Source organism: Mycobacterium colombiense, from assembly GCF_003284935.1.
Taxonomy (GTDB): domain Bacteria; phylum Actinomycetota; class Actinomycetes; order Mycobacteriales; family Mycobacteriaceae; genus Mycobacterium; species Mycobacterium arosiense_A.
Genome location: NZ_QMEV01000015.1, coordinates 1 through 56,156, shown reverse-complemented (window position 1 = coordinate 56,156; position 56,156 = coordinate 1). Strand labels below are relative to the sequence as shown.

The following is a 56,156-nucleotide window of genomic DNA, read 5'->3' as shown; positions in this document are numbered from 1 at the left end:
GCAGCGGTGAATGGACGGGAGCCACCGGCAAACGGATCAGCACGGTCGTCAACATCGGCATCGGCGGATCGGACCTCGGCCCGGTGATGGTCTACCAGGCGCTGCGCCACTATGCGGACGCGGGGATCTCGGCGCGCTTCGTCTCCAATGTCGACCCGGCTGACCTGATCGCCACCCTGGCCGATTTGGACCCCGCCACAACGCTTTTCATCGTAGCGTCGAAAACGTTCTCGACGCTGGAAACCCTGACGAACGCCACGGCCGCCCGCCGCTGGATCACCGACGCCCTCGGCGACGCCGCGGTGTCGCAGCACTTCGTCGCCGTCTCCACCAACAAGCGCCTCGTCGACGACTTCGGCATCAACACCGACAACATGTTCGGGTTCTGGGATTGGGTTGGCGGCCGCTACTCGGTGGACTCGGCGATCGGCCTGTCGGTGATGGCCGTCATCGGCCGAGAAGCCTTTGCGGACTTCCTATCCGGGTTCCACATCGTGGACCGGCATTTCAAGACCGCACCGCTGGAATCCAATGCGCCTGCGCTGCTTGGGCTTATCGGCCTGTGGTACTCCAGCTTCATGGGCGCGCAATCGCGCGCCGTGCTGCCGTATTCCAATGACCTGGCGCGCTTTGCGGCCTATCTGCAACAGCTGACCATGGAATCCAACGGCAAGTCGACCCGCGCGGACGGCAGCCCGGTCACCACGGACACCGGTGAAATCTTCTGGGGCGAACCGGGAACCAACGGGCAGCACGCGTTCTACCAATTGCTGCATCAGGGCACCCGGCTGGTGCCCGCCGACTTCATCGGGTTCAGCCAACCCCTCGACGACCTGCCCACCGCCGAAGGCGACGGCAGCATGCACGACCTGTTGATGAGCAACTTCTTCGCCCAGACCCAGGTGTTGGCGTTCGGCAAGACCGCCGAGGAGATCGCCGCCGAGGGCACGCCCGCCGAGATCGTGCCGCACAAGGTGATGCCCGGCAATCGGCCGTCGACCTCGATTCTGGCCGACCGGCTCACCCCGTCGGTCATGGGCCAGCTGATCGCGCTGTATGAGCACCAGGTCTTCACCGAGGGCGTGATCTGGGGAATCGACTCGTTCGACCAGTGGGGCGTGGAACTGGGTAAAACCCAGGCCAAGGCCCTGCTTCCGGTGATCACCGCGGACGGCTCGCCGGCCCCGCAGTCGGACAGCTCCACCGACGCCCTGGTGCGTCGCTACCGCAGCGAACGCGGGCGAACCAGCTGAATCTCAGGCGAACATCTTGGTCAGCCCAGGCGGCAGCACCCGCATCAACTGCACCAGCGGCGCCCACGGCCACCGCGGCACCACGGCCCGGCCGGGTTCGCGCTCGATGGCACCGACCAGCGCCCTGACGCCAGTCTCGTTGTCCACCATGAGCATTGTGCTCCCCGACTTGGCGGTCATCTCCGACTCGATGTAACCGGGCTCGATCACGGTGACGCTGATTGGACCCTTGGGGTACTCGGCGCGCAGCGACTCACCCAGAGACGTCAGCCCCGCCTTGCTCGCGCAGTACGCGGCCTTGACACCGGGGACGCCGGTGTTGCCGAGCACCGACGAAATGAGCACCAGGTGCCCCGATCCGTTCTTGTTGAACATCTCCAGCGCGGCCTCGATCTGCACCAGCGCCGAGACCAGATTGGTCTCGATGGTGGCCTTGTTGGCCCACAGCTTGCCGGACCCCAGCTTTGCGCCCTTGCCGATGCCGGCGTTGACGACGATGCGGTCGATGCCCCCGAGTTCGTCGCTGAGTTCGGCGAACACCTTGGGGACGGCCTCGTGGTCGTTGACGTCGAGCGCGGCGACGGCGATGTTGATGCCCGGATACTGCTGCGACAGCTCGGCTTTCAGCTCATCGAGCCGGTCGGTGCGCCGCGCGCACAGGGCGAGGTCGCGGCCCTTGGCGGCGAACGCGCGCGCCATGCCGGCGCCCAGGCCGGAGCTGGCGCCGGTGATGAGGATCTTCTGGCGAGTCATCGGGGCAGCATATCGACAGGTGTCAAGTCCGGGCTCGGCGACTACTTCAGCAAACGCGACATCCGCCGGTCGGCCAGCACCTTCCCGCCGGTCTGACACGTCGGGCAGTACTGAAAGGACTTGTCCGCGAACGAGACTTCACGCACGGTGTCCCCGCATACCGGGCAGGGTAGACCGGTCCGCGCATGCACCCGCAGCCCGGAACGCTTCTCGCCCTTCAGGGTGGCCGCGCCCTGGCCGACGGATCGGCCGGCCGCGTCGGTGAGCACCGAGACCATCGCGTCGTGCAGGGCGGCGAGCTGCTGATCGGACAGCTTGCCGGCCGTGGCGAACGGCGAGATCCGCGCGACGTGCAGGATCTCGTCGCTGTAGGCATTGCCGATGCCGGCGATCACCTTCTGGTCGGTGATGACGGTCTTGATCCGGCCGGTGTTTCCGGACAACAGGTTGGCCAGCGCGTCGGAGTCCAGATCCAGCGCGTCCGGGCCGAGCGAGGCGATTCCGGGGACCTGAGCCGGGTCGTCGACCAGCCACACCGCCAGCCGCTTCTGGGTGCCGGCCTCGGTGAGGTCGAAACCGGGCGCCTCACCGGGCGTGCCCAGGTGCACCCGCAGCGCGATCGGGCCCTTGCCGGGCCGCAGCGGCGCCGCGCCCAGCTTGTCCGACCAGCGCAACCATCCCGCACGCGACAGATGCGCGATCAACAAGAGGTTGTCGGTGCGCAGCCCGAGGTACTTGCCCCACCGCTCGGCCCCGGTCACGGACTGGCCGTGCAGCGCGCTGATCGGCGGGTCGAAGGTCTTGAGCACGGACAGGGCGGCGATGTCGACCCGGCCGATCGGCAGGCCGACGGCGTGGCGCCGCAGATGGTCGACCAGCGCTTCGATCTCGGGTAGTTCGGGCACGGTTTCAGTGTGCCGGTCGCAGCAAATAGGTGTCCATGATCCAGCCGTGCCGGGCGCGGGCGTCGGCTCGCAGCGAAACGATGCGGGGCCCCACCTCGCCAACGGTGCCGGCGATGAGCAGTTCGTCGTCGGTACCGAGGTAGGCGCCCCACCAGATCTGCGTGTCGGGCGGGCAGAGCCGAAACGAGCAGTCGGCGTCGAGCATCACGACGGCCGATGTCCCGGCCGGCCCGTGGGTGCGCAATTGCCTGCCCGTGGTGATCAGCACGGGTTCGCCGACCTCGTTGAGCGGGATGCGGTGCCGGGCGGTCAGTGCCTGCACCGCGGTGATCCCGGGGATGACGTCGAAGGTGAAGTCGACACGCGCGGCGACCGCGTCGAGGATGCGCAAGGTGCTGTCGTAGAGCGACGGATCGCCCCAGGCCAAGAACGCGCCGACGCCGTGCGGACCCAGCTCGACGGCGATGGCGTCGGCCCAGATCTGCGCGCGGGCGGCGTGCCAATCCGCGACCGCACCCCGGTAGTCGGGATCGTCGGCGCGCGTGGGGTCGGTCAGCTCGACGAAGCGGTAACCCGGCTCCCGGATGAAGCGTTCGCAGACCTCGCGTCGCAGCGCCACCAGATCGCTCTTCTGCTCGCCCTTGTCCATCGCGAAGAACACCTGCGTGTCGTTGAGCGCCTCGATCGCCTGCACGGTCACGTAGCCGGGGTCGCCGGCCCCGATGCCGATGACATGGATGTGCCGGCCCACCGCGTCGCCTCCTGATGCTCGTTGCCAGTCAGATTGCCGAATCGCGACCTTCGGCATCTAGCCGGGACCCCAAGTACCCAGTACCATGGGTACCGTCTGAAGCACCCAACGGAGGGAGCGGGGCATGACGTCAGCGGTGCGGCCGGCAGGGCCGAGTCGTGAAGACTTCGCGGACCGGTTGCTGAAAGGCTCGGTGAAGAAGTCCTACGAACCCGTCGTCGACATCGATTGGGACGCCCCGCTGGATCCGGACAAGTTCTATCTGCCGCCCCGGCTGGTGTCGCTCTATGGAACGCCCCTGTGGGACGAGATGACCCGCGAACAACAAATCGAGCTGTCTCGCCAGGAATTGGTCAACACGCTGTCGGCCGGGATCTGGTTCGAGAACATGCTCAACCAGGCGCTGCTGCGCACGATCCTGCACGAGGACCCGACCAGCAGGTCGACGCACTACAAGCTGACCGAGCTTGGCGACGAGACCCGACACATGGTGATGTTCGGCAAGGCCATTGAACGCATCGGGGCAAAGCCGGTGCGTCCCAGACTGTTTCACAGGATGATCATCAATGCGCTGCCACTGGCGTTTCAGCGCGGCTCGATGCTCTGGGTGGCCGCCCTGATCGGTGAGGAGATCTTCGACTCGCTGCAGCGGCAGATGATGGACGACGCGGAACTGCAACCAATCATCCAGCGCCTCATGCGGATTCATGTCACCGAAGAGGCGCGCCACATCCAGTTCGCGCGCGACGGCGCCCGCAAGCGCGTCGTCGAGATGCCCCGGTTCAACCGTTGGTTCATGGCCAACATCAACGGGTTGGGCGGCTATTTCTTCGCCTACCTGTTCAGCAACCCGGTCCCCTACGCGCGGGCGGGTCTGGATCCCAAGCGGGCCCGAAAGATGGCCCGCACCAGCCCGCATCGCCACGACATGCAGGTTGCCGGCTTCGCGCCACTGGCGGCGTTTTTGACCGAGGTCGGCCTGATGGGCCCGATCGCGCGCCGCGGCTGGAAGCGCAGCAGGTTTCTGTGACGGCTGATCACGCGCTGGTGGTCCTCGGCGCGGACGCCGGCGCCCGCGCCGTGCGATCCGTTTTGCAGGCGGCCGGCGTCGGCGATGTCACGCTGCCCGACGTCTCGGTCCTGCGTGCCGTGTTCGACGACGCCACCAACAGCTGGACGCTGCACACCGCCGGCGGCGACGTGATCCGGACGCACGTCGTCGTCGACGCACGCCGCCGGCCCGGATCCCCCTGGATACCGAAGCTGCCCGGTGACAACGACTTTCGGGGTGCGTCGTTTCATGCCGCGGCGTGGGATAGCGAATTCGATCCGTCCGGCAAGCGCATCGCGGTGATCGGCGCCGACGCCGCCGCGGCCCATCACCTCGAGCGACTGGCCCGCACGGCGACCTCGGTCACCGTGTTCGCCCATGCGCCGCGTCGGGTGGTGGCCGACATCCCGGTCTGGTCCACCCGCGTCAAGCGCTGGCTGCGCCGCCGCACCCGGGCCGGCGCCCCACGGCCCCGGATCATGGTCGCACCGTCGGCGATCGAGGCGGTCACCGCAGCGGGCGTGCGCACCGTCGACGGCGTGGAGCACCGCGTCGACGCCATCGTGTACGGCACCGGCTTCTACATCCCCGAGGACGCCACCGACGACGGCTTGATCGGCGCGGCAGGCCGCAGCCTCCGGCCGGCCTGGCACGACGGGATGGAGCCGTTCTGCGGGGTGGCCATCCGCGGATTCCCGAACTACTTCGTCATCACCGGACCCGATCGGGACGCCCAGGCGCGCTACGTCGCCGAGTGCCTGAACGTCATGGCGCGCACCGCCAGCGCCCGCATCGAGGTCCGCGCCAGCAGCCAGCAGGTGTTCAACGAGCGGGCCCAGTTGCGACCGGCCGAGCCGCCCCCGGTGGCATCCGCCTTCGACCTTTCGGCCAGCGCGCCCGCCGGCGACGACACGTACAGCGGTGCCGCCACGCTGGATATCGGCGGCGCCCGCCATGCGGTACGGGTCAGGCTGACCGGCCATCTGGACCCGCTCGACGGCCGCTATCACTGGCAGGGAACGGTATTCGGTTCGGCGTCCGGACCTTTGCCGGACGACCTTTTCAAGCAATCGCGGACCGGCACTCTGACCATCGGTCAGCGCAGCGCGCCGGCACGCATCGTCGAACAGACCCCGTGGGGATCGCACTCGGTCGCCGGGGTGGGCGCTCCGCCGTACGCACTGAGCAACCACTGAGCCCCATCCGGGCATCGCCGGGCGGGGCCGAAAACCGCTGCCTTTGCGCTGGTTAATGCACGTTTGTCGAACATACCGAAAAGTTTGGCTGCACTCGTGGCGTGGTAACCCCGTGGGAAGCGCGTGCTGGGCGATGGACTCCACAGCGCGCCGCGGCGGTAGAGGTGGACGCCACGGCGGGCGGGGAGGAGAGCACATGATGCCTTCACTGCGGGCTTGCGGCAAAGATTCAGGGGGATCCCGATGGCGGCCTGCGGATTCCTCCTGCGTTGAGGCCGACGATTTGCGAAGTAGACTTTTGCCCCTGAGAGCGGATACTCAAGCAATCGGCCCGGCAGAATGCGAGGAGCGGTACATGGAACCGGACGCCAGGACCGAGCTGGGATGAGCCCGGTGGCCGTTGCGATGCGGACGGATGACGCCGTAGCCGTTCTGACCGTCGACGGTGAGCTTGATGCCGCCAACTCCACCACCGTTCGCGAGCGAATTCTCAAGGCCACCTTGGACGACGCCGCCGCCGTGATCGTCAACGTCTCCGGCCTCAAGGTGCACACGGAATCCGCATGGTCGAGCTTCATGGGCGCGTACTGGCAGGTCGGCAGCGCGCCCCACATACCGATCGTGTTGGTCTGCACCAACCGGGCGGCCCGCGAGGCGATCGGCAATAGCGGTGTCACCCACTTCATGCCGGTCTACCCGACCGAAAAAGTGGCGATGAAGGCGCTCGGCCAAAACAGCCGCCGCCCGGTGCGCCGGGCCGATGTCCAGCTGCCCGCCGACCTGACCAGCCTGCGCGAGTCGCGGCGCATGGTCCGCGAATGGCTCACCACTTGGTCGCAGTCCAAACTCATTCCGGTGGCCCTGGTCGTGGTCAACGTTTTCGTGGAGAACGTGCTGGAGCACACCGCGAGCGTTCCGGTGGTGCGCATCGAAGCGCAAGGCACCACCGCGACCATCGCGGTATCCGACGCCAGCGAGGCGCCCGCGGTGCGGCTGCCGTCGCCATCGCAGGGCATCGACGTGTCCGGGCTGGCGATCGTCGAGGCGTTGTCGCGCGCGTGGGGCAGCACGCCCACCGCGTCCGGCAAGACGGTGTGGGCCGTCATCGGCCCCGAGAACCAGCTTTAATCCGAAACCGGCACGGGATGGCGACCCGGGCGCCGTCGCGCCCATCTGCCGGTTGTGCTGAAACTAGAACACGTTCTAATGTCGAGGGACGACCCCTCCAGGAAGGCAGATGACGTGCGGTTTACCTACGCAGAGGCGATGACTGACTTTAGGTACTACATCCCGCTGGCCAAGGCAGCCGAGGCGGCCGGCTACGACGCCATGACGATCGCCGACAGCATCGCCTATCCCTTCGAGTCCGACTCGAAGTACCCCTACACGCCGGACGGCAACCGCGAGTTCCTCGATGGCAAGGAGTTCATCGAAACCTTCGTGCTGACATCGGCTTTGGGCGCGGTGACCACGAAGCTGCGGTTCAACTTCTTCGTTCTCAAGCTGCCCATCCGGCCACCGGCGTTGGTGGCCAAGCAGATCGGGTCGCTGGCCGCGATGACCGACAACCGAGTGGGTTTCGGCGTCGGCACCAGCCCGTGGCCCGAGGACTACGAGCTGCTGGGTGTCCCGTTCGCCCGGCGCGGCAAGCGGATGGACGAATGCATCGAGATCATCCAGGGCCTCACCACCGGTGAATACTTCGAATTCCACGGCGAGTTCTACGACATTCCCAAGACCAAGATGACGCCCGCTCCCACCAAGCCCGTCCCGATTCTCATCGGCGGGCATGCCGACGCGGCCCTGCGGCGCGCGGCGCGCCTGGACGGCTGGATGCACGGCGGCGGTGACCCCGAGGAGCTCGACCACCTGCTGGCGAAGCTCAAGAAATTCCGCGAAGAGGCCGGCAAGACGGGGCCGTTCGAGATCCACGTCATCTCGGCCGACGCCTACACCGCCGACGGCATCAAACGGCTCGAGGACAAGGGCGTCACCGACGTCATCGTCGGCTTCCGCATCCCCTACATCAAGGGCAAGGACACCGAGCCGCTGGACAGCAAGATCCGCAACCTGGAGATGTTCGCCGAGAACGTGATCGCGAAACTTTAGCGGCGGTCAAAAGCGCGGGGCAGCCGGGCGCAGTGGGCCGCCGCCATCGGGTTTAGCGGCGGTCAAAAGCGCGGGGCAGCCGGGCGCAGTGGGCCGCCGCCATCGGGTTTAGCGGCGGTCACAAGCGCGGGGCAGGACCTAAGCCTCACAACGCATCCCACTTCGGCGGGCGCTTCTCTCGGTGCGCCAGGGCGGCCTCGACCGGGTTGTTGGTGAAGCCGCTGAGGATCTGGGTGCGGTTCTCGATCTCGATGGCATGGCGCAAACTGGGCGCGTCGAGCGCGGCGTTGAGCCCAATCTTGGTCTGCCACACGCCATAAGCGTTGTTCTCGGCGATCGAGCGGGCCAGCTTGAGCGCGGCGGGCATCAGCTCGTCGGGCGCGACGACCTCGTGCACCAGCTTGATGCGGTAGGCCTCGGCCGCGTCGATGATGCGGCCGGTGAGCATGAGTTCGCGGGCCACGCCGGCGCCGACGATCTTCGGCAACAGGTAGCTGGTGCCCATGTCCATCGACGAGAAGCCCGCCTTGATGAACACCGAACCGAACCGGGCCTGCTCGGAGGCGACCCGGACGTCGCAGACCAACGAGAACGCCAGGCCGCCACCGACGGCGACACCGTTCACCGCACCGATCACCGGAATGTCCATCTCGTAGATCCGGGTGTACAGACCGGCCAACCGAACCTGCGCGTCGTAGTTGACCTTGAACGCCGGGGTGGTCGGCTTGTTCTGCGTCCACGGCTGGCCGGTGCCGCTCAAATCGGCGCCGGCGCAAAACCCGCGCCCGGCACCGGTCAGAATCGCCACCCGGAACTCGCCCGTGTCCAGGGCGTCGAGCGCCTCGTCGACGCCGTCGATCAACGACCCATCGATGGCGTTGAGGCGCTCGGGCCGGTTCAGGGTGATGCAGGCGATGTTGTCTTCGAGGGCTTCCAGTGTCACTGCGGGCATAGGGGAACCGTAGGCGACGTGACGTGCCTGTTCACCGGCGAGGCATACCGTGGTTCTGCCGTCACACCGAAGGAGAAGCAATGGCACGAACCGAAGGCGACAGCTGGGACCTGGCCAGCAGCGTGGGCGCCACCGCCACCATGGTGGCCGCGGCCCGCGCGGCCGCCACCAAACGTCCGCAACCGGTCATCACCGATGAGTTCGCCGAGCCGCTGGTGCGTGCCGTCGGGCTGGACGTGTTCACCAAGCTGGCGAGCGGCGAACTCGATTCGGCCGACATCGAGGAGGGCGTCGCTTTCTCGCGCATGGTGGACACCTTCGCGGCTCGGGGCCGGTTTTACGATGACTACTTCGCCGCGGCCGGCCAGGCCGGGCTGCGCCAGGTGGTGATCGTGGCATCGGGGTTGGATTCGCGCGCCTACCGGCTGCGGTGGCCGGTCGGGACGACGGTGTACGAGATCGATCAGCCGGAGGTGATCGCGTTCAAGACGGCGACGCTCGCCGGGATCGGCGCGGCCCCCACCGCCGAACTCCGCACCGTGGGCATCGATCTGCGTGAGGACTGGCCGGCGGCCTTGCAGGACAACGGCTTTGACCCGGCCCAGCCGACGGCGTGGCTGGCCGAGGGAGTGCTGATCGGATTCCTTCCGCCCGAAGCAGAGCTGCGGTTGCTGGACGCCATCATTCCGTTGTCCAGCGAGGGCAGCCGGTTCGCCGCCGATTTCGGGACCGTCGCGCCGCCGACGCCGGAGGGGCAGGAGCAGGCCCGGCGCATGACCGAGGGGTGGCGACGGCACGGGCTCGAGATGGACGTCGCCGCCTTGGCCTACCCCGGAGAGCACACCGACGTCGCCGCCCACCTCGCCGCAAACGGGTGGGATACCACCACGTTTCGGCTCGCCGACCTGTTCTCCGCCGCGGGCCTGCCGGAACTGGGGCCCGCCGGACAGCAGGTCCCCGCCACCACGATCAGCTTCGTCAGGGCCGTGCGCCTCTAGCCGGTGCGGTGACTCACGCGGACCGTTTGGCCAGCCATTCGGCCTGCATCACCAGCAAGCCCATGACCTCCAATTGCGGTGTCTGCGGGTCGAGTTCGCGGTACCGCTGATAGACGTTGACGACGACGCGCTCGGCGTCCAGCCAGGTCGCGTACTCGCCGAGGTCGATGGTGTCGGCGGCCTCGGCCCACGACAAGCCGCGGCGGTAGGCGGCCTCGGCCTGTTCGGCGACGTGCACGAGATAGCCACGCACCGCACGGATTCCATCCGGATCGGTGACGGGGCCGTGGCCGGGAACCACCGTCGGCGCGTCCAGCGCGATCATCGCGTCACACGCCGCGACCCAGTTGGCGATCGGGCCCGCCCACACGATGGGCGTGCAGCCGATGAACAACAGGTCGCCGCCGAACAGCACCCCCGCGTCGGGCACGTGCACCACCGAGTCGGCGGCGGTGTGGGCGGGACCCAGATTCAGCACGTCGATTCGCCGCCCACCCACCTCGACGCACAGGTCGCGTTCGAAGGTCTGGTCGGCATTGCGCAGCGTGATGTTGCTGAAATCGAAGTGCCCGAAGCGTTCCCGCGTGTACCGCGTCGCCACCGGCCCCAGGTTCGCGGTCTGCGCCATGGCCAGCATCTCGGGGGCCATGCCGTGCTCGATCTCCTCGGCGGTGCCGCGCGCGGCGATGATGCGCACCGACGCGTCGAGCAGTTGATTGCCGTGGGTGTGGTCGCCGTTGGAGTGGGTGATCACCGCGTCGGTGATCGGCGCCGAACCGGTGATGGGCCGCATCGCGGCGAGCATCTCGCGGGTCAGCGCGAGGTCGAACAGGGTGTCCACCAACAGGGACGCATCGTCGCCGGCGATCAGTCCGGCGTTGCTCCACCCGTAGCCGCCGTCGGGCAGCGTCCACGCCCACACCCGGTCGCCGACCTGATGCAGCCCGCGGGTGTAGGGCACCCGGGCCGGCGCGCGGTTGACCCGCTGCGCGGCGGGGGCGGCGTCCGGATTGGGCCGGGCCGCCAACGCGTGGGGCGGGTTGCTCGCGCGCACGGTCTGCCGGGTCTCCCCCAGGCCCTGGACCTGAAGCGTGACGACGTCGCCGTCGTGCAGCCAACCCGGAAACCGTTCCAGCGCCGCGGGATTGAGGTGCTCGACCAGCGTGCAGGTGGGCACCGTCCCGGAGCCGATGACGTCACCGGGGTTGAGCGTGACGCCCCGCGAGGCGTAGGAGATGACCTCCCCAAAGGTCCAGTCCATCTGGGCCGTCGACCCGGTCCCGATGACAACGTCGTTGACCAGGGCGGTGACGCGCAGGTCCAGCTTGCCGGGCTGGGAGGGGTCGCGGTACGGCTCGAGTTCGTCGGGGGTCACCAGGTACGGGCCCAGCGTGACCCCGCTGTCCTTGCCCTTGCCCTGCCCGATTCCCAGCTGGCCTTCCATCTGCTGCAGGTCGCGCGCGGACCAGTCGTTGAAGATCGTGTAACCGATGATCGCCCGTTCGGCTTGCTCGACGGTGAGATCCTTTCCGCCGGCCCCGATCACCGCGGCGATCTCCAATTCGAAGTCCTGCCAAGCGCTTCCGGGTGCCGTCGGGGCGTCATCGTAGGGGCCCAAAACGGTTGTCGGGCAAGCGAAGTAGAACGCGGGAATGCGATACCACGTGTCGGCGAGCACCTTCCCGCCACCCAGTGCGGCCTGGCAGTTGCGCATGTGGTCCAGGAAGCACAGCGAATCCCGGATCGACGGCGGACGGGGAATCGGTGCCAGCAAGCGCACGTCCGCGAGCGGGACCGTCGCCGCCGGGGCGCGCTGCGCCTCCTCCCCCGCTTGCCGCAGTCCGTCATGGCCTCGCGCGATCAGGTCGAGCAGCGTCACCCCCGGCGGCATCGCGTGGATGGTGTCACCGGAGACGACGCCGATCCGCTCGCCGCCATCACCTTGGTAGGTAACCCATTTCACTCGCGTACCACCTCACTTGCCTCCTTGTCCGGGCGCAGTCCCCGCCAACTCGATTGGCGCAACCGGTTATCCGGGGTCCACTCGCTGTAGCGCACCTCACCCACCAGGACCGGCTCCACGTACGTCACGCCGCGCGCTTCGCTGCGGGGTAGCGGGGGGTGGAACGGGGATTCATCGGTGTGCAGCGGCGCCAGCGTCTTCTTCAGGTTGGCCAGGTCGCGTTCGGTGAACCCGGTGCCGACGCGCCCCGCGAAGCGCAGGCCGTCGCCGGTGGGGATGCCCATCAGCAGCGAGCCGATGCCGCTGCTGCGTCCGCCTTCCCCGGCCTTCCAGCCGCCGATCACGACTTCCTGGGTGTTCCAGTGCTTGTCCTTGATCCACGACGACGAACGGCGGCCGGGCTGATAGGTGGAGTCGCGACGCTTGGCGATCACCCCCTCCCAGCCGCGCTTGCCGGAGTGCTCCAGCGCCTGCGCACCGTCTCCGGGCAGCAGTTCGGGCACGATGAGATCGCTGCCGGCGGAGAGCATTTCCAGCACCTTTCGCCGGTCCGAGTAGCGGGCCCGCAGCAGCGAGCGGCCGTCGAGGTAGAGCACGTCGAACGCCCAGAACTCGACGCGCGAGCCCCGGCCGCGGTTTTGCATCTCGTGAAAGTTCGGCACGCCCGAACCGTCCAAGACCACGGCCTCGCCATCGAGGACCACGTGGTGCTCGGCGAGATCGGTTGCCAGCGACTCCAATTCGGGGTATTCCCGGGTGACCTCTCGGCCGCGGCGCGAGCGCACCCGCAAAGCGCCGTGGTCGGCCTCGACCAACAGCCGGTAGCCGTCCCATTTGCCTTCGAACGCCCACTGGCTCGCCTTGAGCGCCGTCACCGAGCCATGCGTGGCCAGCATGGGGACGATCGTGTCGAACTCGAAAACCTTCTGGTCCTTCATCCGGTGCGCCAGCCACTGGTTACCGCTGGTTTGGATCAGGGCATAGCGACCGGAAATCTTGCTGCCGTACAGATTGACGATCACCTCGCCCTTTTCGGCGGTGTCATCGAACTTTTCGGCCTCGTAGGTTCCCGAGTCCCAGATGACCACCTTCCCCGCGCCGTACTCCCCCTTGGGGATGATGCCTTCGAACCCGCCGTATTCCAACGGATGATCCTCGGTGTGGACGGCCAGGTGATTCACCGCGGTGGTGTCGGGCAGGTTCTTCGGGACGGCCCAGGACACCAGGACGCCGTCTCGTTCCAACCGGAAGTCGTAGTGCAGCCGCCGGGCGTGATGTTCTTGAATGACGAAGCTATTGCCTTGTCCGACAGCGGGTTTCGATACGGGAACCGGCTCGGGGGTTTTCGACGAGTCGCGCATGCTGCGGTATTCCGTCAACCGATCCGGGATGGGCGCATCCTCGTCCAGCGGCGCCAGCAGGTCGCCGTCGCGGGCCACCCGCTCCAGCACCTCGTCATAGCGCAGCTGGCGCAGCGAGGGGTCGTCGAGTTCCGCCCAGGTGCGCGGCGCCGCGACGGTGGGGTGTTCGCGTCCGCGCAGCGAGTAGGGCGCGATGGTCGTCTTGGAGCCGTTGTTCTGACTCCAGTCCAGAAAGATCTTTCCGGCCCGCAGGCTCTTGGTCATGGTCGACGTCACCAGGTTCGGCATCGTCTTTTCCAGTTGTTGCGCAACGCGTTTGGCCAATACCGTGGCGCCCTTGCTGCTCACCGGCTCGGCAAGCGGGGTGTACAGATGCAGGCCCTTGCTGCCGCTGGTGAGCGGGTAGGTGGTCAGTCCGATCGCGGTGATCAGTTCGCGGACGGCGTGCGCCACCTCGGCCAGCTGGGCCATCGTGACGCCTTCACCGGGATCGAGGTCGAACACCAGGCGGGTCGCCGGTCCGGGCTTCAATTCCTCGGCCCGGCTGCGGGTCCACTCGGCGACGAAGCGCCACTGCGGAACGTGGACCTCCAGCGCGGCCTGTTGGGCGATCCAGGCCAGACCGGTGGGGCTGTCGATGATCGGATACGTCGTCGTTCCGGATCGATGGGTCACGCTGGCCCGCGGCAGCCAGTCGGGTGCCGATGCGGCCAATTGCTTTTCGAAGAAGGACTCTTCGTCGACCCCGTTGGGCCAGCGTTTGCGCGTGGCCGGACGGCCGGCGATATGCGGGATCATCACCTCGGCGATGCGCGTGTAGTAGTCGAAGATTTCGCCCTTGGTGGTGCCGGTGACCGGATAGAGCACCTTCTCGGCGTTGGTCAGTTTCAGCCGCGGTGCCATGTTGTCAACCTACGCGTTTCGCGCGTGTTAACCGTTTTGACCACGACTAATCGTGTCACAGCCGATTTTTTTTGTGACATGACTAACGAACGGGTTAGATCGTCGAGCCCGCGGGGGCACAGACACACAATGTTTGACGTAATCCCCTCCCCCTGGCGTCGAAACAGCGGCGTCCCCCTCAGCGATGCGACACTTCAACTGCATTCACAACGTGTCGACATCCCCACCTACGACCGGTCGGCCCTCGGACGAGGGGTCGTCCACATCGGCGCGGGCAATTTTCACCGCGCACACCAGGCCGTCTACTTCGACGACCTTGCCCGCTCGGGCATTTCGGGACGCTGGGGCGTGACCAGCGTCAGCCTGCACTCCCCCGACGTCAAGCACCTGCTGTCGGCCCAGGACGGGCTGTACACGGTGGTGCAGCGCGGCCACGACCGCCAGACCGCCCGCGTCGTCGGCTCGATCGGCTCCGTGCATTACGCACCGAATGACGGGGCGGCCGTCCGCGCCGCGCTGGCAGACCCCCAAACCCGCATCGTCAGCCTGACCATCACCGACAACGGCTACTTCCTCAATCCGGTCACCGACGAGTTCGACGCCGACCACCCCGACGTGCGCGCCGACCTCGTCTCGCCCGACAGTTTCGCGACCGCGTGGGGATATCTGGCCGAAGCCCTCGACCGGCGCCGCCGCGCCGGCGTCGCCCCGTTCACCGTGCTGTGCTGCGACAACGTTCCCGGTGATACCCAGCCGGCCAGGACCGCGCTGGTGTCGTTCGCCGCGTTGAAGGACCCCGGGCTCGCCCGCTGGATCGACACGCACGTCGCGTTCCCGTCGACCATGGTCGATCGCATCACCCCGCAGACCACCAAGTCGGAGCGCACATTCGTCGAGCAGACGTTCGGCGTGGCCGACAAATGGCCGGTGGTGACCGAGCCGCATCGCCAGTGGGTGATCGAGGATTCCTTCAGCAATGGGCGGCCGCCGCTCGACGAGGTCGGCGCCGAATTCGTCACCGACGTCCGCGACCACAAGCTGATCAAGACCCGTCTTCTCAACGGAACCCATATCGCGCTCGCATGCCTGGCCATCCTGGCCGGCTATCAGCGCACCGACGAGGCGATGCGCGACCGCATCATCTTCGACTACGTCGAGAAGCTCCTGCGCGACGAGATTCAGCCGCTGCTGCCCGCAGTGCCCGGCATGAACACCCCCGAGTACCGGGGCACCTTGTTGACTCGGCTCAGCAACCCCCGCATGAGTGACCAACTCGCGCGCCTGGCCCGGCGGGGAACCAGCAAGATCGCGACGTTCGTGCTGCCCTCGCTGCAGGAGGCCATCGCGCAGGGCAGGCCGCACACGCTGCTGACGTTGGCGGTCGCCGGATGGGCCCGGTACATGCGCGGCCACGACCTCAACGGGCGCAAGCTGCGCCTGGAAGACTCGCAGGCCATTCCGGTCGCTAGGTTGGCCAACATGGCACGCAGCAACCCGGATCCGCTCCTGGGGCACGAGATGTTCGCCGAGGTGCGCGCGGTTCCCGGGTTTTCCCAGCGCCTGGGCGCGATGATCGCCGATATCGACGTGCGCGGCGTGGTGCCCACGCTGCGCGACGCGATGCGCAATGACGAGCGGGAGTTGGTGTCGCGATGAACGGCGGGTTGACCTTTGTGCGCGCCTTCGACCCGGCGCCCATCACCACGTTGCTGTGCGACGCCGACGACAACCTGTTCGGGTCGGAGAGGCCGGCGTTCGACGCCTCTACTGAGGTGACCAACCGCTTCCTGGCCAGGTTCGGCGTGACCGCGCCGCTCAGCTCCGAGGAGCTGCGCAAGCGAGCCGTCGGGAAAAACTTCCGCACCACGGCGCTGGACCTGGCGGTGCAGTGCGAAGTGCCGCTCGAGCAGACGCTGGCCCAGGGCCGTCCCGCGGCGGTGATCGCCACGGCCGGCGACCTCGCGGGCGGCCACGCGTTGTCCGCCGCCGAACTCGAACAGTGGGTGGGCGAGGAACGCGAACGGGTCACCGCGCATCTGGCCGTCACGCTGACTCCCGATCCGCAGGTGCTGGAGCCGTTGCGAGAACTCGCAACGCGCTACGCGCTGGCGGCCGTGAGCTCCAGCGCCACCAAGCGGCTGCGTGCCTGCTTCACCGCCACCGGTCTCGACGCGCTCCTCCCGGAAGCGGTGACGTTCAGCGCGGAGGACTCCCTTCCGGTGCCGACGAGCAAGCCCGATCCGGCGGTCTACCTGCATTGCGGCCAGGTACTGGGCGTCGCGCCCGAGCAAGGGCTGGCCATCGAGGACTCCGTGGCCGGCGTGACGTCGGCGGTCGCGGCCGGCTACGCCACCATCGGCAACCTGATGTTCGTGCCACCCGACGAACGGGATTGCCGCCGTGAGGAATTGACCGAGGCCGGTGCGGTCGCGATAACCGATTCGTGGCGCGCTGTCGCCGATGCCCTGCTGTTATCGGCCTCGCCGAGTGGAGGTTCGGTAGCCCGGTGACGATCCGGGCGCCGACCCGGGGAGGAGTTGGCCAATGGAGGCTGGCGGAATCGATCTGAACAATGCGACGCTCCCGACGCTGCCGGTCGAGGCGCCGACCTATGACCGCCGCGCCGTGACGGTCGGCATCGCGCATATCGGCGCCGGCCATTTTCACCGCGCGCATCAGGCCGCGTACCTCAACCTGCTGTTGCAGCAGGGCCTGGCGCGCGAGTGGGGCATCTGCGGGGTCGGGGTGATGCCGGCCGATTGGACGATGCGGGATGTGCTCACCGATCAGGACGGGCTCTACACGCTGATCCTGGAAAAGCCCGACGGCAGCCGGGACGCCCACGTGATCGGCTCGATCATCGACTACCACTACGCCCCCGACGATCCGGAGCCGGCGGCCGAAGTGCTTGCGGCACCGGCCACCCGGATCATTTCGCTGACCATCACCGAGGGCGGCTATCGCGACCCGGACGGGCCCGCCTTCGCGTTGATCGTGGAGGCGCTGGACCGGCGGCGGCGGCGCGGGCTGGCCGCGCCGACGATCGTGTCGTGCGACAACATCGAGAACAACGGTGAGATCGCGCGGCGGGCCGTCCTGGCGAACGCCGAAAGCCGGGACCCCACGCTGGCACAGTGGATCGACGAGCGGGCCCGGTTCCCGAGTTCGATGGTCGACCGGATCACCCCGGCCACGACCCTGCAGATGGCGGCGGAGGTACGCCGCGACTTCGGCATCAACGACCGGTGGCCGGTGGTGGCCGAGCCGTTCACCGCCTGGGTGCTCGAGGATGATTTCGCCGACGGCAGGCCACCGCTGGAAAAGGCGGGCGTGCTGCTGGTCGACGATGTCGCCCCGTACGAGCTGATGAAGCTGCGACTGCTCAACGCCGGGCATCAGTGCCTGGCCTACTTCGCTCATCTGTGCGGCTTCACGTTCGTTCACGAGGCCGCGAGCGATCCGTTGTTCGCCGAATTCCTGCTCGCCTATTTCGAATCCGAGGCCATCCCGACGCTGCCCCCGGTGCCCGGAATCGACCTGCACGACTACACCCGCACGCTGGTCGAGCGGTTCTCCAACCCGGGCGTGCGCGACACCGTGGCGCGGCTGTGCGCCTACTCGTCGGATCGCATTCCGAAATGGCTGATCCCGGTGATCTGCGACAACCTGGCCAGCGACGGCCCGGTCCGGGTGGCGGCCGCGGTGGTGGCGAGCTGGGCTCGTTACGCCGAGGGCACCGACGAATGGGGCAAACCCTACGAGGTGGTGGATCAGCTGGCGGATTCGTTGATCCCGATCGCGCGCTCGCAGTACGAGAACCCCACGGCGTTCATCGAAATCGCCGCCGTGTTCGGCGATTTGGCGCACCAGCCGCGCTTCGTCCAGGCGTATAACTGGGCGCTGGACTCGCTGCACCACAAGGGCGCCCGCGCGACGCTGGAGGCCTTGGTGCGATGACCCGCGCGCTGGTCATCGGCGAGTCGCTGATCGACATCGTTGACAGCGCCGAGCACGTCGGCGGCAGCCCGCTCAACGTCGCCGTGGGGCTCGCCCGGCTGGGCCGCGAGGTCGACTTCCTGACCTCCATCGCCGACGACGCATACGGCCGACGCATCGCCGACTACGTGGAATCGTCTGGCGTGCAACTGCTTTCGGATAGCGCGGCGGCGCAGCGCACGGCGACCGCGCGGTCGACGATCGCCGAAGACGGCTCGGCCGACTACGTGTTCGATCTGGACTGGCGGCTCTCCGGAACGCCGCCCGTCACGCCGCCGCTGTTCGTCCATACCGGATCGATTGCCGCCGTGCAGGATCCGGGCTGCCTGGCGGTGGCGGCGCTGATCGATGCCTACCGCGTCTCGGCCACGGTCACGTTCGATCCCAACGTGCGGCCGTCGCTGATCGCCGAGCGGGAGCAGGCCGTCGCGCGCATCGAGCACCTCATCGAACGCAGCGACATCGTCAAGGTCAGCGAGGAGGACCTGCGCTGGATCGATCCCGCGCACCCGCCCGAGCAGATCGCCCAGACCTGGCTGCGGTTGGGTCCCGCCGTCGTGGCGGTGACGATGGCCGACCGCGGCGCGGTGGCCTTCTGCGCGGCAGGGGTCGCCCGGGTGCCGACGCGCGCGGCGCGCGTGGTCGACACGGTCGGCGCCGGCGACTCCTTCATGGCCGGCCTGCTCGACGCGCTGTGGGAATCGGGATCGTTGGGCGGCGACCGGCGCACCGCGCTGCAGGGGATCGACGTGGGCACGCTGACGGCGGCACTCGAGGTGGCGAGCACGTGCGCGGCGCTCACCGTCGGCCGCGCGGGAGCCGACCTGCCGGATCGGGCTGCGCTGGACGCCGCTTCGCGCCGCTAGGGCGCAACCCGGGGCCGCGCAAACCCGTCGAACCGCCCAAGGTCGTAGCCCCGTCGTGCTGTTTTGCCCTGGGCCCTCCGGGCATACTGATTTGCATGCGCTCCATCTGGAAGGGTTCCATCGCGTTCGGGCTGGTGAACGTCCCGGTCAAGGTGTACAGCGCCACCCAGGACCACGACATCAAATTCCATCAGGTGCACGCCAAGGACAACGGCCGTATCCGATACCAGCGCGTGTGCGAGGTGGACGGCGAAGTCGTCGAATTCCGTGACATCGCCCGCGCCTACGAATCCGACGACGGCCAGATGGTCATCATCACCGACGACGACATCGCCACCCTGCCCGAGGAACGCAGCCGCGAGATCGAGGTGCTGGAGTTCGTGCCGGCCAGCGACGTGGACCCGATGTTGTTCGACCGCAGCTATTTCCTGGAGCCCGACTCCAAGTCGTCGAAATCCTATGTGCTGCTGGCCAAGACGCTGGCGGAGACCGAGCGGATGGCGATCGTGCATTTCACGCTGCGCAACAAGACCCGGCTGGCGGCCTTGCGGGTCAAGGACTTCGGCAAGCGCGACGTGATGGTGATCCACACGCTGTTGTGGCCCGACGAGATTCGTGACCCGGACTTTCCGATCCTGGACAAGAAGGTCGAGGTCAAGCCCGCCGAGCTCAAGATGGCCGGGCAGGTGGTGGAGTCGATGGCCGAAGAGTTCAATCCCGACCGCTACCACGACGACTACCAGGAGCAGCTGCACGAGCTTGTCCAAGCCAAACTCGAAGGCGGAGAGGCGTTTACCACCGAGGAGAAGCCGAAGGAGCTGGACGAGACCGAGGACGTCTCCGACCTGCTGGCCAAGCTGGAGGCCAGCGTCAAGGCGCGCTCGGGCAACGGCAAGGCACCCGCGAAAAAGGCGCCCGCCAAGAAGACCGCGGCGAAGAAGGCCCCGGCGAAGAAGACGGCCGCCAAGAAGGCTCCAGCCAAGAAGGCGGCCTCGAAAGCGTCGTCGAAGTAAGCCCGGTCAGCGCCTGCGCGTGGCCAGGAAGCGGGTCAGCGCGGCGACGATGTTGATCACGGCGACCATGATGATCAGCGTCAGCGCCGCACCCCAGATCCGCAGGAAGCCCGCGTGCTCGGGGTTGGTGAGTTCGGTGTAGATCAGCAACGGCAGCGAAGCCATGTTGCCGTGGAAGATGTCGACGTTGATCGACCTGCTGTAGCCGACCAGCACCAGCACCGGCGCCGTTTCGCCGATCACCCGCGCGATGGACAGCAGGATCCCGGACACGATGCCCGGCATAGCGATCGGGAAGACGATCCGCACGATCGTCTTCCATTTGGACACACCGAGCGCGTAGCTGGCCTCACGCAGGTCGTCGGGCACCAGCCGCAGCATCTCCTCGGCGGAGCGCACCACCACCGGCAGCATCAGCAAGACCAGCGCCAGCGACACCGCGAACGAACTCTGCTGGAAACCCAGGGTGGCGATCCAGAGGCTGAAGATGAACAGCGCCGCCACGATCGAGGGCACCCCGGCGAGCACGTCGACCATGAACGTCGTCAGCCGCACCAGGCGCCCGGATCCGTATTCGACCAAAAACACCGCGGTCATCAGGCCCAGCGGCACGGCCAGCACGGCGGCCACCCCGGCCTGCACCAGCGTGCCGTACAGCGCGTGATAGACGCCGCCGGCGAACTGTTCCGGCAGCACGCCGCGCAGCGAGTGGGTCCACCACCCGGACCGCGTCACGGCGTACCAGCCGCGCTCGATGACGATCCACAACACCCAGATCAGCGGCACGAGCGCGACGCCGAACGAGCCGAGGAAGAAGAGGGTCGCGGCGTTGTTGGTGATCCGGCGCCGAAAGCTCAGCGGCCTGAACACCTCGACCTTGACCGGGCGGTCGAGCGCTTCAACGCTCATGCGCGCCGCTCCTTCTCATCGCTTCGCTCTGCATCGTCACCGGCGCGGCTCATGCGCGCCGCTCTCCCGCGCGCGTCATCCGTTGACCTTGCCGCCGGCGATCGCCCGTGCGAGCGCGTTGACGACGAACGTCAAGACGAACAGCGCGAAACCCGCCGAGATATACGCGCCGGTGGGTAACGGCTCGCTGAATTCCGCGGCCGCCGAGGCGATCTTCGAGGCGAACGTGTAGCCGCCGTCGAACAGGGACCAGTTACCCGGGCGGGCGGCCGAACGCAGGATGATCAGCACCGCCACGGTCTCGCCCAGCGCCCGGCCCAACCCGAGCATCGAGGCAGCGATCACACCGCTGCGGCCGAACGGCAGCACGGTCATCCGGACCACTTCCCATTTGGTGGCGCCCAGTGCCTGGGCCGCTTCCATCTGGATGTGCGGGGTCTGCCGAAAAACCTCGCGCGAGACGGACGTGACGATCGGCAGGATCATCACCGAGAGCACCACGGCGGCGGTGAAGATGGTGCCACCGCCGGCCAACGAGACGTTGCCCTGCTTGAACAGAAAAAACCATCCGAGGTGGCGATTGAGGTACGCCGCCACCGGCTCGATACGCGGCGCGAGCACGAAAATGCCCCACAGCCCGAAGACGATCGACGGCACGGCGGCGAGCAGATCCACCACCGCCCCGAAGGGACGCGCCAGCCGCTTGGGTGCGTACTGGGTGAGGAACACGGCGATGCCCACCGCGACGGGCACGGCCAGCGCCAGCGCGCTCAGCGAACTGAGCACCGTGACCATCAGCAGGTCGCGGATGCCGAACGCGAGGTGGTGCGGGTCGCTGGTGCTGAATTTGGCACTGGTGAAGAAGTTCGCGTGGTTGACGCGCAGCGACGGGACGGCACGCAACAACAGGAACACCGCGATCAACAGGATCGCGACCACGATCGTCGAACCGGCGGCGGCGGCGGCCAACTTGAACAGCCGATCGGCCCGCCGTCCCACGTGCTCACTCAGCGCTGTGAGTGCCGGCTTCTCCGTAATCGACGGGTCGATTGCTGTTCCTCGTGTCACGACCACCTCAGGTTATGTGATCGCGTTGATCGAAGCAGACAACCTCGCTTTGAACGCGTCAGGGATCGGGATGTAGCCGTTGTCGGCCAGGCCATTCTGTCCGGCGCCGATGGTGCTCTGCAGGAACGCCTTGACCGCGGTGCCGATCTGGGCGTCGGGATACTTCGAGCACACGATCTCGTAGGTGGCCAGCACGATCGGGTAGGAACCGGCCTGGGTCGGCTTGTAGAACGAGAGCGTGTCGAGCACCAGGTCGTTACCCTGGCCCGCGATCTTGGCGCCGGCGATCGTCTTGCCCACCGAGTCGGCGCTGATCGACACCGCGTCCGGACCGGCCGAGGTGATGATCTTGGCCATGTTCAGTTTCTGCGCCTGGGCGAACGACCACTCGTTGTAGGTGATGGACCCTTCGGTGGCCTTGATCGCCGCCGAGGTGCCGTCGTTGCCCTTGGCGCCCTCGCCGACACCGCCCTTGAAGGTCTTACCGGCGCCCTTGCCCCACGCACCGTCGGCGGCGGCGTCGAGGTACTTCTGGAAGTTGTCCGTGGTGCCGGATTCGTCGTTGCGGAATACCACGTGGATCGGCTCGGCGGGCAGCGTGACGCCGGGGTTGAGCGCCTGGATCGCGGGGTCGTTCCACGTAGTGATCGCGCCGTTGAAGATCTTGGCCGCCGTCGCGCCGTTCAGGCTCAGCGAGGTCACGCCCGCGACGTTGTAGGTGATGGCGATCGGACCGAAGACCACGGGCAGATTCAGCGCCGGTGAACCGCAACGTTGTTGCGCCGCGGCGTATTCATTCGGCGCCAACGGCGAATCCGAACCACCGAAATCCGTTTGCTTTCCGTTGAATTCGCTGATTCCCGCACCCGATCCGTTGGCCGTGTAGTTCAGCGTCTGTCCGGGGCAGGCCTGCTCGAACGCGTTGACGAAGCGGGTCATCGCGTTGGCCTGAGCCGTCGAACCGCTGGCCTTGAGGGTTTTCGCCCCGCCGCAGCTCACCTTGCCCGACGCGGATCCACTGGTCGCACTCGCGCCGGTCCCGTTGTTGTCGCTTCCGCATCCGGACAGCGCCAGCGCTGCGGCGCTCAGGACACTCAGTACGGCGCCAAATCGGTTGAGTTTCAATTCGCTTCCTTACGGTAGGGATGAAACAGCATCGCCGCCGGTCCGTGACGTTGCGCCCCGGCCGGCCCGTCTCGCAGCCACGAAGCTAACAGTAACAAGGTTAACTGTGAGCAAACTGTTCGACGACCGGCGTTTAACGCGACGGTGACCGGCGTCGGCTGGGCGGGAGCCGACCTCGATGCCATCTGGAAAGCGCGCGACAGCAAAGGAAATGGTGGCTCTGGGCGGGCCCGACGAACGCCCCGTTGCCCCATCACCCGATGGCGTCGATGGCACCCGCCAGCCGGGACCTGAACGACGCCGGCACCGGGATGTATCCGTTCTCCGCCAAGCCGTTCTGCCCGCGCCCGATGGTGCTCTGCAGAAACGCCTTCACCGCCGCGCCGGCCTGGGGGTCGGGGTACTTCGAACACACGATCTCGTAGGTGGCCAACACGATGGGATAGGAACCGGGCCGGGTCGGCTTGTAGAACGAGAAGGTGTCCACCACCAAGTCGTTGCCCCGGCCGGCCATGGTGGCACCGGAGATCGTCTTGCCGACCGAGTCCGCGCTGATCGACACCGGGTCCGGCCCGGCCGACGTGATGATCCTGGCCATGCTCAATCGCCGCGCGGACGCGAACGACCATTCGTTGTAGCCGATCGCGCCCTCGGTCGCCTGCACCGCCGCCGATGCGCCGCCGTTGCCGTCGGCGCCCTCCCCGACGCCACCGTTGAAGGGTTTGCCGATGCCCCGGTCCCACACCCCGCCCGACGCGGAGTCCAGGTACTTCTGGAAGTTGTCCGTGGTGCCGGACTGGTCGCTGCGGAACACGACGTGGATGGGCTCGGCGGGCAGCGTGACGCCGGGGTTCAGCGCGTGGATCGCGGGGTCGTTCCAGGCGGCGATCGCGCCCTTGAAGATCTTGGCGAGGGTGGGGGCGTCGAGGATCAGCGAGTCGACGCCCTGGACGTGGTAGGTGATGGCGATCGGTCCGAACACCACCGGGAGGTTCCACGCCGGCGAACCGCATCGCGTCTGGGCCGCAAAGTATTCGATGGGCGACAGGGGTGAATCCGAACCACCGAAATCGGTGTGACCGCCGGTGAATTCACCGATGCCCGCACCCGAACCGTTCGGGGTGTAATTGAGCGTCTGGCCCGGGCAGGCACGCTCGAACGCGTCGACGAAGCGGGTCATCGCGTTGGCCTGAGCGGTCGACCCGCTGGCCTTCACGGTCCGCTTTCCGCCGCAACTGACCTGGCCCGACGGGGTTGACCCGCTCCCCCAGGCTCGGATGCCACCGTCCCCGCAGCCCGACAACACCAGCGCACCGGCCGTCAGGACAGTCAATGCGGCACCAAATCGGTTGCGCCTCAAGTTACTTCCTCACGGTGGACACCAACTATGATCGTCACCGTTGAGCTAACCGCACCAAGGTTAACGGCGGGCGAATGGCTTCGCGGCGGCCCCCGGAGCCGGCCGCGTTGCGCCGGACCGACCCAAACCCCTTGTTCGCGCCCCGTCGACAGGCCGGTATGCAAAACTAGAACCTGTTCCAGAAATGCCCGATCCGAGACCGCGCGGCTTGCTACCGTGTCGGCTGACACCGCAACAATGAGAGGCCGCCATGATCCTTGACAGGTTCCGTCTCGACGACAAAGTCGCCGTCATCACCGGTGCAGGCCGCGGCCTCGGCGCGGCCATCGCGCTGGCCTTCGCCGAGGCGGGCGCCGATGTTCTCATCGCCTCGCGCACGGAATCGCAACTAGAAGCCGTCGCCGAACAGGTCCGTGCTGTCGGGCGGCGGGCCCACGTGGTGGCCGCCGACCTGGCCCATCCAGAGGCCACCGCGGAACTCGCCGGTGCGGCCGTCGAGGCCTTCGGGAAACTAGACATCGTCGTCAACAACGTCGGCGGGACCATGCCGAACACGCTGCTGACCACCTCGACCAAAGACCTCAAGGACGCGTTCACCTTCAACGTCGCCACGGCCCACGCGCTGACGCTGGCGGCAGTCCCGCTGATGCTGGAGCACTCCGGTGGCGGCAACATCATCAACATCACCTCGACGATGGGCCGGCTCGCCGGGCGCGGCTTCGCCGCCTACGCCACCGCCAAGGCCGCGCTGGCGCACTACACCCGGTCGGCGGCGCTGGACCTGTGCCCGCGCATCCGGGTCAACGCGATCGCCCCGGGCTCGATCCTGACCTCCGCGCTCGACGTGGTGGCCTCCAACGAGGAGCTGCGGGCACCGATGGAGAAGGCCACACCGATGCGCCGCCTCGGCGATCCCGTCGACATCGCTGCCGCCGCAGTGTATTTGGCGTCGCCGGCCGGTGAGTTCCTGACCGGCAAGACGCTCGAGGTCGACGGCGGCCTGACCTTCCCCAACCTCGACATCCCCGTCCCGGATCTGTGACCCCCGACCACTGAGGAGCACGTCATGCCCATCCCCGTCGTCCAATTGGGCACCGGCAACGTCGGTATCCACGCGCTGCGGGCGCTCATCACCAACCCGGAGTTCGAACTCAGAGGCGTCTGGGTGTCGTCCGACGCCAAGGCCGGTAAGGACGCGGCGGAGCTTGCGGGACTTACGGAGTCGACCGGCGTGCTGGCGAGCACGGACCTCGATGCCGTGCTCGCCACCGGGCCGCAGTGCGCGGTGTACAACGCGCTGGCCGACAACCGGCTGCCCGAGGCGCTCGAGGACTACCGGCGCGTCCTGGCGGCCGGAATCAACATCGTCGGCAGCGGCCCCGTCTTCTTGCAGTACCCGTGGCAGGTGATCCCCGAGGAGCTCATCAAGCCACTGGAAGATGCGGCGCAACAAGGCAATTCGAGCCTCTTCGTCAATGGCATCGATCCCGGTTTCGCCAACGACCTGCTGCCGCTGGCGCTGGCCGGCACCTGCCAGAGCGTCCAGCAGATCCGGTGCATGGAGATCGTGGACTACGCCACCTACGACAGCGCCGCGGTCATGTTCGACGTCATGGGCTTCGGCAAGCCGATGGACGACATCCCCATGCTGCTGCAACCCGGTGTGCTCAGCCTGGCGTGGGGATCGGTGATCCGCCAGATCGCGGCGGGTTTGGGCGTTTCGCTCGACGAGGTCACCCAGGACTACGTTCGCATCCCGGCCCCCGAGGACTTCGACATCGCCTCGGGTCACATCGCCAAGGGCACCGCCGCGGCGCTGCGCTTCGAGGTGTTCGGCAAGGTCGACGGCCACCCCGTCGTCGTCCTCGAACACGTCACCCGGCTGCGCGAGGACCTGTGCCCCGACTGGCCGCAGCCGGCCCAGGAGGGCGGCTCCTACCGCATCGAGATCACCGGCGAACCGTCCTACGCCATGGACGTCTGCCTGAGCAGCCGCAAGGGCGATCACAACCACGCCGGCCTGGTGGCCACCGCGATGCGCGTCGTCAACGCGATCCCGGCGGTCGTCGCCGCCCAGCCCGGCATCGTGACGACCCTCGACCTGCCGCTGGTCACCGGGAAGGGGCTCTACCTTCCGCAGTGACGCCGAGAGCGGGAAACGCCCTAGCCGCTGCGGGTCGCGCCCAGATGTTCGACTACCCTCACTTTCTTATTCGGTGAAGTGAATCGAGGTCGGCAGGTTGGGGCAGCGCACCCAGGGCTCGCTCAAGGGCAACTGGTACTTGCTGGGGCCGGCGTTCGTCGCCGCGATCGCCTACGTCGACCCCGGCAACGTCGCGGCCAACGTCAGCGCCGGTTCGCAGTACGGCTATCTGCTGTTGTGGGTCATCGTGGCGGCCAACGTGCTGGCGGGGCTGGTGCAGTACCTGTCGGCGAAGCTGGGGCTGGTCACCGGGCGCTCCCTGCCCGCGACGATCGGCAAGCGGATGGGCCGCCCGGCGCGGCTCGTCTACTGGGCTCAGGCCGAACTCGTGGCCATCGCCACCGACGCGGCCGAGGTCGTCGGCGGGGCCATCGCCTTGCACATCCTGTTCAGCTTGCCGCTGCTGGCCGGCGGGGTGATCACCGGCCTGGTGGCCTTGCTGCTGTTGGGGATTCAGGACCGGCGCGGACAAATCATCTTCGAGCGCGTCATCACCGGCCTGCTGCTGGTGATCGCGATCGGGTTCGCGGCGAGCTTCTTCGTCAAGACCGCCCCGCCGGAGGAGATGCTCGGCGGCCTGGTGCCCCGGTTCCGCGGCACGGAAAGCGTGCTGTTGGCGGCCGCCATCCTGGGCGCCACCGTCATGCCGCACGCGGTCTACATGCATTCGGGCCTGGTGTTGGACCGGCACGGGCATCCCGACGAGGGATCGCATCGGCGCCTGCTGCTGCGCGTCACCCGCTGGGATGTAGTGCTGGCGATGACGGTGGCGGGCACGGTGAACGCCGTGATGCTGATCATCGCCGCGATCAACCTGCAGCACCGCGACGTGAGTGCCTCCATCGAGGGCGCCTACTCCGCGATCCACAACACGCTGGGCGCGACCATCGCCGTGCTGTTCGCGATCGGGCTGCTCGCCTCGGGTCTGGCGTCGTCGTCGGTGGGCGCCTACGCCGGCGCCATGATCATGCAGGGGTTGTTGCACCGGTCGGTTCCGATGGTGCTGCGCCGGGTGGTCACGCTGGTGCCCGCCCTGGTGATCCTGGCGGTGGGGTTCGATCCCACCCGCGCGCTGGTGCTGTCCCAGGTGGTGTTGTCGTTCGGAATACCTTTTGCGGTGCTGCCCTTGATCAAGCTCACCAGCGACCGCGCCCTGATGGGCGGCGACGTCAATCACCGCATCACCACCATTCTCGGCTGGGCGGTCGGCGTATTGATTAGTCTGCTTAACGTGGTGCTCATCTGGCTGACGGTGACCGGCTGAATGCCGGCCCGCCGGCATCTTTACTTCGCATACGGGTCGAACCTATGCGTCCGGCAGATGGCGCAACGCTGCCCCGACGCCGCGCATCCGCGGCCGGCGGTGCTGGCCGATCACGACTGGCTGATCAATCAGCGCGGCGTGGCCACCGTCGAACCGCTGGCGGGTAACCGGGTGTACGGGGTGGTCTGGCAGATCTCCGACGGTGACTTGGCGACGTTGGACAGCGCCGAGGGTGTGCCGGTGCGCTACCGGCGCGACGAAATGACCGTGCACACCGACGACGGACCGGCGCCGGCCTGGGTGTACATCGACCACCGGGTGACGCCGGGCCCGCCCCGGCCGGGCTACCTGCCCAAGATCATCGACGGCGCCACCCAGCACGGGTTGCCGCAACGCTGGGTCGACTTCCTGCGCCGCTGGGACCCGGCCGGCTGGCCCCGCCCGAAAGCGTCGACGTCCCGGCCTGGGCCGCAATCACTTTCGGCGCTGCTGAGCGAGCCCGGCGTGACCGAGAGCAGCCAATTGCGTTCGCGTTTCGGCTTTTTGGCGATCCATGGCGGCGGCCTGGAAGAGATGACCGACGTGATCGCCGAGCGCGCCGCCGAGGCGGCCGGTGCGTCGGTCTACGTGGTGCGCCACCCCGATCACTACCCGCACCACCTGGCGTCGGCGCTGTTCGATCCGGCCGAGTCACCGTTGCTCGCCGAGTTCCTCGACCATGTCGACGTCGCGGTCTCGCTGCACGGGTATGGCCGTGACGGACGCAGCACCCAGCTACTGGCCGGGGGCCGTAACCGGGCGCTGGCCGCGCACCTGACCCAGCACATCCGGCTGGCCGGCTACCAGCTGATCACCGACCTCGACGACATCCCGCCGGAATTGCGGGGCCTGCACCCGCGCAACCCGGTGAACCGGGTCCGCGGGGGCGGAACCCAGCTGGAGCTCTCGGCGCGGGTCCGCGGGATCAGCCCGCGCAGCCCGCTGCCGGGCGACGACGGTTTGTCGTCGGTCACCAGCGCCCTGATCCAGGGGTTGGCCGACGCCGCCCGCAGTTGGTCGATATCGCATCGTTGAACGGAGAGTGTTGGTGGCCAAGGATTTTCGCTTCGGAATGAGCATGCGGTTCTTCAAGTCGCGCGAGGCCCTGCTGGATAAGGCCAAGCGTGCCGAAGACGCCGGCTTCGACATTCTTTGTGTGCCCGACCATTTGGGCGCCGCCGCGCCCTTCCCGACACTGACCGCCGTCGCGATGGTCACCACGACGCTGCGGCTGAGCATGTATGTGCTCAATTCCGCGTTCTACAAGCCGGCCCTGCTCAGCCGGGACATGCAAGCGCTGGATCTGCTCAGCGACGGCCGCCTCGAGATCGGCCTTGGCACCGGTTACGTCCGCGAGGAGTTCGAAGCCGCGGAGATCCCGTATCCCAGCGCCCGCGAGCGGGTCGACTACCTCGAACACATGACCGGCTATCTGAAGGAACATCACCCGTCGACGCCGCTGATCATCGCCGGCAACGGCGACCGGGTGCTGACCATCGCCGCCCGCAACGCCGACATCATCGGGCTGACCGGATCCAGGGTGCGCGACGTCGAGGATCCGTTCGCCGAGCGGGTCGACTTCGTCCGCAAGGCCGCCGGAGATCGGTTCGACTCGCTGGAGCTGAACCTGGCCATCACTGCGATGCCGCGGACCGGGGAGACGGAGCCGGACCTCAAGCTGACCCGCAGTTACTCACCGGATCTGTCCGACGAGCAGATCCTGTCGCAGCCCTCGGTGCTCAGCGGTTCGCCGCGCGAGATCGCCGACACCTTGTCCGCGTACCGGGAGAAGTACGGCGTGTCGTCCTTCACCGTGCAGGACAACAACATCGAGAACTTCTCGAAGGTGATCGCCGAACTGCGCTGACCGCCGCGGTGATTTCGCGGCCGCCCTGCCGGTAAGCTCAGGCCCGTCCGCCCTCGTAGCTCAGGGGATAGAGCACGGCTCTCCTAAAGCCGGTGTCGCAGGTTCGAATCCTGCCGGGGGCACAAACCTATATGTGTGACCTCGGGTGATGCTTGACATTTCAGTTCCGGGTGATGCCTGACAGCGTTTCGGTTGATCCTTGACAGCGGTTTCGGCTGATCCTTGACACTCCCTAGATGAGGGAGTTGAGCGTGGCCGAGCAGCGGTATGTGGCCGTGTTGGCGGTGATCAGTGATGGGTTGTCGATCTCGCAGGTTGCCGAGAAGGTGGGGGTGTCGCGTCAGACGCTGCACTCGTGGTTAGCCCGCTATGAGGCCGAGGGTCTTGAGGGGCTGGTGGACCGGTCGCATCGGCCGGTGAGGTGTCCGCATCAGATGCCGGCGTCGGTGGAGGCGGTGTTGTTGGAGTTGCGGCGCTCGCGCCCGTATTGGGGGCCGCGGCGGTTGGTGTTCGAGTTGGCCAAACGCAAGGTGTCTCCGGTGCCGTCATCGTCGGCGGTGTATCGGGCGTTGGTGCGCGCTGAGATGATCGATCCATCGGCGCGGGATCGGCGCTCGCGCAAGTGGAAACGCTGGGAGCGCGGAGCGCCGATGGAGCTGTGGCAGATGGACATCGTGGGCGGATTTCCGTTGGCTGATGGCAGCTGCGCCAAAGCGCTGACCGGGATTGATGATCATTCGCGGATGTGCGTGTGCGCGCGGTTGATGGCCCGCGAGCGCACGCGGGCGGTCTGTGAGGGGTTGCGTGGCGCGTTGGCCACCTACGGGGCCCCTGAGCAGATTTTGACCGATAACGGCAAGGTCTTCACGGGCCGGTTCAATCATCCGCCGACCGAGGTGTTGTTCGAGGCAATCTGTCGCGAGCAGGGCATCGAGCATCTACTGACCCAGCCACGTTCGCCGACGACTACTGGAAAAATTGAGCGGTTTCACCGCAGCCTGCGCGCTGAATTCCTCAGCAACAGCTCATCTTTCACCAATTTGAAGGTGGCGCAGCAGGCCCTTGATGAGTGGGTGGAGGACTACAACACCAACCGGCCGCACCAGGCGCTGAAGATGGCCACACCGGCACAGCGGTTCCACGCCGGGGCACCTGCATTGGCACCGACGAACGCCGCCACCGCCACTGCGGACCGCAGCGGTGATGACTGGATCAGTCGTCGGGTGACGACCAACGGGGTGGTGTGCGTGGCCTGGCAGCAGGTCAGTATCGGGCGCTACTACGCAGGTGCGCGCTGCGATGTCCACGTCGACGGCGCGCTGCTGCGGTTCTGGGTCGGCGATCAATTGGTCAAAACCGCCGCCCGACGCAGCGCCGGCGAGGTACGAATCAAACGGGCCATGCGCACCAGCGCATCGACCTAAACCACAACAAGAGTGTCAAGGATCAACCGGAACCACTCCGTCAACCATCAACCGACTCTGAACAGGGGCACCGTAGCCGGTGTGTGACGGTGCAGCGCATGCCACTCGTCCTGCCCGATCACCACGAGTCCGCGCTAACTCACTGTCCGGCAACGGCATTCGTCCTCGGGCGGCAGTCGGGGCATTTCGGGGTGTGCATCGGCCGCACAGTGGAACAGGATGGTCTGATGACCACCGCACCGAACCGCGTCCTCATCCCGACATTCGCCGCGCTGCGATTCGCCACCGGCGTGACCGCATGGGCGGCTCCAGCCAAGGCCGCGCGCCTGTTTGGACTGGCCGGCGCCGAGCGGCAGCCCTTCACCACCCAGCTGTTCGGGTCTCGCGAACTGACGCTGGCCCTCGCCGTCACGGATGCCTCTCCCCGGTTGCGCACCCGCGCGCTACAACTTGGGCTGCTCACCGACGCCCTGGACGTCATCGCGGCGCTACGCGGCGTCCAACGCCGGACGCTGCCCCCGGCCGGCGCCGTCATCACCGGCGGCGGCGCAGCGCTGTTCCTCGGCTTAGGCCTTGCCGCGTTGGCAAACCAACGTCGCGCCGGCGCGAGCAGCGAATGGTGAGTTGGGTCACCTCGCCGCCGAATCGGGCAGCCCTGCGACGGCTTAGGGGTTGTAGGAGCTAGCCACTGATCGAGCGGTGGCCCGTGACATCTAGCGAGGCCGACATGCGGCAGACCCTTTCGGGCGAACGCTCCGGTGTCCGTTACCTGATTGCCAAGACACTGTGGCTCACCGCGGGCTTCATCGTGTTGCTCGCCTTGGGAGACGTGGTTATCGTCGCGACGCTGGCGCTCACCGGCGTCGCCATGACGGCCGCCTGGTGGATCCGTCGCACCGCGGCCCGTCGCACGCGAATCGGCGACGCCGCCCTGGCCCCGGTATCTCAGCTGCCGGCGAGCGCCCGCGCGGCGGCGGCGTGCGGCCCGTGGGATCGCCACAACGCCGCCTAACGGCGCCACAGGCCTGGCCCCGGTGCGGCTAACCCCAGGTGGCCCGGGGCGGTGTGGCCTTGGACTTCTCGGCGGAGGACACGTGCACGGCATGGACGCCCGGTTTCTTGGCCAGCTGGTCTAAAAGGCTTTCCAGATGCGCCTTGTCGGTGTGCCAGTGCTGAACCGCCTCGGGCGCCTGTTGCAGCTCCGCCAGGACGGTCTTCAGCTTGTCCGGCGTGTCGGCGCCCTCGTCCGAGGGGCGGCGTCCCACCCCCCGCAGGGCGGTTCCGGTGATCCCGCGGGGCACCGCACCACCCAGGGCGCTTCCGGCCAAGGCCGCCAGGGCAATTTCGCCAGCGAGACCACTCGCGCTCGCCACGACCGTCGGCGCGGCCGCCGCGCTGGTGCACTCCAGCACGGTGGCGGCCAACTTGATCCCCGGGCTGGCCACCGCCCAGCTCGGCGGCACGGATAGCGCTCCTGCCAGCCCCGCGCTGCCGACACTTGCGGACACGGCGGACGCGCCGGCCGCCGCGCCCGCCTGCGTGCTCGAACCGAGCGCGGCGAACAGCGGTCCCTCCAGGTCGACGGCCGTGTCGCTCCAGGTCCGTGCCGTCACCACCAGGCCCAAGCTCAGGCTGAGCAGCGTGTCGTTCACCGGACGAATGGCTTTGGTGACGAACTCGACGTTCGCGGCGATCCGCGCCAGCGGTGTGGAGTTCAGGTTGTTCAGCCATGTCGCCAACGACGACGGATCCGCTGCGGGGGATGCAGCCGGCGCTGCCAGGCTTTGCAAGGTTCGCGGCGTCGAGGACATCAGCTGCGACAGGGCGGATTGCGCGTTGGCGGGAGCGGCGCCGGCGGCCTGGGCGACGGCGCCCGATTGACCGACCGCTCCCGCGGGATTGGTGGTTTGGGGCGCCGAATCGAACGGCGTCATCTGCGCGGCGGTCGCCGAGGATCCGGCGTAGCCGTACATCACCGCGGCGTCTTGCGCCCACATCCGCCCGTACTCCGCCTCCGTGGCCGCGATCGCGGCAGCGTTGTGGCCCAGCACATTGGTCGCCACCAGTGCCGCCAGCCGGCTGCGGTTCTCCGCGATCGCCACCGGGGGCACCGTCGCCGTGAACGCGGTCTCGTAGGCGGCCACCGCCGCCCTGGCCCGCGAGGCGGCCTGCTCGGCCTGCGCGGCGGTGACGCTCATCCACTCCACGTAGGGTGCAACCGCGGCCGCCATGGCCGCCGACGACGGCCCCTGCCAACCGCTGGCCAGGTTGGAAATCACCGCGTCGTACGATGCCGCCGCAGAGTGCAGCTGAGCGGCCAAGCCATCCCACGCCGACGCGGCGGCCAACATCGGCCCCGAACCGGGACCGGCATACATCCGAGCGGAGTTGATCTCCGGGGGTAAGGCTCCAAAATCCATTGCTGCTCCTCGATATTGGTGACGGCAGCTAGTCCCGCGCGTCGTCGGCGTTGATGACGATGATGGTGGCGGTAGTTGCCGCCCGCCCGAATGCGCTGCCCCCGAGGCTCATTCCGCGAGAAGAACCACCACCGGCGGCGGCCACGGCACGCCCGGCCAGACCCGAAGCGGCCATGTTGCCGAACAGCGACCCCTGCCCCTCTGCCGCCAGTGCGGCCGGCGCACCGGCGACTGTGGTTTGTGGCAACACCATGGCGACCGGCCGAACTTCCGGGGCGGCGGCGGCCCATCCCTGCGGCACCGACAGGCGCCCGACCACGGCCGCTCGGCCCATTCCCGTTGGAACTTCGGCACCACCGGGCCTCGGTGAGCCGACCACGCCGTTGCCCGGCTCGGCCCCGCCGCCGAGCTGGGCCAGCTTGAGTCGGTCGCGGTCCAGCCGCTGCCTGGCACTGGTCACATTGGCCACGTTTTGTGGCACCAGATAGTTTTCGACGCCCAGCAGATAAGGGCTGCCCCCGATGCCGAAGAGCGACACGGGACCCAGCGGACCCGTGAGCGCCGAGTCGAGCGCCGACAGCAGCGACGGGGGGTCGGCAGCAGCAGCAGGCGTGGTCAGGCTCTGCAGCGATTGCGGCACGACGGACATCAGTTGCGGCAGAGCCGATTGCGTGTTGGTCGCGACCGACCCGCCGACGGCGTTGGTGACGGCGGCGGCCTGTGCCGCCGTCCCGGCCGGGTTGGTTGTCCGCGGCGCCGGATCGAACAGGGTCATTTGCGCGGCGGCCGCCGAGGAACCGGCATAGCCGTACATCGCCGCGGCATCCTGGGCCCACATCTCGGCGTACTCGGCCTCGGTGGCCATGATCGCCGAAGTGTTTTGACCGAGGAGGTTCGTCGCGATCAGCGCCATCAACCGGGCACGGTTGGCGGCGACGACCGGGGGCGGCACGGTCGCGGCGAACGCGGCTTCATAGGCGGATACCGCCACTCGCGCCTGATCCGCGGCCTGTTCGGCTTGCACGGCGGTCGCGCTCATCCACGCGGCATACGGCGCTGCGGCCGCCGCCATCATGCCCGACGAGGTGCCTCGCCAGTCACCTGTCAGGCTCGCGATCACCGACTCGTACGACGCCGCCGCGGAGTGCAGTTGGACGGCCAACCCATCCCACGCCGCTGCGGCAGCCAGCATCGGCCCGGCGCCGGGGCCGACGTACATCCGGCCGGAGTTGACCTCTGGCGGTAAACATCCGAAATCCATTGTTATCCACCCTGATTAGCGGTGTGACGGCCGTACATGTGCAACGTGCATGACCGCAGCACCCGTCCAATGATCCGAAAAATATTCGCGCCCTGGGCATTGCGCGGCCCGATTCGCTTTCGGTGCCCAGGGGCCGCAATACTGACCGGCTCCGCGTGTGTCGCGAGCGGCCGCGTGTTGAGGCGTTAGTTGTTGATTCGCAACGTGATTCGATGAATCGCGACCCGTGACCGGATCTCGGGCGGCGGCTCCGAGAACCCCGCGACGTGGCTATGGCAGTTTTCGGCCGTTGCGATAGCCGACCCCGCCGGCGTTGTAGCGCAACGCCGCTCACGACATGAAAGGGTCAATCTCGAAAGGTTAGGATCCCCGGTTGCGCCACGGACGATGCCGTCGACGCTGCAGGTATGACTCGACGCGGCGATTATGCGTATCCGCAATGACTTCGATTGCGCGCCAGCTGTCTTGACGGGTCTGCTCGGCGATGAGCGCGGCGAGCAAGGACCGACCGTGTCTGAAGTGGCCGCCCGCAACCAGCGCGTGCCTCGGGCGGCGCAGAGCGGTTCCACAGGCGCTCACCGCAAACACCGGCGGTGAGCTCCCCTCGAGAGACCTCATTGCAATGCTCCTGCTTGCACGGCTTTGTGCCGCAAGAAAATCCCCGCTCTACAAGTAGATGATCAGACCACGATCGTACTTTTCGTTGTGACGCCGTGTCCAGCTTGTGTTCATCGACTTCGTCTAGTGTCCCGCGCCCTCGCCAGGACAGCGGGCAGCGAAACCGGCCGCCACGGCGCATGTGGCCGTCCCGCCGTGCGCCCGCCCCCTTGCCCGGCGGCAGCCGTTCGAGTTCCACGCGAAAGCCGGAAAAGAGGACTAGCATCAACACCGTGCATGTGAGGGAAGAAACGTAGCGCCCGTCGCTTCGTTGGGGCATAAGACCTGCCGAGCCTGCGATGCGGAAGCTAGTCGCGACACTGATGGCCGCTGGGGCCGTGACGCTCAGCGGGGCTACCGCGAGCGCCGAGGACCAACCGGCACCGCCGCCCCCTCCCGCGCCGTCGTTATATGCACCGAAGTGCCTGAGCTTCGACCCCACCCCGCCGGCACACTGGAACTACCTGCCGTGCGGGTGGACCACGGATGGCAAGCGGTGGTTCCCGCCGCCGCCGTGACCGACACCCCATGACGCAGATCGGTGCCGGCGGGCCTCGAAAAGCGCTGAGCCATCGGCTAACTGGCTTTGAGGTGTCCGCCTCCCCGGCAGCTAACGCCGCAGACGCCCGCATCCCCCCGGGCGTCTGCGAGCGAAAGCGCCTGGTCAATCGGAACACCACTGCAGTCCAGGCCGTTGACCACCAGGCCCAGGCTGATCGCGCCGTCCGCGCGGGTCCCTTCGATGCACACCTCGATGTCTCGCAGGCCCGGCCTGCCCACCGTCCAGAAGTCCGGACGATGACCGTCGAACACCGTGTGGGCCTGCGCGCCGTCGAGGTCTTCGCCCCGGCTGGCCGCGCCCGCCGACGAACTGGGCACGCCGTCGGGTAACGCCGCCGCCGCGAGAGGAGTGAGCGGGTCGGCGAGGCCGCAACAGTTGTCGTGATACTCCAAGGCGATCATCATCGCCCTCCTCTCACTCGGCCATCGTTGTTCGGTGGCAACGCTTTACGGCAGCACGGTGTGCATCAGCATCACGTCGTATGCCGACCACAACGACAGGTTGAAGTACAGGTCTCGTCCTGACGACCAGGGATGGATCATCGGCGCATAGATGCCACCGGGCATCTGGAAGGACGACACCAGCGGTTGCTCGGGACTCCACGGCCCTTGCGGCGTCGGTGCTGTCCGTGCCACCACGTCGTTGCTGCCGCCGTCGGTGTAGAGCACCAGGTACTGCTTGAGATAACTGTTGTACTGAGCCGACATTTCGCCGACGGGTCCCGGGAAGATCGGCGTCGCCGCGCCCGGATTGTTCGCGACCCAATGGCCGCCGTTGTCGCCGTTCCAGTACTGGTACTTGGTCAGGTCGGGCAATTGGTTCGGCGGGACGCGGGACAAAAATGCCGCGCCGCCACGTCCCGACGGGGTGCCGAACTGGTAGAGGTAGCCGTCGTTCCCCTTCAGGAACGCGCCCATCTGGAAGTTTTCGTTTCCCGGCGTGAACCCGGCTCCAGGTATGGCATCCGGTGAGGCCGTCCGAATGGTGGTCGGGAAGATCCCCCAGTTCTGGCCGTTGTCGTTGGATCTGGCGATCGCGGAGTAGTTGGTCGACCACTCACCGTCGCGGCCCCACTGGCGGATCGACATGTAGCTCATGTACTGGGTCCGGCCCATCGACATCGCCGCGGTCGGAATGATTCCCGTCTCGTGGGCCGCCTTGTGGATGGTGTTGACGACCTGCTTGGACAGCCCGGGCGCCCACACCGGCGACCCGGAGTACTTGTCGTTGGGGGAACCGTCGGCGATGTGAATCCCCTTGGACAGGTCGTGGTCGTTGCTGCGGAACAGGGTGTTGTAACGCCACTGCTGGCCGTGCACCTTGCAATAGCCGAAGGTGTCGCCGAAGGCCATCAGAACCTGACGGTTGGCGGGATCGCCGTTGTCCCAGGCGATCCCGAGGTCGGTACCGGAGATGCTGAAACGTTGCAGGGTTTTGTTCGGACCGTTAGGTCCGGTCACCCAATCGACCAGGGACGTCGGCGCTCCGGCGATCGAAGGAGGCGGCGGTCCCGGCTCGGGCTGCGGCTGCGGAATCGGCGCGGCGTTGGGACGCAGCTGGTTGGCATTCGGCGGCAGCGCGGGGACCCCGGGTGGGGGCGGATTGGGGCCGGGCGGCAACACCTCGGCTTGCGGGTACATCGGCGCGGCCGGATCGGCTCCCGGCCCTTCGACTCGCGGGTGCACCGGCGCGGAGTACTGCCGGCCCGGCGCGGCCGGCTTGAGCAGGGACGAGATCAGCGGACCCAGCCGCGGCAGCGGCGCCTGATCATTCGTGTGGGTGGGCCTGCGCCCGGTCGGCGGCTGGACGACCGGCTGCGGCGCGGGCATCGCCACCGGCGGAGCGGGAGGGTCCACATTCGCTTCGGGCGCCCCACACGGTGTGGCGTGTGCAGGCGGCGCGGGCCCGACCACGAGGACGAATCCGACAGCGGCCGCCGACGCCATCGTGAGCGACACACTTCGCAGAAACGCCGACATGGAACACCTTTCGAGGGGTAGGACATCGTCCTTAGTTGGCTCATGTGACGATAGTGATCAACGGGGCACATGTGACCACTGATGAATCGATAGGTATGCATCCGTGACCGTGTCGCAACGCAGCGAGTCCGGCCCCCGTCGCACCCGTTCGACGATTAGCTCCCCGACGATCCGCACAGCTGGGAAGCGTCGGCGACTTTGCCACATCTGCCGCTGAACTCGATCACTCGGCGTGCCAAGCGCTGCCAGGATGGGGCACGGGCCGGCCCGACCGGGCCGGGGCGGCCGTCCGCCGGCGGGCACTCTTGTCGCTACGAGGCGGGCATGATCGCGGCGGCCGGCGCGGTTGATTTCCGGGGCGCCGCGGCGGGTGACCGCGCCACGTTGCCCGCCCGACCCGGCACCGGTACACGCGCGCCACATGCGCAGCTCAGACTCGCGCCGATGGAACGTCAACCGACGCTGTTGCACACACGCAAAACGAGATTTGCCATTCGCCTGGCACCGTGCGATCGGCGTGCCACACTGAAACAGATTGGGTCAGCATGTTTGTCGACCCCCATGGGCGGCAATGATCCAACAGAGGCGAGCACGTCGGCCGGCCTTCGTGTCCGCCTAGGTCCCGTCGGTTCAGCCCGAGAGCCGACGGGGCCGCCCTTTTTCCCGGCCTTTCACCGCACCGATACCGGTCGGCACGGCTCACCGATAGGTCTCAACAACCCCGCCCTGCGGGAGTACCGTCGGCGTATGGATGGGTCGCCCGGTGTGTGGATTCTCGGTGGTTACCAAAGCGATTTCGCGCGCAACCTCACCAAGGAAGGCCGCGACTTCGCCGCGCTGACCGCCGAAGTCGTCGACGCCACACTGACCGCCGCCAAGCTCGATGCGGCCGCCGTCGGGGTGGTGCACGTCGGCAACGCGTTCGGCGAGATGTTCGCCCGGCAGGGCCACCTCGGGGCGATGCCGGCGACGGTGTGCGATGGCCTGTGGGACACCCCGGCCTCGCGGCACGAAGCGGCGTGCGCCTCCGGCAGCGTGGCGGCGCTGGCGGCGATGGCCGATCTGCGATCGGGCGCATACGACACCGCATTGGTGGTGGGCATCGAACTGGAGAAGACCGTCCCCGGCGACACCGCCGCGCAGCACCTGGGCGCCGCCGCGTGGACCGGACACGAGGGCGCCGACGCCCGCTACCTGTGGCCGTCCATGTTCGCCCAAGTGGCCGACGAATACGACCGACGGTACGGCCTGGACGACGCGCACCTGCGCGCGATCGCGCAGCTCAACTTCGCCAACGCCCGGCGTAACCCCAACGCCCAGACCCGCGAGTGGACCGTCCCGGATCCGATCGGCGACGACGACGCGACCAATCCGATCACCGAAGGCCGGCTGCGGCGGTTCGACTGCAGCCAAATGACCGACGGCGGCGCGGGATTGGTGCTCGCCAGCGACGCCTACCTGCGCGGGCACCCCGAGGCACGCCCGATCGGGCGCATCGACGGCTGGGGCCACCGCACCGTCGGGCTGGGACTGCGGCAGAAACTGGACCGCGCCGACGGCGACCCGTACGTCCTCCCCCATGTGCGGGCCGCGGTAGCCGACGCGCTGCGTCGCGCGCGGCGCGGCCTCGACGACATCGACGGATTCGAGGTGCACGACTGCTTCACCCCCAGCGAGTACCTGGCCATCGACCACCTCGGGCTGACCGGCCCGGGTGAATCGTGGAAGGCGATCGAGAACGGCGAGATCGAGATCGGCGGCCGGCTGCCGATCAACCCCAGCGGCGGTCTGATCGGCGGCGGACACCCCGTCGGCGCGTCCGGCGTGCGGATGTTGCTCGACGCGGCCAAGCAGGTCAGCGGCGCCGCCGGTGACTATCAGGTCGAGGGCGCGCGGAGCTTCGGCACCCTCAACTTCGGCGGAAGCACCGCTACCACAGTCAGTTTCGTCGTCAGCGGCACCGAAGTCGCATGACCATGGACATAAAAATCGTCGGCAAATTCCTCTCGACCCTGCCCGAAGACGACGACCATCCCTACCGGACCGGGCCATGGCGCCCCCAGACCACCGAGTGGGATGCCGACGACCTCGTCGCCGTCGAGGGCGAGATCCCCCGCGACCTGGACGGCGTCTACCTGCGCAACACCGAGAACCCGCTGCACCCGGCATTGAAGACCTACCACCCGTTCGACGGCGACGGCATGGTGCACGTGGTCGGCTTCCGGGACGGAAAGGCCTTCTACCGCAACCGATTCATCCGCACAGACGGTTTTCTGGCCGAGAACGAGGCCGGCGGACCGCTGTGGCCGGGGCTGGCCGAGCCCGTCCAACTGACCCGCCGCGAGCAGGGATGGGGCGCGCGCACCCGGATGAAGGACGCGTCGAGCACGGATGTGATCGTCCACCGCGGGGTCGCGCTGACCAGCTTCTACCAGTGCGGCGACCTGTACAGAATCGACCCGTACTCGGCCGGCACGCTGGGCAAGGAGTCGTGGAACGGCGGCTTCCCGGCCGAATGGGGCGTGTCCGCACATCCCAAGGTGGACAACAGGACCGGTGAGCTGCTGTTCTTCAACTACAGCAAGCAAGAGCCGTACATGCATTACGGCGTGGTCGACGAGCGCAACGAACTGGCGCACTACGTCGACATCCCGCTGCCCGGGCCGCGGCTGCCCCACGACATGGCGTTCACCGAAAACTACGCCATTCTCAACGATTTCCCGCTGTTCTGGGACCCCCAGCTGCTCGAGCACGACGTGCACCTACCGCGCTTCTATCCCGACATGCCGTCGCGATTCGCGGTGATCCCGCGCCGCGGCAGCACCGCCGACATTCGCTGGTTCGAGGCCGATCCCACCTTCGTGCTGCACTTCACCAACGCCTACGAGGAGGGCGACGAGATCGTGCTCGACGGATTCTTCGAAGGTGACCCCTCTCCCCTGGATACCGGAGGTACCAAGTGGGAGAAGCTGTTTCGCTTCCTCGCCCTGGATCGCCTGCAGGCGCGGCTGCACCGGTGGCGCTTCAACCTGGTCACCGGCGCGGTGCGAGAAGAGCAGCTCTCGGAATCAGTCACCGAGTTCGGCACCATCAATCCCGACCACGCCGCGCGCGACTACCGCTACACCTACGCCGCCACCGGCAAACCCGGCTGGTTCTTGTTCGACGGTCTGGTCAAACACGACCTGCGCACCGGGCGCGAGGAGGCGTTCACCTTCGGCGCCGGCGTCTACGGCAGCGAGACCGCGATGGCGCCGCGCGTGGGCGCCGCCGGTGAAGACGACGGCTACCTGGCCACCCTCACCACCGACATGAACGCCGACGCCTCCTATTGCCTGGTGTTCGACGCCGCGCGGCTCGGCGACGGCCCGGTGTGCAAACTCCAACTGCCCGAGCGGATCTCCAGCGGCACCCACTCGACGTGGGCGCCCGGTGCGGAACTGCGCCGCTGGGACACCGCCGACTCGGCCGCTCGGGCGATCGGACTGTGATGAGCGCCGACAAGCGCCACCACACAACGCACTGGCCGCTGCGCCTGGCCCCCATCGGGGCCATCCGATTCGCCCGCCGCTCCTCGCATTTCGCGGAAACCGTGCAGTTCTATCGCGATCTGGTGGGGTTACCGCTCTATGAAACGTTCGCGGGCAGCTACGGGAGCAACGGCGCGATCTTCGGGTTGCCCAGCTGGAACCTCACCATGGAAATCGTGGAGGCCGACGACACCGTCGCGGTGGACCACCACGAGCAGCTGTGCCTGTACTTTCCCGACCAGCAGGCGCAACAAGCCGCCCTCGCCCGCCTGCGCGAGGCGGGCGTCGAACCCGTCGAGCAGCACCCCTATTGGGCGGCCACCGGTGCGGTCACCTTCCGCGACCCGGACGGGCGTGAAATCGTGTTCGCGCCCTTCGTATTCGGCGTCAACGAGCCCGACAGCAGCGCCACGTCGGGCACCCACGAATTCCCGTCGGCCTGACGGTTCAGCGGCCGGGCCGGCCGGAGGCCAGCGCGGCGACGACGGCCACCAGCGAGCACGCCACCGCGCACACGGCAGCACTCGCCCCGACGTAGAGGCCGTATTCGGCCGACACCGGGGGGTTGACGTTGAGCTTGTAGTACCACGCCGTCAGCGCCACCAGCAACGACGAAATCAACAGTGCGGCAACCGAAGCGAGTCTCACCGACAGACCGCGACCGATCATCGCGCCGACCACCAGCAGCGTCGAGGCCAACAGCACGATGAGCTGGCCCGCGCCGAACCCCCGTGGCAGTTCCAGGTTGCCGTGGGCGCCGCCGATGGCGTTGGCCCAGCCGCCGCCGTTGACGGTCGTCCTCAGCCACGGCAGCCATGCGCTGGCCGACACCACCACGGCGAAAAACGCCACCAGCCAACCGGGGCGCAGGCGGCGAGTCATGGTAGCGAGATTAACGGACTCCGACACCGGCCCGCGTGAGCGAGCGTGAGGCTCGCCGTACGGGGACCGCTAGGCCCGCAGCGAGGACAGGTTGAAGACCACACCCGTCGGATCGCTCGCGGCGGCCAGCCGCCCGTACGGGGTGTCCTCGGCGTCGCGCACCACCGCGCCGCCGTGTTCGGCGATCACCCGCAGTGCCTCGTCGACGTCCTCGGCGCCGAAGAAGATCACCCAGTTCGACGGGACCTCCTGCGGCAACATCGCCGCGCCGTCCATTACGCCGAGCAACTCCTCATCGCCGAAGCGTGCGGTGCTGTACCGGAATTCGTCGGTATCGGAAACCGGCTCGGTCTGCCATCCGAGCGCCTCGCGGTAGAAGTCGAGGGCCGCGCCGTAGCCGCGCGTGATCAGCTGGTGCCAGACCGGGCTGCCGGCCGCCCCGATGAGTTGGAAGCCGCGGTGCTCCAGCGGCTGCCACAACCCGAACCCGGCGGCGGCAGGATCGGTCGCCACGGCCATGTGGCCCTTGGCCGGGATCTCCATCGGTCCCATGCACACCGAACCACCGGCCCCGGTCACCGCGGACAGCGTGGTGCCGATGTCGGCGGTGTGGAAATAGGTGACCCAGCGGTCCGGCGCCCCGGCTTCGGGCCGGTTGGCCATGGTGCCGGCCACCGGATGGCCGTCCTTGGCGGCGTTGACATATCCGCCGTACTCGGGACCGGCGGACTCGAACGTCCAGCCGAAGACGGTGCCGTAGAACTCCTGGGCGCCGGCGACGTCGGACGTCGTCAGGTCGATCCAGCAGGGAGCGCCCAGCGGAGCGCTGTCACGGGTGGGCACGGTGACCTCCTTGAGGTGTCTGGCCCCGGAAGAAGGGGCTTCACCTTATCGACCGTCGCCGAGCCGCAAACTCATCGGCGCTCAGCGATGGGCCTTGCCGTCGCCGTTCGAGCTCGGATCGGACCGGGTGAACACCGTGACGAAATTCTCCAGCGACCGGTCGATGTCGCCGCGCAGGGCGGCGGCGACGATCATGCCGATGGGCCCGAACAACGCCGGGCCGCCCAGGTGCACGTCGAAGCTGACGACGGAGCCGTCGTCCTTGGGCGCGATCTTGGCCATCAGCTTGACCTTGACCCCGCCGACGCCGTCACCGTTGAGCGTCATGCCCTCGGGCGGCTTGTAGCGCACCACCGTCCATTTGATCCGGTTGTACATGCCCTTGACCTCGACGATCGACTCGACGATCGTGCCCTTTTCGATCTCGTCGGGCAGGGTGCTGCGCCACACCCGGTGAATGGTCAGCCAGTCCTTGTACCGGGACAGGTCAGAGGCGTGCTGCCAGGCCACCTCGGGTGGCAGCGGGACGTCGATGGATCCGGAAAGCTTGGCCATCGCTCAGTTCTGCTGGTCGCCGGTGTCCGCGGCGCCGGTGGCCTTCTTGGCCTGCTCCTGCACCTGGTGAATGGTGTCGGTGTACTTGCCCTGCGTCTTGTCGTCGACGAACTCGCCGGCCTTGTCGATCGCCATTTCGACCTTGTCGGCGTTCTGCGACAACAGGTCCTTCGCCTTGTCCAGGAATCCCATGCGCCCTCCCTTTTCCCGGCATCGTACTTGGCCGGCGACACGGCGCCGCGGTGAGTTCGGCGTGCTCAGCACCACAGCCGCGGCTGCACACCCAGCACTTTGGCCCGGATCCACCACGTGGCCTCGATCGCGACCGCGCCGAGCACCCCGACGCCCAGCGCCGTGGAGGTCACCGCCACATTGGACGGGTCGAGCAGGAACGCCTTGCGCGCCAGCGGGAGGCTGAAAATCACCACATAGGCCAGGCCCGAAGCGATTACCAGCGCCACCCGCCACCACTGGTACGGCCGGGCCACCACCGCCAGCACCCACAGCGCCGTCATCAGCAGCGTGATCAGCGCCGCGGTCGACGCCTGATCCTGTTGGGCGAAGGTGGCGTGCCGGCCGCGGTAGGCCAGCAGGTAGGAGGCGAACGTCGCGGTGCCGACGATCAGCCCGCACGGCAGCGCCGAGGTCAGCACGCGGCGCACGAAACCCGCGTGGGCCCGTTCGTTGTTGGGCGCCAGCGACAGGATGAACGACGGTATGCCGATGGTGAACCAGGCGGCGATGGTGACGTGGATGGGCTGGAAGGGATACAGCAGCGGGTCGGCCTTGAGGGGCTTGGCGAGCAGGCATTCGATGCCCACCAGCAAGGCCAGCAGCACCGAGTACACCGTCTTGGTCAAGAACAGGTTGGCGACGCGCTCGATGTTGCCGATCACCCGGCGACCCTCGGCGACGACGTACGGCAGCGTGGCGAACCTGTTGTCCAGCAAGACGATCTGGGCGACCGCGCGAGACGCCGGGCTGCCGGCGCCCATCGCGACGCCGATGTCGGCGTCCTTGAGGGCCAGCACGTCGTTGACGCCGTCCCCGGTCATCGCCACGGCGTGGCCGCGGGACTGTAGGGCATGCACGATGGCGCGCTTCTGGTCCGGCCGGACCCGGCCGAAGGTGGTGTGGGTGTCCAGCGCGTCGGCCAATTGCGCCGGCTCGGAGGGCAATCGGCGCGCGTCCATCGTCTCGCCGTGCAGCCCGAGCTTGTCGGCGACGGCCCCGACCGAGACGGCGTTGTCGCCGGACAATACCTTCACCGAAACGCCTTGACCGGCAAAGTAATCCAGGGTCTCGCGGGCGTCCGGGCGCACCTTCTGTTCGAGGACCACCAGCGCGACCGGGGTGACGCGGCCCGGTGCGTTCGGGTGGTCGACGGCCACGTCGGCGGCGGCGACCAGCAGGACCCGCAACCCCTGGGCCCCGATCCGCTCGGCCTGGTCGGCGGCCGCCGATCCCGGCTCCAGCAGCACGTCCGGCGCTCCCATCACCCAGCTGCCGTGGTCGGCGAAGGACACACCGCTCCACTTGGTGGCCGACTTGAAAGGTGCCGTCGCCGTGGCGGTCCAGCCCGGCGGCTCGCCGCAGGTCTCGGCGATCGCCCGCATGCTGGCGTTGGGTCGCGGATCCTGGGCGGCCAACGACGCCAGCACGTCGGCGATGGATTCGCGCTCGCCCGGTGCGCCGAGTTCGTCGACGCGCGCGACCCGCATGCCGCTTTCGGTCAGGGTGCCGGTCTTGTCCGCGCAGACCACGTCGACCCGGGCGAGTCCCTCGATGGCGGGCAGTTCCTGCACCAGGCAGCGGCGCTGACCGAGCCTGACGACGCCGACCGCGAAGGCGACCGACGTCAGCAGCACCAGCCCTTCGGGGACCATCGGGACCAGCGCGCCGACGGTGCGCAGCACGGCCTGCCGCCAGCCCGGGTGGGTCGTGGTGAACAGCTGGGTGTAGATGGTGAGCAGACCGGCGGGTACCAAGAGGTAGGTGATGAACTGCAGGATGCGGTTGATGCCGTTGCGCAGTTCGGATTTCACCAGGGTGAACTTGCTGGCCTCCTCGGCGAGCCTGGTCGCGTAGGCGTCCGGTCCGACCTTGGTGGCCCGGTAGGCGCCGCTGCCCGCGACGACGAAGCTGCCCGATAGCACCTCGTCGCCGACGGCCTTGGCGATGGGGTCGGCCTCACCGGTCAGCAGCGACTCGTCGACTTCCAGGTTCGCCTCTTCGACGATTTCGCCGTCGACGACCACCTGATCCCCGGGGCCCAGCTCGATGATGTCGTCCAGCACCACCTCATCGGGCGGCACCGCCCGGGTGCCGGATTGCCTGCGCACCAACGGTTTCGCCTGCCCCACGATCGCCAGCTTGTCCAGGGTCTGCTTGGCCCGGATCTCCTGGACCATGCCGACGACGCTGTTGGCGATGATCAACAGCCCGAACATGCCGTTGATCAGCGAGCCCGTCGCCAGCACGATCAGCAGCAGCACCCCCAGGATCGCGTTGATCCGGGTGAAGACGTTGGCCCGCACGATGTCGGTGATGCTGCGCGTGGCCCGTTCCCGCACCGCATTGCTCTTGCCGTCGGCCACCCGCTGCGCCACTTCGGCGTCGGTGAGCCCAGTCGTCGCGGCGAGAGTCATCGGGTGAACGTCCCCAGCTTGTTCGAGTCGTAGTACTCCAAGTTCAGCGAGGCGCCCGTGAATACGGCCTTGGAAACCGTTCCGGGTGGGGCGTTTTCGTCGGTCAGCGGGAAGGTGAAGGTGTCGCCGTCCCAGTGGGTCAGCGTGCTGGTCCGATGTTTCGGGCCCATCGCCAGTTGCAGCGCGCCGTCGCGTTCGGTGACGAGGGCCGGCCCCCAATAGTCGCTGGCGTAGACGCCGGCGTAGTCGCGCAGCGGTCTGGCCGGGGCGGGGTTGGCCGGGGGCTGTTTGCCGACCAGTGAGCCCAGCGGGTTGTTCAGCCAGCCGATCGCCTTGTCGTACAAGGGTCCCCAGTTCTCGCGGATGTGGCCGTACTCGACCAGGTCGATGAATTCGGCGGTCAATGTTTCCGGGATGCCGTAGGGCGCGGCGTTGGTCAGCGCGATGATGCCCACATCCTCGGCGGGCAGCACGACGAAGTTGGTCGCCGCGCCCAGATCGAAAGCGCCCGAATGGCTGTACTGGGTGCGTCCCGAGGAATCCACCGAGGAGTTGAAGCCGTATCCGTAGAATCCGGTGCGCGCCTGCGGAGCCTTGGCGGGCGCGGACACGATCTGCGGGCTGGTGGCGGGCAGCAGCGCTTCCGGCGAGGTGATCCGCCGGCCGTCGTGGGTTCCGTTGCCCAGCAACATCATCAGCCAGCGGGCCATGTCGTTCACCGTCGAGCTGACGCCGCCCGCGGGCGACTGGGGATCGGGGTCACGCTGGAAGCGGGCCTGCCACTTGCCGTCGATCTTGATGTGGTTGACCGCATGGTTGGGCCGGGCGAGGAAGTCGGCGAACCGTGAACTGGTCGACGTCATTCCCAGGGGGCGGTAGAGCACGTCGTCACACAGGTCCTCCCATGGCCTGCCCGCCGCGGCGGCGACCGCCTCCGCGCCCGCGGTGATCCCATAGTTGGTGTAGGCGTAGCTGATTCGGAACGGGTCCAGCGGAAGGTACTTGAGTCTCTCGAGCGTTTGGCGACGGTCATAACCCAGGTCTTCGAGCTTGTCGCCGGCGTGGTCGGGCAGCCCGGAGCGATGCGAATACAGGTCGCCGACGGTCACATGGCCGGTGACATAGGGATCGCTCAGCGTGAACCACGGCAGCTTGGACGCGACGGGCGTGTCCCACGCGACGACGTTGTCGCTGACTTCGTGCGCGATCACGGTCGCGCCGACGGATTTGGACACCGACGCCAACTGGAAGACGGTGTCGGCGTTCACCGCGTTGTCTTGGCCGCGCCCCTTGCCGACGTCCTTGACGCCGAAACCTTTGGCATACATCACCTTCCCGCCGTGCACGATGGCCACGGCCATTCCCGGGATGCCGCTGCTTTTCATCAGGTCGCCGACCAGTCCGTCGACCTTGGCGACGGCCTCGTCGATGCGGCCGGCGGGGATGCTCACGCCGGAGACCTGGTTGGGCGGGAGGTCCGACGGCGTGGACGCCGGCCCGGCGGTGGGCTGGGCGGAGCCGCAACCCGTCAACCCGAGCAGCGCCGCGGCGATGGCGGCCGTGGCCGCGCGTGTGGTCATCCGCGAACCCTAACGCGGTGACGATGCGCGCCGCGTAAACCTACAGCCGCCACCAGGGATCGGATTCCTCCGGCACCCCGGGATCGATGCGTTGACCGGGCAGCGGCACCGCCACGTTCACCCCCTCGGGCCCGGCGGCGGCCAGCAGCCGCTCGACCGGTTCCGCCCATGGGTGCGGGGCCAATCGGAAAGTGCCCCAATGGATCGGCACCAGCAGCCCACCGTCGGTGACGTCCAGGTGCGCGCGCACCGCCTCTTCGGGGTTCATGTGCACGTCGGGCCAGGCCGTGTTGTAGGCCCCGATGGGCAGCAGGGTCACGTCAAACGGTCCGTGATCGGCGCCGATCTGCGCGAAGCTCTTGGTGTAGCCGGTGTCGCCGCCGAAGTACGCCCGATGGGTGGGGCCGACGAACGCCCACGAGGCCCACAGCGTCGTGTTGCGGTCCAGAAAGCGTCCCGAGAAGTGCCGCGCCGGTACGCAAACCAACGTGAGCTCGTCGACCTTGGCGCTCTGGTTCCAGTCGAGCTCGACGATGCGGTGCTCGGGTATCCCCCACCTGCGCAGGTGGGCCCCGATGCCGAGCGGCACGAAAAACGGGGCCCGCTGGGTGCGGGCCAGCGCCAGGACCGTGTCGATGTCGAGGTGGTCGTAATGGTCGTGACTGATCACCACCGCGTCGACGGCGGGCAGCGCCTCGAGTTGAATCGGCGGTGGATGCAGCCGCTGCGGGCCGACGACGTCGGACGGCGAACACCGGTCGCTCCACACCGGATCGGTGAGCACCCGGTAGCCGTCGATCTCCAGCAGCGCCGTGGAATGGCCGAACCAGCTGACGGCCAGCCGGCTCGGGTCGGCGTCGAGGATTCCCGGCGACGCCAGCGGGATCGGCCCCTTCGGCCGGCTCCCGCTCCGGTTCCCGACCAGCTCCCAGGCGACCAGCCGCAGTTGTTCGCGGTCCATCCTGGCTTCCGACGGGGGTTCGAGGTTGACGAAGGCGCCGTCGCGGTAGTTCGGCGACCCGGCCGTGACAGCCGCGATCGAGGCGGGGTGGGCGCCGAGGGCGTCGGGCGCCCCGTGCAGCGCCCGCACCAGCCAACTTCCGGCCGCCAGCGACGCCGTACCGGCGACCAGCCGTAGCGTCCCCCGCATGTTCGTCAGGCCCCCTGGAACTTCGGCGGCCGCTTCTCGATCCGGGCCACCTGGGCTTCGATGACGTCTTGGCTGCTCCAGGCCTTGTCGAAGAGTTCCTTGTGCACCGGCCCGGCCTCTTCGATGGCGCCGTCGTCGTTGAGCACCCGCTTGGCGTGCTGGATCGCCAGCGGCGCCAGCCCGGCGATCTCGGCCGCCCAGGCCTGCGCGTCGGCGAGTGTGCCGATCCGGTTGGCCATCCCGGTCTGCAGCGCGACGTCGGCGGGCAGCTTCTCCGCGGTCAGCAGCATCGCCCGGGCACGGCCGTGGCCGACGAGGGAGGACAACCGCCGGATGCTCCAGTTGTCCAGGGCCAGGCCATATTTCGAGGTCGGGAACTGGAAGAACGCGTCGGGCGCCACCACCCGCAGGTCGCACTGCATGGCCAGTTGCAGGCCGGCGCCGATCGCCGGGCCGTTGATGGCCCCGATGACCGGGATCAGCGTCGCGTCGAGCACCCTGTGCAGCTCCACGAGCCGGTCGGGGTAGTCGGCGGCGAAGGCGTCCCCGGACAGGTCCGCGCCGGCGCAGAACACCGTGCCCTGACCGGTCAGCACGATCGCGCGGGTGGTGCCGTCGCCCGCCTTGAGCACGGCCTCGCGCAGCTCCTCGACCAGCTCGGAGTTCAAGGCGTTGCGGCGCTCGGGGCGCTGCAGCTCGATGGTCATCACGGCCTCGGCCTGGGTAACACCGATCATGGCAGCCACCCTATATAGCCTCGTCTGGTGAGTCGTATCACGGCTGGTCAACTGCGCGATGCGGTGCTGGACGAAAATTCCTTCCTGCGCTGGGACACCGAGCCGCTGGCGGTGCCGGTCAGCGCGTCCTACGCCCAGGAGCTGGCCGAAGCCCGCGCCGCGACGGGCCTGGACGAATCGGTGCTGACCGGCGAGGGGCGCGTCTTCGGGCGCCGGGTCGCGGTGGTGGTGTGCGAATTCGGCTTCCTGGGCGGTTCGATCGGGGTGGCCGCGGCCGAGCGGATCACCGCCGCGGTGCAGCGGGCCACGGCCGAGGGGCTGCCGCTGCTGGCCTCGCCGAGCTCTGGTGGCACCCGCATGCAGGAGGGCACGGTCGCGTTTCTGCAGATGGTGAAGATCGCCGCGGCCGTACGGCTGCACAAGCAGGCGCACCTGCCCTACCTGGTGTACCTGCGCAATCCGACGACCGGCGGGGTGTTCGCCTCGTGGGGTTCGCTGGGCCATGTCACGGTAGCCGAGCCGGGCGCGTTGATCGGCTTCCTGGGCCCGCGGGTGTACCAGCTGCTGTACGGCGAACCGTTTCCCGAGGGCGTCCAGACCGCGGAGAACCTGCAGCGCCACGGCGTGATCGACGGCGTGGTACCGCTCGATGAGCTGCGCCGCACGCTGCACCGCGCCATGACGGTCATCGCCGACGCTCCCGACCCGCTGCCCGCCCCGGCGCCGCCCGAACCGACACCCGACGTGCCCGCCTGGGATTCGGTGGTGGCGTCGCGCCGGCCGGACCGGCCCGGGGTCGGGGTGTTGCTGCGGCACGGCGCCACCGACCGGGTGCTGCTGTCGGGGACCGGCCAGGGAGAGGCGGCCACCACGCTGCTGGCCCTGGCCCGCTTCGCCGGCCAGCCGGTGGTGGTGCTGGGACAGCAGCGGCTGACGGGCGGCCTGGTGGGGCCCGCCTCGCTGCGCGAGGCCCGGCGCGGCATGGCGCTGGCCGCCGAGCTGCGGCTGCCGCTGGTGCTGGTGATCGACACGGCGGGCCCGGCCCTGTCGGCCGAGGCCGAACAGGGCGGCCTGGCCGGCCAGATCGCGCAATGCCTGGCCGAGCTGGTGACGCTGGACACCCCGACGGTGTCGGTGCTGCTGGGCCAGGGCAGCGGCGGCCCGGCGCTGGCGATGGTGCCCGCCGACCGGGTACTGGCGGCCCTGCACGGCTGGCTGGCGCCGCTACCGCCGGAGGGGGCCAGCGCGATCGTCTTCCGCGACACCGACCACGCGCCCGAACTCGCTGCGGCACAGGGCATTCGGTCGGTCGATTTGCTGCGATCCGGAATCGTCGACGTCGTCGTCCCGGAGCACCCCGACGCCGCCGACGAGCCGGTCGAGTTCGCGCAGCGGGTGGCGCGGGCCATCGCCGCCGAGGTGCGGGCGCTGCGCGAGCTTCCCGCTGACGAGCGGCTGGCCGCCCGGTTGCGGCGCTACCGCAACATCGGTTTGCCCTAGCTTCGGCGCGACACGAAGCACGCACGGGGTGCCGGCGAACGGGTGACGGGTGATTCAGCGGTGCGGCCTCCCACAGCCATAGTCGACAATCAGGCAAAATGGGCCGCATGGACACTGGAGCTAGCTCACCGCGGGTCTTGGTCGTCGACGACGATTCAGATGTGCTCGCGTCGCTCGAACGCGGTCTGCGGCTGTCCGGATTCGAGGTGTCGACGGCGGTCGACGGCGCCGAGGCGTTGCGCAGCGCCACCGAGACGCGCCCGGACGCGATCGTGCTCGATATCAACATGCCGGTGCTCGACGGCGTCAGCGTCGTCACGGCGCTGCGCGCCATGGACAACGACGTCCCGGTCTGCGTGCTGTCGGCCCGTAGTTCGGTCGACGATCGGGTGGCGGGCCTGGAGGCCGGCGCCGACGACTACCTGGTCAAACCCTTCGTGCTGGCCGAACTCGTCGCGCGGGTCAAGGCGCTGCTGCGCCGCCGCGGCGCCACCGCCACGTCGTCGTCGGAAACCATCACGGTGGGGCCGCTCGAGGTCGACATCCCGGGCCGACGCGCCCGGGTCAACGGCGTCGACGTCGACCTGACCAAGCGGGAATTCGACCTGCTGGCGGTGCTGGCCGAGCACAAGACCGCGGTGCTGTCCCGCGCGCAGCTGCTCGAGCTGGTCTGGGGGTATGACTTCGCCGCCGACACCAACGTCGTCGATGTGTTCATCGGATACCTGCGCCGCAAGCTGGAGGCGAACGGCGGCCCCCGGCTGCTGCACACCGTGCGCGGAGTGGGATTCGTACTGCGCATGCAGTAGCCAGGTCGGCCGGCCATGAAGTTCCTGTCGCGGATCCTGACCCGGACGCCCTCGCTGCGGGCGCGGGTTGCGGTCGCGACGGCCATCGGCACCGCGATCGTGGTGGTGATCGCGGGCGCGGTGGTGTGGTTCGGCATCACCAGCGCCTGGAAGGAACGCCTGGATCGCCGTCTGGACGAGGCGGCCGGCTTCGCCATCCCCTTCCTGCCCCGTGGCCTCGACGACATCCCGCGCACCCCCAACGATCAGGACACCGTGATCACCGTGCGGCGCGACGGCCAGGTCAAGTCCAACTCGGACGTCACGCTGCCCCCGTTGGACGTGGGCTATGCCGACACCTACATCAACGGGGTGCGCTATCGCGTGCGCACCCTGGAGGTCCGCACGCCGCAACCGGCGACGGTGGCGGTGGGCGCGACCTACGACGACACGATCGCCCAGACCAACAACCTGCATCGCCGGGTGATCCTGATCTGCGCGCTCTCGATCGGTGCGGCGGCGGTATTCGCTTGGCTCCTGGCCGCTTTCGCGGTGCGGCCGTTCAAACGCCTGGCCCAGCAAGCCCGTTCGATCGACGCCGACGAACGCCCCCAGGTCGCGGTGCGCGGCGCCAGCGAGGCCGTCGAGATCGCCGAAGCCATGCGCGGGATGCTGCAGCGCATCTGGACCGAACAGGACCGGACCAAGGACGCGCTGGCCTCGGCGCGTGACTTCGCCGCCGTGTCCTCGCACGAACTGCGCACCCCGCTGACCGCGATGCGCACCAACCTCGAAGTGCTGTCCACCCTGGACATGCCCGACGACCAGCGCAAGGAGGTGCTGGGCGACGTCATCCGCACGCAGTCGCGGATCGAGGCCACGCTGACCGCACTCGAGCGGCTGGCCCAGGGCGAACTGTCGACGGCCGACGACCACGTGCCCGTCGACATCACCGAACTGCTGGACCGCGCCGCGCACGACGCCGCCCGGATCTACCCGGGTGTCGACGTGTCGCTGGTGCCCTCCCCCACCTGCATCATCGTCGGATTGCCGGCCGGGTTGCGCCTGACCGTCGACAACGCGATCGCCAACGCCGTCAAGCATGGCGGCGCCACCCGGGTCCAGCTGTCGGCGGTCAGCTCGCGCGCGGGGGTGGAGATCGCCATCGACGACAACGGCGGCGGCGTGCCCGAAGATGAGCGACAGGTGGTCTTCCATCGGTTTTCTCGCGGATCGACGGCCTCCCATTCCGGGTCGGGCCTGGGGCTGGCGCTGGTCGCGCAGCAGGCCCAGCTGCACGGCGGGACCGCCGCACTGGAGAACAGCCCGCTGGGCGGCGCGCGCCTGGTGGTGCGGATTCCGGCCCCCAGCTAGCGCTCTACCGGTTTGTCCGAGCCATCGCGGCGCGGCGTGAAACCGGCTTGCTGCGCGGACTTTTCGTCCCGGAACCAGACCTGGGCCGTGGTCGAGTCGTAGGACGGATCGTCGGGCGTCAGGTACAGCTTGCCCGCCATCTGTGCCTTGATCAGAAATCCGGCCGGCCCGCCGCCGCCGGGGCCGGCGTCGGCCGATCCCGGACCGTACGGGGCGCCCGGCGACACCGCGATCTTGGTGGTCGGCGATTCCCTGGCGACCGGGATCTTGGTGGTGCGCCGTTCGGTGACCGGGATCGTCGTGGTCCGCTTTTCGGTGACCGGGATGTGGGTGGTATCGGGCTCTCGCGCCGCCCGCTCATCCCGCGAGTCGTCCACCGGCGCCGGGCTTTTGGCGGGGATCATGATCAGCGTGAGCGTCAGCAGCAACCCCAGCGCGAAGGACAGGCCGAAAAGCCACCAGTTCACCTGGCTCATCGCCGCGCCCCCTTGCGCGCACGGTGCAGGATCGTGGCGATCACCCAGGCGGCGGCCGAGCCCGCCAGGAAAGCGAGCAGATACCACAACCACTCGATGATGAAGTCCATGCCGAATGCTCCTCAGCTCACTACGATTTCGACCCGGCGGTTCTGTGCGCGACCGTCGTCCGTGCCGTTGGGGGCGATCGGGTTGGCCGAGCCGAAACCAGTGGTGGTCAAACGATCGCCGGGCACGCCGTGGGCTTCCAGAAACCCCGCGACGGCTTGGGCGCGCTCTTCGCTCAACGGGACGTTCAGGCTGGTGTTGCCTGTGGCGTCGGCATAGCCGTTGATCGCCACGTGAGCGGTCGGGCATGCCTGGAGTTTGTCGGCGACACGGGTCAGGACCTGCTCGTCGGACGCGGTCAAACTACCGAGGTTCGACTCGAAGGTCAGCGCGCCGTCGGTCAGGGTGTTGATGGCCGACTGCAGATTGGTGCACGAGGCGGCGGCACCGGGCGGCCCAGACGCGGGCGGTGAGTTAATGGCAAGGTTGTCAACGACATTCAGGTGAGACCAGATGCGCTTGGCGTCGGCGTCGATGGTGTCCTTCTGCTCGGGCGACGCCGCGGTGCCGGCCAGCGTGACGGTGTCCGCGCCGACCGTGAGCGTGAAATCGGCGATCGACGCGCTGTCGGCGAAGACGGGCCTGGCCTTGGCGAAATCGAGGGCATCGACGGCGGGGTTGATGCGGATCTGGTCGACGATGCCGACGCCGGCCGGCAGCGCGCCGGTGAGCACCTTCAGCAGCGCGGCTTTGGCGGACTCGTCCGGGAACTCTCCGGTGAGGGTGACGCTGTTGCCGGCGCGCGCCATGGAGAACGCGGCCAACGAAATCGTCGGCGCGCCAGCGCTGGTCGAGGGCGCCGGCGCCCCGCGACCGGACGGGGATCGCGTCGGAAGCGCGTAGCCGATCGTGGCTAGCAGAAGCGGGATGACCACCAGGGCGATCAGCCAGGGCAGGCCGAGCCGTTTGACGCTCACGACGGCCCTCCCTCGTGTCCCTCGCCCTCGCCGGCCGAGGCGCCAGGCGATATGCAGCCTACCGATTCAGCCCCTTTCGGGTCGGGCACACTGGAGCGATGGCCAACGGCAGTAAACCGACCGACAACGACACCCTCGCAGTCATCCGCGACCTGGTCGCCGAGGAGAAGGCGCTGCGGGCCCAGCTGCAGCACGGGGACATCGACACGTCCGAAGAACATGACCGCCTCCGGCGGGTGGAGGTCGAACTCGACCAGTGCTGGGACCTGCTGCGGCAGCGCCGGGCGCTGCGCGAGAGCGGCGGGGACCCCCGCGAGGCGGAGGTGCGGCCACCCGACGAGGTCGAGGGCTACCTGAGCTGAGCGACCAGCCGACCGACGTCGACGCCGTAGTCGTCGGCGGCGGCCACAACGGTCTCGTCGCGGCCGCGTATCTGGCCCGCGCGGGTCTGCGGGTGCGTCTGCTGGAACGGCTGGAGCACATCGGTGGTGCCGCCGTCTCGGCCCGAGCTTTCGACGGGGTCGACGTTCGGGTATCGCGTTATTCCTACCTGGTCAGCCTGCTGCCGCCGCGCATCGTCGGGGATCTGGGCGCCGCCGTGCGGCTGGCGCGGCGGCCCTTTTCGTCCTATACGCCCGACCCGGCGACCGGCGGCCGCACCGGATTGCTGATCGGGTCGCCCGCCGACACCTTCGCCGCCATCGGGGCCGCCGCGGACGCGCAGGGCTTCGCCGACTTCTACCGACGCTGCGGGCTGGTGACCGAACGCCTGTGGCCGACCCTGCTCGAGCCGCTGCCCACCCGCGCGCCACTCGCTGACCGACCCCAGCATCCTGTCGGCGGACCTGCGCGACGCGGGG

The 56,156-nt window shown here is 68.2% G+C and carries 52 protein-coding genes, 1 tRNA gene and 2 pseudogenes (1 of these 55 running past the window's edge); 29 read left to right on the top strand and 26 right to left on the bottom strand.

Annotated features, from left to right (window positions below; all coding sequences use genetic code 11):
- A protein-coding gene (pgi, locus tag DQP57_RS10060) for a glucose-6-phosphate isomerase (protein WP_112632830.1) crosses the window boundary here: on the top strand, positions 1-1,253 show its 3' portion. Its footprint begins 412 nt before the window's first position; only the last 1,253 of its 1,665 coding nucleotides appear in the window; the start codon falls outside the window, past its left edge; its stop codon occupies positions 1,251-1,253.
- A gap of 3 nt (positions 1,254-1,256) precedes the next feature.
- On the opposite strand, the gene DQP57_RS10055 is transcribed toward pgi, so the two are convergent.
- The 4 genes and pseudogenes from DQP57_RS10055 to cobF form a co-directional block, all read right to left on the bottom strand.
- A complete protein-coding gene (locus DQP57_RS10055) occupies positions 1,257-2,006 on the bottom strand; it encodes an SDR family oxidoreductase (RefSeq protein WP_112632829.1) in 750 nt (249 codons plus the stop codon).
- A 41-nt stretch (positions 2,007-2,047) separates the two neighbouring features.
- A complete protein-coding gene (locus DQP57_RS27150) occupies positions 2,048-2,506 on the bottom strand; it encodes a zinc finger domain-containing protein (protein ID WP_240631726.1) in 459 nt (152 codons plus the stop codon).
- 162 nt (positions 2,507-2,668) lie between these two features.
- A pseudogene (locus tag DQP57_RS27145) lies at positions 2,669-2,911 on the bottom strand (DNA-formamidopyrimidine glycosylase family protein); the annotation flags it as partial.
- Positions 2,912-2,915: 4 nt separating this feature from the next.
- The gene (gene cobF / locus DQP57_RS10045; protein WP_112632827.1) at positions 2,916-3,662 is read right to left on the bottom strand and encodes a precorrin-6A synthase (deacetylating); all 747 of its coding nucleotides are present in this window, start codon (positions 3,660-3,662) and stop codon (positions 2,916-2,918) included.
- Between the two features lie 124 nt (positions 3,663-3,786).
- On the opposite strand from cobF, the gene DQP57_RS10040 reads away from it, so the two are divergent.
- The 4 genes from DQP57_RS10040 to DQP57_RS10025 all read left to right on the top strand — a co-directional run bounded on the left by DQP57_RS10040 (position 3,787) and on the right by DQP57_RS10025 (position 8,018).
- Complete coding sequence (locus tag DQP57_RS10040) at positions 3,787-4,692, top strand: AurF N-oxygenase family protein (protein WP_112632826.1); 906 nt, start codon at positions 3,787-3,789, stop codon at positions 4,690-4,692.
- Positions 4,693-4,916: 224 nt separating this feature from the next.
- Positions 4,917-5,909, top strand: coding sequence for a DUF4873 domain-containing protein (locus DQP57_RS10035; RefSeq protein WP_240631725.1), 993 nt, complete (start codon positions 4,917-4,919; stop codon positions 5,907-5,909).
- Positions 5,910-6,293: 384 nt separating this feature from the next.
- Positions 6,294-7,037 (top strand): STAS domain-containing protein, encoded by a 744-nt coding sequence (locus DQP57_RS10030; RefSeq protein WP_112632825.1) that lies wholly within the window; start codon positions 6,294-6,296, stop codon positions 7,035-7,037.
- Positions 7,038-7,151: 114 nt separating this feature from the next.
- Positions 7,152-8,018 (top strand): LLM class flavin-dependent oxidoreductase, encoded by an 867-nt coding sequence (locus tag DQP57_RS10025; RefSeq protein ID WP_066866718.1) that lies wholly within the window; start codon positions 7,152-7,154, stop codon positions 8,016-8,018.
- 145 nt (positions 8,019-8,163) lie between these two features.
- On the opposite strand, the gene DQP57_RS10020 is transcribed toward DQP57_RS10025, so the two are convergent.
- Positions 8,164-8,970 carry an enoyl-CoA hydratase/isomerase family protein gene (locus DQP57_RS10020; RefSeq protein WP_112632824.1) on the bottom strand — a complete coding sequence of 269 codons (807 nt, stop codon included), beginning with the start codon at positions 8,968-8,970 and terminating at the stop codon, positions 8,164-8,166.
- An 80-nt stretch (positions 8,971-9,050) separates the two neighbouring features.
- Here DQP57_RS10020 and DQP57_RS10015 point away from each other — a divergent pair, with 80 nt between their 5' ends.
- On the top strand, positions 9,051-9,968 hold the full coding sequence (locus DQP57_RS10015; RefSeq protein ID WP_112632823.1) for an SAM-dependent methyltransferase: 918 nt from the start codon (positions 9,051-9,053) through the stop codon (positions 9,966-9,968).
- Positions 9,969-9,981: 13 nt separating this feature from the next.
- Here DQP57_RS10015 and DQP57_RS10010 read toward each other — a convergent pair whose 3' ends face one another.
- The gene (locus DQP57_RS10010) at positions 9,982-11,931 is read right to left on the bottom strand and encodes a fumarylacetoacetate hydrolase family protein (protein ID WP_112632822.1); all 1,950 of its coding nucleotides are present in this window, start codon (positions 11,929-11,931) and stop codon (positions 9,982-9,984) included.
- A complete protein-coding gene (locus tag DQP57_RS10005; protein WP_112632821.1) occupies positions 11,928-14,195 on the bottom strand; it encodes an ATP-dependent DNA ligase in 2,268 nt (755 codons plus the stop codon). Before DQP57_RS10005 ends, DQP57_RS10010 begins: the two co-directional genes overlap by 4 nt.
- 129 nt (positions 14,196-14,324) lie before the next feature.
- Between DQP57_RS10005 and DQP57_RS10000 the strand changes: the two genes are divergently transcribed.
- The 5 genes from DQP57_RS10000 (at position 14,325) to DQP57_RS09980 (ending at position 20,070) form a co-directional block, all read left to right on the top strand.
- Positions 14,325-15,851 (top strand): mannitol dehydrogenase family protein, encoded by a 1,527-nt coding sequence (locus tag DQP57_RS10000; protein WP_112632820.1) that lies wholly within the window; start codon positions 14,325-14,327, stop codon positions 15,849-15,851.
- Complete coding sequence (locus DQP57_RS09995; RefSeq protein WP_112632819.1) at positions 15,848-16,705, top strand: HAD family hydrolase; 858 nt, start codon at positions 15,848-15,850, stop codon at positions 16,703-16,705. The genes DQP57_RS10000 and DQP57_RS09995 overlap by 4 nt, the downstream gene beginning before the upstream one ends.
- 34 nt (positions 16,706-16,739) lie before the next feature.
- Positions 16,740-18,152: a mannitol dehydrogenase family protein gene (locus tag DQP57_RS09990; protein WP_112632818.1), complete on the top strand. Its 1,413-nt coding sequence runs from the start codon at positions 16,740-16,742 to the stop codon at positions 18,150-18,152.
- Entirely contained in the window at positions 18,149-19,057 is a 909-nt protein-coding gene (locus DQP57_RS09985) for a carbohydrate kinase family protein (protein ID WP_112632817.1), read from the top strand. Before DQP57_RS09990 ends, DQP57_RS09985 begins: the two co-directional genes overlap by 4 nt.
- Before the next feature lie 95 nt (positions 19,058-19,152).
- Positions 19,153-20,070 (top strand): Ku protein, encoded by a 918-nt coding sequence (locus tag DQP57_RS09980; RefSeq protein WP_112632816.1) that lies wholly within the window; start codon positions 19,153-19,155, stop codon positions 20,068-20,070.
- A 6-nt stretch (positions 20,071-20,076) separates the two neighbouring features.
- Here DQP57_RS09980 and pstA read toward each other — a convergent pair whose 3' ends face one another.
- The 4 genes from pstA to pstS (DQP57_RS09960) all read right to left on the bottom strand — a co-directional run bounded on the left by pstA (position 20,077) and on the right by pstS (DQP57_RS09960) (position 24,532).
- Positions 20,077-20,979 (bottom strand): phosphate ABC transporter permease PstA, encoded by a 903-nt coding sequence (gene pstA / locus DQP57_RS09975; protein WP_112632815.1) that lies wholly within the window; start codon positions 20,977-20,979, stop codon positions 20,077-20,079.
- A 75-nt stretch (positions 20,980-21,054) separates the two neighbouring features.
- Positions 21,055-22,029 carry a phosphate ABC transporter permease subunit PstC gene (pstC, locus tag DQP57_RS09970; protein ID WP_430918719.1) on the bottom strand — a complete coding sequence of 325 codons (975 nt, stop codon included), beginning with the start codon at positions 22,027-22,029 and terminating at the stop codon, positions 21,055-21,057.
- A 30-nt stretch (positions 22,030-22,059) separates the two neighbouring features.
- Positions 22,060-23,172 carry a phosphate ABC transporter substrate-binding protein PstS gene (pstS, locus tag DQP57_RS09965; protein ID WP_112632814.1) on the bottom strand — a complete coding sequence of 371 codons (1,113 nt, stop codon included), beginning with the start codon at positions 23,170-23,172 and terminating at the stop codon, positions 22,060-22,062.
- Positions 23,173-23,425: 253 nt separating this feature from the next.
- Positions 23,426-24,532, bottom strand: a complete 1,107-nt coding sequence (gene pstS, locus DQP57_RS09960) for a phosphate ABC transporter substrate-binding protein PstS (protein WP_112632813.1) — start codon at positions 24,530-24,532, stop codon at positions 23,426-23,428.
- A gap of 250 nt (positions 24,533-24,782) precedes the next feature.
- Between pstS (DQP57_RS09960) and DQP57_RS09955 the strand changes: the two genes are divergently transcribed.
- From DQP57_RS09955 to DQP57_RS09915, 9 genes are all read left to right on the top strand, one after another.
- On the top strand, positions 24,783-25,574 hold the full coding sequence (locus DQP57_RS09955) for an SDR family oxidoreductase (protein WP_112632812.1): 792 nt from the start codon (positions 24,783-24,785) through the stop codon (positions 25,572-25,574).
- Between the two features lie 24 nt (positions 25,575-25,598).
- Complete coding sequence (locus DQP57_RS09950) at positions 25,599-26,675, top strand: NAD(P)H-dependent amine dehydrogenase family protein (RefSeq protein ID WP_112632811.1); 1,077 nt, start codon at positions 25,599-25,601, stop codon at positions 26,673-26,675.
- 82 nt (positions 26,676-26,757) lie between these two features.
- On the top strand, positions 26,758-27,999 hold the full coding sequence (locus DQP57_RS09945; RefSeq protein ID WP_205869089.1) for an Nramp family divalent metal transporter: 1,242 nt from the start codon (positions 26,758-26,760) through the stop codon (positions 27,997-27,999).
- Positions 28,000-29,073: a poly-gamma-glutamate hydrolase family protein gene (locus tag DQP57_RS09940; RefSeq protein WP_112632809.1), complete on the top strand. Its 1,074-nt coding sequence runs from the start codon at positions 28,000-28,002 to the stop codon at positions 29,071-29,073.
- Between the two features lie 7 nt (positions 29,074-29,080).
- On the top strand, positions 29,081-29,905 hold the full coding sequence (locus DQP57_RS09935; protein ID WP_112632808.1) for an LLM class F420-dependent oxidoreductase: 825 nt from the start codon (positions 29,081-29,083) through the stop codon (positions 29,903-29,905).
- A gap of 49 nt (positions 29,906-29,954) precedes the next feature.
- Positions 29,955-30,027, top strand: a tRNA-Arg gene (locus DQP57_RS09930).
- Positions 30,028-30,141: 114 nt separating this feature from the next.
- The gene (locus DQP57_RS09925; RefSeq protein WP_112632807.1) at positions 30,142-31,329 is read left to right on the top strand and encodes an IS481 family transposase; all 1,188 of its coding nucleotides are present in this window, start codon (positions 30,142-30,144) and stop codon (positions 31,327-31,329) included.
- Positions 31,330-31,556: 227 nt separating this feature from the next.
- On the top strand, positions 31,557-31,952 hold the full coding sequence (locus DQP57_RS09920) for a hypothetical protein (RefSeq protein WP_112632856.1): 396 nt from the start codon (positions 31,557-31,559) through the stop codon (positions 31,950-31,952).
- A gap of 104 nt (positions 31,953-32,056) precedes the next feature.
- Positions 32,057-32,341, top strand: a complete 285-nt coding sequence (locus DQP57_RS09915) for a hypothetical protein (RefSeq protein ID WP_112632806.1) — start codon at positions 32,057-32,059, stop codon at positions 32,339-32,341.
- Between the two features lie 28 nt (positions 32,342-32,369).
- Here DQP57_RS09915 and DQP57_RS09910 read toward each other — a convergent pair whose 3' ends face one another.
- Both DQP57_RS09910 and DQP57_RS09905 read right to left on the bottom strand, forming a co-directional pair.
- Positions 32,370-33,749 (bottom strand): PPE family protein, encoded by a 1,380-nt coding sequence (locus DQP57_RS09910; RefSeq protein ID WP_112632805.1) that lies wholly within the window; start codon positions 33,747-33,749, stop codon positions 32,370-32,372.
- 28 nt (positions 33,750-33,777) lie between these two features.
- Positions 33,778-35,010, bottom strand: a complete 1,233-nt coding sequence (locus DQP57_RS09905) for a PPE family protein (RefSeq protein ID WP_112632804.1) — start codon at positions 35,008-35,010, stop codon at positions 33,778-33,780.
- Between the two features lie 956 nt (positions 35,011-35,966).
- On the opposite strand from DQP57_RS09905, the gene DQP57_RS27535 reads away from it, so the two are divergent.
- Positions 35,967-36,185 carry a hypothetical protein gene (locus tag DQP57_RS27535; protein ID WP_112632803.1) on the top strand — a complete coding sequence of 73 codons (219 nt, stop codon included), beginning with the start codon at positions 35,967-35,969 and terminating at the stop codon, positions 36,183-36,185.
- 58 nt (positions 36,186-36,243) lie between these two features.
- Here DQP57_RS27535 and DQP57_RS09895 read toward each other — a convergent pair whose 3' ends face one another.
- Positions 36,244-36,630, bottom strand: coding sequence for a hypothetical protein (locus tag DQP57_RS09895; RefSeq protein WP_112632855.1), 387 nt, complete (start codon positions 36,628-36,630; stop codon positions 36,244-36,246).
- A 45-nt stretch (positions 36,631-36,675) separates the two neighbouring features.
- Entirely contained in the window at positions 36,676-38,208 is a 1,533-nt protein-coding gene (locus DQP57_RS09890; protein ID WP_112632802.1) for a DUF4185 domain-containing protein, read from the bottom strand.
- 747 nt (positions 38,209-38,955) lie between these two features.
- On the opposite strand from DQP57_RS09890, the gene DQP57_RS09885 reads away from it, so the two are divergent.
- The 3 genes from DQP57_RS09885 to DQP57_RS09875 are packed head-to-tail and all read left to right on the top strand — an operon-like array spanning position 38,956 to position 42,181.
- Positions 38,956-40,182 carry an acetyl-CoA acetyltransferase gene (locus tag DQP57_RS09885; protein ID WP_112632801.1) on the top strand — a complete coding sequence of 409 codons (1,227 nt, stop codon included), beginning with the start codon at positions 38,956-38,958 and terminating at the stop codon, positions 40,180-40,182.
- Between the two features lie 2 nt (positions 40,183-40,184).
- Positions 40,185-41,699, top strand: coding sequence for a carotenoid oxygenase family protein (locus tag DQP57_RS09880; protein ID WP_112632800.1), 1,515 nt, complete (start codon positions 40,185-40,187; stop codon positions 41,697-41,699).
- The gene (locus DQP57_RS09875; RefSeq protein ID WP_112632799.1) at positions 41,699-42,181 is read left to right on the top strand and encodes a VOC family protein; all 483 of its coding nucleotides are present in this window, start codon (positions 41,699-41,701) and stop codon (positions 42,179-42,181) included. The genes DQP57_RS09880 and DQP57_RS09875 overlap by 1 nt, the downstream gene beginning before the upstream one ends.
- A 4-nt stretch (positions 42,182-42,185) precedes the next feature.
- On the opposite strand, the gene DQP57_RS09870 is transcribed toward DQP57_RS09875, so the two are convergent.
- From DQP57_RS09870 to DQP57_RS09835, 8 genes are all read right to left on the bottom strand, one after another.
- Entirely contained in the window at positions 42,186-42,620 is a 435-nt protein-coding gene (locus DQP57_RS09870) for a hypothetical protein (RefSeq protein WP_112632798.1), read from the bottom strand.
- Positions 42,621-42,689: 69 nt separating this feature from the next.
- Positions 42,690-43,463: a VOC family protein gene (locus tag DQP57_RS09865; protein WP_112632797.1), complete on the bottom strand. Its 774-nt coding sequence runs from the start codon at positions 43,461-43,463 to the stop codon at positions 42,690-42,692.
- 81 nt (positions 43,464-43,544) lie between these two features.
- Complete coding sequence (locus DQP57_RS09860) at positions 43,545-44,018, bottom strand: type II toxin-antitoxin system Rv0910 family toxin (RefSeq protein ID WP_112632796.1); 474 nt, start codon at positions 44,016-44,018, stop codon at positions 43,545-43,547.
- A 3-nt stretch (positions 44,019-44,021) separates the two neighbouring features.
- Positions 44,022-44,210 carry an antitoxin gene (locus tag DQP57_RS09855; protein ID WP_007777099.1) on the bottom strand — a complete coding sequence of 63 codons (189 nt, stop codon included), beginning with the start codon at positions 44,208-44,210 and terminating at the stop codon, positions 44,022-44,024.
- A 65-nt stretch (positions 44,211-44,275) separates the two neighbouring features.
- Positions 44,276-46,666, bottom strand: coding sequence for a cation-translocating P-type ATPase (locus DQP57_RS09850; protein WP_112632795.1), 2,391 nt, complete (start codon positions 46,664-46,666; stop codon positions 44,276-44,278).
- The gene (locus tag DQP57_RS09845; RefSeq protein WP_112632794.1) at positions 46,663-48,246 is read right to left on the bottom strand and encodes a serine hydrolase; all 1,584 of its coding nucleotides are present in this window, start codon (positions 48,244-48,246) and stop codon (positions 46,663-46,665) included. Before DQP57_RS09845 ends, DQP57_RS09850 begins: the two co-directional genes overlap by 4 nt.
- Before the next feature lie 40 nt (positions 48,247-48,286).
- Positions 48,287-49,396 carry an MBL fold metallo-hydrolase gene (locus tag DQP57_RS09840; RefSeq protein ID WP_112632793.1) on the bottom strand — a complete coding sequence of 370 codons (1,110 nt, stop codon included), beginning with the start codon at positions 49,394-49,396 and terminating at the stop codon, positions 48,287-48,289.
- A 5-nt stretch (positions 49,397-49,401) separates the two neighbouring features.
- Positions 49,402-50,133, bottom strand: a complete 732-nt coding sequence (locus tag DQP57_RS09835; RefSeq protein WP_112632792.1) for an enoyl-CoA hydratase — start codon at positions 50,131-50,133, stop codon at positions 49,402-49,404.
- 27 nt (positions 50,134-50,160) lie between these two features.
- Here DQP57_RS09835 and DQP57_RS09830 point away from each other — a divergent pair, with 27 nt between their 5' ends.
- From DQP57_RS09830 to DQP57_RS09820, 3 genes are all read left to right on the top strand, one after another.
- On the top strand, positions 50,161-51,633 hold the full coding sequence (locus DQP57_RS09830; protein ID WP_112632791.1) for a carboxyl transferase domain-containing protein: 1,473 nt from the start codon (positions 50,161-50,163) through the stop codon (positions 51,631-51,633).
- A 98-nt stretch (positions 51,634-51,731) separates the two neighbouring features.
- On the top strand, positions 51,732-52,442 hold the full coding sequence (gene prrA, locus DQP57_RS09825) for a two-component system response regulator PrrA (protein WP_112632790.1): 711 nt from the start codon (positions 51,732-51,734) through the stop codon (positions 52,440-52,442).
- Between the two features lie 15 nt (positions 52,443-52,457).
- Positions 52,458-53,795, top strand: a complete 1,338-nt coding sequence (locus tag DQP57_RS09820) for a sensor histidine kinase (protein WP_112632789.1) — start codon at positions 52,458-52,460, stop codon at positions 53,793-53,795.
- Here DQP57_RS09820 and DQP57_RS09815 read toward each other — a convergent pair.
- The 3 genes and pseudogenes from DQP57_RS09815 to DQP57_RS09810 form a co-directional block, all read right to left on the bottom strand.
- On the bottom strand, positions 53,792-54,271 hold the full coding sequence (locus DQP57_RS09815) for a hypothetical protein (protein ID WP_112632788.1): 480 nt from the start codon (positions 54,269-54,271) through the stop codon (positions 53,792-53,794). The genes DQP57_RS09820 and DQP57_RS09815 overlap by 4 nt on opposite strands.
- Positions 54,272-54,300: 29 nt before the next feature.
- Positions 54,301-54,381: pseudogene (locus DQP57_RS27610) on the bottom strand (hypothetical protein); the annotation flags it as partial.
- Between the two features lie 12 nt (positions 54,382-54,393).
- On the bottom strand, positions 54,394-55,296 hold the full coding sequence (locus tag DQP57_RS09810) for an OmpA family protein (protein ID WP_240631724.1): 903 nt from the start codon (positions 55,294-55,296) through the stop codon (positions 54,394-54,396).
- 98 nt (positions 55,297-55,394) lie between these two features.
- Here DQP57_RS09810 and DQP57_RS09805 point away from each other — a divergent pair, with 98 nt between their 5' ends.
- Entirely contained in the window at positions 55,395-55,658 is a 264-nt protein-coding gene (locus tag DQP57_RS09805; protein WP_112632786.1) for a DUF2630 family protein, read from the top strand.
- Positions 55,655-56,156: NAD(P)-binding protein (locus tag DQP57_RS09800; protein ID WP_114149383.1), on the top strand; the 502-nt coding region annotated here is incomplete at its 3' end. The genes DQP57_RS09805 and DQP57_RS09800, both read left to right, overlap by 4 nt.

What these genes read in the sequence shown, in the direction of transcription:
- DQP57_RS10055 (WP_112632829.1), bottom strand. Translation starts at nt 2,006, where the DNA reads ATGACTCGCCAGAAGATCCTCATCACCGGCGCCAGCTCCGGCCTGGGC.
- DQP57_RS10040 (WP_112632826.1), top strand. Translation starts at nt 3,787, where the DNA reads ATGACGTCAGCGGTGCGGCCGGCAGGGCCGAGTCGTGAAGACTTCGCG.
- DQP57_RS10030 (WP_112632825.1), top strand. Translation starts at nt 6,294, where the DNA reads ATGAGCCCGGTGGCCGTTGCGATGCGGACGGATGACGCCGTAGCCGTT.
- DQP57_RS10020 (WP_112632824.1), bottom strand. Translation starts at nt 8,970, where the DNA reads ATGCCCGCAGTGACACTGGAAGCCCTCGAAGACAACATCGCCTGCATC.
- DQP57_RS10015 (WP_112632823.1), top strand. Translation starts at nt 9,051, where the DNA reads ATGGCACGAACCGAAGGCGACAGCTGGGACCTGGCCAGCAGCGTGGGC.
- DQP57_RS10005 (WP_112632821.1), bottom strand. Translation starts at nt 14,195, where the DNA reads ATGGCACCGCGGCTGAAACTGACCAACGCCGAGAAGGTGCTCTATCCG.
- DQP57_RS10000 (WP_112632820.1), top strand. Translation starts at nt 14,325, where the DNA reads ATGTTTGACGTAATCCCCTCCCCCTGGCGTCGAAACAGCGGCGTCCCC.
- DQP57_RS09995 (WP_112632819.1), top strand. Translation starts at nt 15,848, where the DNA reads ATGAACGGCGGGTTGACCTTTGTGCGCGCCTTCGACCCGGCGCCCATC.
- DQP57_RS09990 (WP_112632818.1), top strand. Translation starts at nt 16,740, where the DNA reads ATGGAGGCTGGCGGAATCGATCTGAACAATGCGACGCTCCCGACGCTG.
- DQP57_RS09985 (WP_112632817.1), top strand. Translation starts at nt 18,149, where the DNA reads ATGACCCGCGCGCTGGTCATCGGCGAGTCGCTGATCGACATCGTTGAC.
- DQP57_RS09980 (WP_112632816.1), top strand. Translation starts at nt 19,153, where the DNA reads ATGCGCTCCATCTGGAAGGGTTCCATCGCGTTCGGGCTGGTGAACGTC.
- pstA (WP_112632815.1), bottom strand. Translation starts at nt 20,979, where the DNA reads ATGAGCGTTGAAGCGCTCGACCGCCCGGTCAAGGTCGAGGTGTTCAGG.
- DQP57_RS09955 (WP_112632812.1), top strand. Translation starts at nt 24,783, where the DNA reads ATGATCCTTGACAGGTTCCGTCTCGACGACAAAGTCGCCGTCATCACC.
- DQP57_RS09950 (WP_112632811.1), top strand. Translation starts at nt 25,599, where the DNA reads ATGCCCATCCCCGTCGTCCAATTGGGCACCGGCAACGTCGGTATCCAC.
- DQP57_RS09940 (WP_112632809.1), top strand. Translation starts at nt 28,000, where the DNA reads ATGCCGGCCCGCCGGCATCTTTACTTCGCATACGGGTCGAACCTATGC.
- DQP57_RS09925 (WP_112632807.1), top strand. Translation starts at nt 30,142, where the DNA reads ATGAGGGAGTTGAGCGTGGCCGAGCAGCGGTATGTGGCCGTGTTGGCG.
- DQP57_RS09920 (WP_112632856.1), top strand. Translation starts at nt 31,557, where the DNA reads ATGACCACCGCACCGAACCGCGTCCTCATCCCGACATTCGCCGCGCTG.
- DQP57_RS09915 (WP_112632806.1), top strand. Translation starts at nt 32,057, where the DNA reads ATGCGGCAGACCCTTTCGGGCGAACGCTCCGGTGTCCGTTACCTGATT.
- DQP57_RS09910 (WP_112632805.1), bottom strand. Translation starts at nt 33,749, where the DNA reads ATGGATTTTGGAGCCTTACCCCCGGAGATCAACTCCGCTCGGATGTAT.
- DQP57_RS09905 (WP_112632804.1), bottom strand. Translation starts at nt 35,010, where the DNA reads ATGGATTTCGGATGTTTACCGCCAGAGGTCAACTCCGGCCGGATGTAC.
- DQP57_RS27535 (WP_112632803.1), top strand. Translation starts at nt 35,967, where the DNA reads ATGCGGAAGCTAGTCGCGACACTGATGGCCGCTGGGGCCGTGACGCTC.
- DQP57_RS09895 (WP_112632855.1), bottom strand. Translation starts at nt 36,630, where the DNA reads ATGATCGCCTTGGAGTATCACGACAACTGTTGCGGCCTCGCCGACCCG.
- DQP57_RS09890 (WP_112632802.1), bottom strand. Translation starts at nt 38,208, where the DNA reads ATGTCGGCGTTTCTGCGAAGTGTGTCGCTCACGATGGCGTCGGCGGCC.
- DQP57_RS09885 (WP_112632801.1), top strand. Translation starts at nt 38,956, where the DNA reads ATGGATGGGTCGCCCGGTGTGTGGATTCTCGGTGGTTACCAAAGCGAT.
- DQP57_RS09880 (WP_112632800.1), top strand. Translation starts at nt 40,185, where the DNA reads ATGGACATAAAAATCGTCGGCAAATTCCTCTCGACCCTGCCCGAAGAC.
- DQP57_RS09875 (WP_112632799.1), top strand. Translation starts at nt 41,699, where the DNA reads ATGAGCGCCGACAAGCGCCACCACACAACGCACTGGCCGCTGCGCCTG.
- DQP57_RS09870 (WP_112632798.1), bottom strand. Translation starts at nt 42,620, where the DNA reads ATGACTCGCCGCCTGCGCCCCGGTTGGCTGGTGGCGTTTTTCGCCGTG.
- DQP57_RS09860 (WP_112632796.1), bottom strand. Translation starts at nt 44,018, where the DNA reads ATGGCCAAGCTTTCCGGATCCATCGACGTCCCGCTGCCACCCGAGGTG.
- DQP57_RS09855 (WP_007777099.1), bottom strand. Translation starts at nt 44,210, where the DNA reads ATGGGATTCCTGGACAAGGCGAAGGACCTGTTGTCGCAGAACGCCGAC.
- DQP57_RS09850 (WP_112632795.1), bottom strand. Translation starts at nt 46,666, where the DNA reads ATGACTCTCGCCGCGACGACTGGGCTCACCGACGCCGAAGTGGCGCAG.
- DQP57_RS09845 (WP_112632794.1), bottom strand. Translation starts at nt 48,246, where the DNA reads ATGACCACACGCGCGGCCACGGCCGCCATCGCCGCGGCGCTGCTCGGG.
- DQP57_RS09840 (WP_112632793.1), bottom strand. Translation starts at nt 49,396, where the DNA reads ATGCGGGGGACGCTACGGCTGGTCGCCGGTACGGCGTCGCTGGCGGCC.
- DQP57_RS09835 (WP_112632792.1), bottom strand. Translation starts at nt 50,133, where the DNA reads ATGATCGGTGTTACCCAGGCCGAGGCCGTGATGACCATCGAGCTGCAG.
- prrA (WP_112632790.1), top strand. Translation starts at nt 51,732, where the DNA reads ATGGGCCGCATGGACACTGGAGCTAGCTCACCGCGGGTCTTGGTCGTC.
- DQP57_RS09820 (WP_112632789.1), top strand. Translation starts at nt 52,458, where the DNA reads ATGAAGTTCCTGTCGCGGATCCTGACCCGGACGCCCTCGCTGCGGGCG.
- DQP57_RS09815 (WP_112632788.1), bottom strand. Translation starts at nt 54,271, where the DNA reads ATGAGCCAGGTGAACTGGTGGCTTTTCGGCCTGTCCTTCGCGCTGGGG.
- DQP57_RS09805 (WP_112632786.1), top strand. Translation starts at nt 55,395, where the DNA reads ATGGCCAACGGCAGTAAACCGACCGACAACGACACCCTCGCAGTCATC.